This is a genomic window from Paenibacillus sp. SAFN-117 (genome assembly GCF_051966115.1).
In the GTDB taxonomy this organism is placed as follows: Bacteria; Bacillota; Bacilli; order Paenibacillales; family NBRC-103111; genus Paenibacillus_L; species Paenibacillus_L residui.
The window spans coordinates 1-57,671 of sequence record NZ_JBQCLK010000010.1 but is presented as its reverse complement, the minus strand read 5'-3'; the positions used below and the strand labels follow the sequence as shown (position 1 = coordinate 57,671).

The window sequence follows — 57,671 nt, the reverse complement described above, 5'->3', positions numbered from 1 at the left end:
ATCCCGAACAAGCCTGTATCCGAGAGATTTATGAGGAAACCGGAATTGTAAAAGAGGAATTAACAGACCTCAAGTTAAGGTACATTTTAATACGCCTGAAAGGCACGGAGATTAGAGAGCAGTTTGTTTATTTTGGAAAGACGTATAAAGAAGAAGTGATGGATACAGTCGAAGGTGATTTACACTGGATCCGGAGAGATGTGATTAATACTCTGGAAATGCCGTGGAGTATTCAAACAATGTTTGAGCATTACTTTGAGATTGGTCGAGAAACGATGAAATCCTATGTTGGAGTAATGACTGTCAATTCAGATGGTAATCCCCATATGAATTGGACTGAACTCATTGATCCGGTGAAGGTATGATCCTAATTACCTCCAAATAAACGGTTTGTATGTCGTATGTGATAATTTGAAAACAATACCCAAGCGGAGATGGAAATAGTGAAACAGAACATATATGACGAACTTGAATTCTACGAAAAATACAGCCGAATGCCTCGTTCAATTGGCGGGCTTAAGGCTGCGGGAGAATGGCATGCCTTCCGTGCGCTGCTTCCTGAACTGCGCGATAAACGTGTGCTGGATCTGGGCTGCGGCTTCGGCTGGCACTGTAGATATGCACGAGAAGAGCTTGCACGGTCGGTGGTGGGAATAGATCTCTCCGAGAAAATGCTGGCACGCGCCAGAGAAGATACGAATGATTCGGCGATCGAATATCGCCGGCTTGCCATAGAAGACATCGACTTCCCTGCAGAGGAATTCGATGTAGTTATAAGCTCGCTTGCTCTCCATTATGTTGAGCGTTTCGACATCGTCTGCCGGAAGGTCCATCATTGTCTTGTATCAGGGGGAGCTTTCGTTCTATCGGTTGAACATCCGATTTTTACCGCGCTGGCCGCCCAGGATTGGTATTACGGCCCGCAAGGCGAGCGGCTGCATTGGCCGGTGGACGATTATCAGAAGGAAGGATTGCGGCAGACTCATTTTCTAGAACATGACGTGGTTAAATATCACCGGACTGTCGCTACCTATGTGAATGCGTTAACAGAATCGGGATTCAGTATTTCGAAGCTGTCCGAGCCTCAACCGACCGTTGAATTGCAGGCGCAGATTCCCGAAATGCGGGATGAAACCCGCCGGCCTATGTTCCTGCTCATCGCCGCAGTCCGAAACTAGAAATCTGACCGATTAAAATTGAAGGGTATTAGTCCATGAAGCGTAATCAATAGCCGATAGCGGTAAGGTAAAGCCTGCAAAAGTACATCTTTCTTGTTTGTTAAAGCGCCGGTTTGGCTGTTGGGAACGAGAATTCGTGTATTTTCGCAGGCTTTTCTTCCCGACGTCATTCGCTCTAAAAAACTGTATTATCGCAGGAATTTATGCTCGCCCAAGTCAGCATTTAAAGCACCCGGTCGGCGAATGGAATCTTGCGCAGCAGACTTGCAATGGCGAAACAACATGCCGTGGCCGCCAAACCGGCAAGGATAAATTTCAGGATGTTCGGGAAAGCGGCTCCGCGCAACATATAACATATTGCGACGACGATAGGCGGGTGAATGATATAGACGGTATAGGCGGAAGCCGCCAGACGTTGCCACATAAGGCCGGATGTGTTGAAACGGTCCCGGAACCAAACGAGAAGATACATAATAATGCCGAAAGCAACAAACGGCTCCCAGAATGCGTATATGAACGCTAACCAGCTTAGCCCACCGTTGATGGAAGCATCTGGCTGCCCCAACACATCGCCGAATACTGCCGAAATGGGAAGAGCCGGAAGGGTACAGAGGGAAACTATTAGCCAAGTACGGGCGGTTTGGACCGGAAGCAATTGAAACCAATTTCGGTGGAATGCGAGAATGCCTACAATAAACAGAAAGATATACGAAGCGAAATAACCGAGCTGTAAGCCAAGAATTTCCTTACCCGTCGGCATCACCAGCCGAATCAAGAACGATGCGGAGCCGATGAGAAGCCCGGATAGGAATATGGTCCGATGGGAGGGAAATGCCGCTGCTTGCGAAGCGTCGGAGACTTCTATCCTCCTGTTATCCCACTTGCGGAACAAAACATAAGCAATGGCCATATAGAGCAAGGCTTCCACGAACCAGAGCGGCCCCCAATTTATGATGCGGAACGATAAAATTTCGTTTGAATAGAAGCTCCAGAACGGTTCTTTCCCCTCCGGCTTCATTGCATAAATCAAGGAAGGACCGATCAGAAAAACGTAGACAGCAAGAGGAATACCTAGCCGAATGAACCGGTCCTTCAGAAACGGTAAGGCTCCCTTTCGATCATAGGAACGGGGAGTGAAATAGCCCGAAATCAGGAAGAAAAAGCCCATGAAGAAAGCCTGGTTCACTCCGGTGAACAATGACAACAGCCCTTTAGTCGGCGTAAGCTCGGTTTCTGTAGATTCAATGTAATACCATGAGCCTTCTCCTCCATAAGTAATCGCCGTATGATGAAAGATAACTAGAACCGTAAGAAGGACTCTTAGATGATCGACATAAAACAAACGTGAATTTCCCACCATAGCTCCCCCCTGTTACATGTTCATGACCGCTGTTTATCCGATAATTTCTAATTGATGAAATCCCCGCTTCTATAGAAGGAAGCTGAATCTGCGAGCAGAGACTTCTTTCAGCCTTGCTTAGCGAGTTCACTGGCCTCTTTAACGATCTAAGTCGAGTTAAGCATATCACAAATTGGAACTTAATTCCTTAGCTCTTCTATAAGACAAGAGCATAATAAATGTAAGCATTTTAAAATGAACGGCTTTTCGCGAAGGAAAATGGAGTCAGGGTTTATAATAGCGTTCCCGGGTTATCGGCAATCGGACAATGAAGGTGGTTCCTTTTCCAGGAATGCTTTCCACGTCTATAGTCCCTTCGTGTGCAGTCACGAATCCTTTGGCAATGGCAAGCCCGAGTCCCATTCCGCCGCTTATCCGGGCGCGTGCTTCATCCGTCCGGTAAAACCGGTCGAAGAGATGGGGCAGATGCTCCGGTTGGATTCCCGGTCCGGTGTCTGTCACGGTGATGCGAAGATTTCCAGACGTACTGCCTTCGATGGTTTCTTGTCCGATCCCGATCGTGATTGAGCCTCCCTGAGGCGTATAATGGATGGCGTTCACAATCAGATTGAGCAAAACTTGGGTAATCCGGTTAGGATCGACCTCAACAGCAGGGACATCGCTCTCGCCCGACAAACAGATCCGGATCGATTTCTGATCGGCATCGGGAGTCACATGATCGACAATCCGATTCAAGAGGGTGGGCAGACTCGTTACTTTACGCTCCATCGGCAGTTTCCTGGCTTCAGCCAATGAAAGCAAATGCAGGTCATCCACCAATCGAGTGAGGCGAATCAGCTCATCCTGCAGGGACAGCAAGCTTTCCTGATCCATCGGTTGGCCGCTCTGCTGGGCCAGATCGAGTTTGCCGCGAATGATTGTAATCGGTGTTCTCAATTCGTGGGCTACATCGGCCACGAGACTGCGACGGACGTCTTCGGCGTTTTGAATCATCCGGGACATGTCGTTGAAGGCCTGCGCCACTTTCCCGTATTCATCCTTGGTGGTAACAGGTGCTTGTATGCCGAATTCCCCCCTCCCCAGACGGTCAATGGCCGGTATTAATTGATTGAGGGGCGCAGTTAAACGCCTAGAGAGCCAATAAGCTACCCCAAGTGAAATAATGATAAACAGGATGGCGCTAACAGTGAGTAGAAAGAGTACGGAAATCGGAATGCCGATTCGCATTTTGGATAAATAGGCGACCTGCGGGTCGTAATAATATAATACGGCAATCGTTTGTCCGTTCAGACGAACAGGCTTGGTGATCCCCAGTCTCTTGATCAGCGGATCGGTTTCGTCCCCTCCCCGCAGCAGCACATTATTATCGGTAGAGAGCACAAGAAAGCTGGCTTTATGGGCTTGGCTCCACTCGTTGAAATCAAGCTGCCGAACGCCTTCCCAGGAATGACCGTGGTTTTGGTAATAACGGACAAGCGGCTCGGCCAACGATTCTATTTCCTCGCCCCGGGTAGCCGCCACCGCCGCTTCTGTGGATTTCTGAACGACCAGATGCGTCACCAGAACGAAGACGGCACTCATGGCGACGATAAAGGAAGCCATAGCGAGAAATAACTTGCGGCTGACCTTCATGACCGGTCACCGAACCGATACCCGAATCCATATACCGTATGAATGTATACAGGATGTGAAGGGTCATCCTCGATTTTTTTGCGGATACGGCTGATATGAGCATCCACGGTTCGTTCGTCGTTCAGAATATCGTCCTCCAGCGCCGCTTGCAGTAATTGAAGGCGGCTGTATACAATTCCCGGCTTCGCCGCGATCGTCAGCAGAAGCTTGAATTCGGTAGGAGTCAGCGAGATCTCCTTCCCCCGTTTCCATACGCGGCACTGGGCTTCGGAGATCATCAGATCCATATAATCCAGAGTCTGCATCGGAATTTCGGGCCCGCCGATTCTCCGCAGGACGGATCGAATCCGGGCAGCCAGCTCCCGTAAGGAAAATGGCTTTGTCATATAATCATCCGCTCCGACCTCCAGCCCGATGATTTTATCGGTTTCCTCCGTTCTCGCTGTAACCATAATAATTCCCATCGGCCCCATTTTGCACAGCTCGCGGCAAACCTCGAGACCGCTCATCTCCGGAAGCATCCAGTCCAGCACGACTAAGGAAGGCTGCATTTCCCGGGCTTTATGAATCGCTTCCTTTCCTGTTCTTGCCGTCACGATGGTAAACCCCTCCTCCCGTAAGAAGGGCTCCACAAATTCCAGAACCTTTTCCTCGTCGTCCACCAGCAGCAGCTTGTATGACATTCCGTTCAACTTCCTATTCCACCATATTTTATTGTCATTATACTAGGTCGTTTATACATTTAGGGGAGATTTGTCAAATTTCATCAAACCCGTAAAGGTTCGTCACAAGTTCACAACATTGTGCTGGTAAGATAAAAACCATATTCAGGAGTGAAAAAGCGGCGGCTACAAACCAAAAGCCTTAAACTTCACCATCAAAGTCGGAGGGCCAGGTTGGAAAGGGGAGGGGTATTTGTGCTGGTGTGGGTATTGAATGTATTTCTTGGCGGCTGTTTCGCACTGCAAATCCAATTGGACCAGAGAGTTCAAGGATATGGTTCCTTGAGGCAGTGGCAGACCAGTATATGCACCAGCTTGTTAATCCTGGCCACCAGTTCCGCTGTGATGGTCTGCGGGCAATTGTTAGTAAAGGAAGAAGTGCTGCCTTTGGTCTGGACCGGGTGTACTTATCTCGCGCTGCTGGTTATGCTTCCGGTCATATTCAGGGAACTGTCTGTCATAACGGGAACGCCAAGCGGATTTTGTATCGGGATAAGCATTAATCTGATGGCTTTGGGAGGGATGCTCCCTGTTTCTTGGTTAACCTTCTGGCCGCCATTGATCGGAACGGCAGCCATGGCACTGTTATATGCAGGCTACTCAGGACTGCACCGGATACGGTCTCCCATTCGCTCATTGCCGCACACTACAGGAGGAGGATTGTTACTAATGTCTGTTGAAACGAAATCAAATGAACATCGTGGCAAAATATCGAGATTCCTTTTTCTGGGCTTGGCCTGGCTATTGGCTGCCTGTGTCGTGATCCAGATTTTCATCGCCGGGATGGCCGTCTTTACTTCTCCGTCCTACTGGCATAATCATATAGTGTTTGTTCACTTATTTGAGTTTATTCCGCTTTTGATGCTCATTTTCTCTTTTGCCGGCCGTCTGCCCCATTCATTGCGCTGGATGAGCGCTGCTCTATTTGTGATGATCTTTGGCCAGTTCTTTACCGCCAATTTTACCGGGGCCGGAGCATTTCATACGGTGATCGCCGCCGCGATGTTTTGGTTAGCCCTTCATGTGGCGATTCAGGCCAAGCGAATCATCTTCGGTCGGGCTAAACGTAAGGAATCACAATGAGTCTGGAAAAGGGAACAACATTAAATTCTTGTTGAAATGTATAAATAAACGCAAGGAGCAGGTGAAATTATGAAAAACTCATACCGCAAGCCATGGCTGCTTATTCTCGCTATGGGGGCTTTGGCACTCATAAGGCCGATCATGAGTATGCTGGGGTTGCTGGAACGAATAGGCCAGCCTACCGCCAGCATTGTAGTGACTATCGTTATTACCCTTATTTGGATTTCGGTAGTTGTCTTTACGCGTGTCAGGCAGCCACTGGTCGTATTGCTGTTAACCGGGATAACCTATGGAGTGTTCGCGATTCTCATTAGCGCCATTCTGTCTCCAGTCCTTACAGGTCAACTGCAAGGCCCCTTATCGAACCCGTTCGCCGTGATCAGCGTTCTGGTCACCAATGCCTTCTGGGGACTCCTTGCCGGGCTGTTGGCTTCGGCATTGCAGCGTGCGCGTCAAATGTAAGGCATGTATTGGAGAATGAGGGAATTGGAGTCCCCTTTTTTCAAGCCCGTTGTCAATCTTGAAACCGGGAAGGGGGGAAGAGACTGGATCAAGCTCCTCCCCATGGCTACAGGTAGTTCTAGAATGCCCTGAAGACGTTTGAGCACAGTTAGCGGCGCAATTGAACGAAGATGAGGCTGCTTCATATAAAAACGGAAATGTAGGGTTTCCCGCTTCTTTCCGTTTTTTGGTTTTTAGATTATATCCTAATGTCTAATGATGATCCAAGGGCATCAGAACAATTGATATTAACACTTAAATCGAATGTTTCAATACATACAGAGTCGTTTGGACAGAGAAGTAGATATCGCCGGCATCTGTAATCGTCGCTGCCCGGATTTTGCCAGGCAGTTCGGACAGGACGGACGATTTCCCGCTTAGCAGATCGATTTCATATAACGTTGTTCCGCAGAAGGCGCCGACCTTCCGATCATCCAATTTTATAATCCACTCGCACTCTTCGGAAACCGGTATGTCTAGAACAAATTTGCGAAGGTCCGTATCGTAAATTCGGATTTGTCCGCCGATACTTGCAGCAACCCTGCCGTTAATCGCGCACAAGCCGGAATTCGGTTCATCGCCTTGAGACAGCTTCTCGGTATGAATCAGTCCCGAGCCCGGCTTCCATATCGCAAGATGACAGCATATGTCGCGGCGGGCTTCCAGTCCGTTGGCATGGCCATTTGTCGTAAAATAAATATAATTGCCGTCCGCTGCCAAACCGGAGATCGCCTGCCCGGGAATCGGGTCGTACCAGCTATCGACCTCCATTGTTTCGGGATCTATCCGCGAAAGTCCACCGCCGTATATCCCGTATTTGGCCCACCAGCCCGTCCAAATGCCACGTCAGGACCTCTGACACTTCGACCGTGCGGCCGTATCAAATCCGGTCCTACCGATTGCAGCGACTTGGGATTGACATTGTTTAATTGGTCCCAGGGCTGGTTCGGATCGTAAACGATATGATCCCCTCCGACGTATGAGGTCATGAATAGACGTTCGCCAACGAACACCATGCCGTACACCTCGCCTCCATGGTTGCATACCGAAGAGGAATTCCAGTACTCCCCCGTTGTCGGATTGAAGCGAAAGATGGTCTGGCCGAAGCCGCTGGCTCCCCAAATATGGCCCCCGTTGTCGGGCGCAAGCGCAAACACTTCCGTCTCTGGAGCCTCAACAGGAATAGGCTTTAACTTAATGTCAAGCGGCTTTTCATAATCGGATTTGGAAGGCGGGGCATCGATGATGAAATAATCCTGTCCCCTGAAGCCGGCCAATCTGTTATTGTTCCACGGGATAAAGGGAATCTTCTGCCCGTTCGGCAAAGTGACGGCCTTCGGTTTGAGCTGTTCTGTATAACCATTGTCTTCGATCGGCAACAACGACTTTGGATCATAAAATGCTAAGACTCCATTATCTTCCGTACAAATGAACTTCTCGTTAATTTCCCTAACGGCTGCACCTGGCGTACTAAATGGCAGAAAAGTCCCGCTGTCGATATGATAGGCTTTCAACCCATTCGTATCAAATCCGAAGTTCACGATGATATAGCCCGGTGCTTGACCGTAAACGGGACGAGTATACAAGTTTTTCGCGTTATCGGATACTCTGCCAAGGTTAACCAACGTATGGGCAGCCGGGTCGTACTGCATCAAGGAACATCCGGGATAAGTACCACCGTATACTTTGTCGTCGGAGCCGATTGTCAGCTGCCAGAAATACGATTCTCCGACGGACGGCAGCGGTTCAGCCCAATGCCTTGTTTTTAAATCAAAGACGTGCAAATAAGCTTGGTCCACGCAGGTACCGATCACAAGCTTCTCATCATGCCAATTTACAATGCCCCATGCCCCGTTGCCTTCAGGCAAAACAAACGATTCCCCGTCACCCGTCAAAACATCGATAAAAACAATAGTTCCGGTAGCCCCCAAAGCAAAGTTCGAAAGAACATACTTTTCTCTGCCGTCCCATGGATCGATTATTGAGGTATGCCCCAGAATGTTGAAGTTCCTACAGGGCTGCGCAACATATTCGTACTGCGCTTTCGTTATATCGTTCAATGGTGACACCTCCTTTAGTACTTGTATATGAGTTGTATTTTGGTTTGAGTGTATTACTTGGAAGACAAGCCGTCAATTTAAAGACATATTATCGTTATTTTAAGCTATTAGGTTTGCCGACGATCTAACTGTATTTTTTCGAGGTATATTCGTATGAGAATCATTTTGGAATCAGGAATTATATGGTATATTCACTACTATAGAATCGAAATGGGAATTATTCCCTTTTGCAAATTCAGGAAAAGGATCTGATTAGGATGATCGATTACAACCGTCTGATACATTTTGTCAAACCTTATTATGAGAAGAAAGATATTATGCACGATTTAACCCATATCGACAGAATGATCCGGTCCGCTAACCAATTATTAAAATTTTATCCGGAAATTACTGACCATGATTTAATCAAATACGCCTGCTACTTTCATGGATTTATTTACTTGGATGAGGAACGAATTAGAAGCTTTTGCACAGATCGTTTACGATGAAATGCAGCAGTTTGCGGAACAATTTATTAGGGACTTGCGAGCCGGACTTGAAGAAGTGTAGTCCTTTTTCCTTTTGGAGGCACCTGTTAATTATGTTCCCGAGGTCATTCGAATAGATGCAGACGGAATGAAGTATCAGGTTGGAGAACTAAAGAAATTTTTTAACCTGACAAGCTGCAGCAGGAGAAAGGGGAAGACAATGAATCATTTTATGATTGGCCAGTATGGAGGATTTGACTACAACAAGTACCTTCGCGATTATAAGGATGGCTTCTACGGGATAGAGGCCTGCCTTTTTAATGGAAAACAAGACGGTCAAAATTCAATTTGAGCATAGATCGGACTTGATCAGCGATGCGGATTTAGAGAGGGGTTACCGTTGGGTGGACGAGGTGTTGAAAGGCGGGTCGTCCTCTTAAAGATTTCGTTAAGTAAAAACAAGAAGGGTTGACAGCTTTTGGAATCGCGTGTTACGATGTTTCATGCAAAACTCATCCATTTGAGAACAAGGAGGTATAGGACCATGATCCAGCAAGAGAAATATACTCATTTTTTCTGCCAATGGGAGCTTCATGCGCTTTCCTGTACCCCATATTGCGTTATGCGCCGCTTTCCTGTGCCGATACAGCGTCTGCTTGGTACAGACGCGACTTCTTCTTAAGGAGTTTTTTCGGTATCTATACATGGGCTGCGTATTTCGCAGCCTTTTTCTATTGGTTTTTCTGTACAATGCAGCTTTTTTCACTAAATCATGGATAGGTCAAGTCATAGATGTTGCTGCTTCTTACGGCGACTGGCAGACGAACGGGTGATTCCCGTCCCTATCCGTCCAACCCTGTCGAGAAATAACTGAATAGTCTGAAAGTAATCGGAAATAGCGGCCATTCGGATAGTGTAAAAGAAAGACAGGAATAATATGCACAGGAGCGGAATGGGGAATGCTCCGCAAACGAACGAAAGGATGGAAGTACATTGTACTGGTGACGACTATGACATTAAACCAACGAATTCCCGTGCAAGGTGAACTGAAATTCCAGAATGTGACGGAAAGCAGGCTTTCCATTGATGATGTGCTGCAGCGCATTTTGCGTTTTATGGCTCAAGATCCCGCATCTCTATATCATTTTGTTATCGGTTCTGACAGCCAGGTCTATCGCGGTTATACGAAATTTGTGACCGGCATCGTCATCCATCGGCCAGGCAAGGGCGCTTGGGCCTGCTATCGGCAGGTTATCGTACCCAGAGAAATGACTTCCGTGAAGGAAAAGCTGTCTATGGAGACATCGCTTTCCCAGGAGGTGGCTTCTTATTTCGCGGGAGATGCGGTGCACCAAATGGAAGAAGTGCTTCTCCCTTATGTTTATCAAGGAGCATCACTGCAATCATTCATCGACATTGATGCCGGGACGAGGCCTATTGTCAATAAAACGTCTCTCTACGTCCAAGAGATGGTCGAGCGGGTGGAGGCCATGGGCATTTATCGGGCTCGGGTGAAGCCGGAATCTGTAGTGGCTTCGTCATATGCCAACCGCTACACGAAAAATCCTTCCCGCAAGGTGATGTAGCTGCTTCGGTGGCAGCAGGTAGTAAATGATTATAACTAAACTGTCCGCAGGAGGGCTGTTGACGGGACGGCTGCCTGCGGTTAAGATGAATATACCATTTATTAGAAAGGAGGCCGATGAAGATGACAGGTCAACTCGATCATTTGACAACCGCATATGATACGCTTGTTTCTCTTATCGGCCTCTCCGGTGCATAGAAGCTATACCAGTCCGGGAAGCTCCACCCTGATTTAAAGTATGCTTATACCGGATCATGGACGATAGAGCCATGGTCTTTTTTTATTTCCGGGTCCCCGGCGGCCTTAAACGGGCCTGTAATCGAAACAATGTAAGTAGACAGTTACTTTACTTGGCAAGACCGCAGGCATTGGAGCCCGTGGTCTTTTTTATTCAAACCAATAAAAGTATTGTTGGAAGTCAAATGGGTAATGTCATTCGTGAAATCCGAGCATGACAAAGGGCGCTTAAAGCGCTGGCTGCGAGATTGGAAACAAAGGTGCGTTTCTATGCTTGAGAAATTACTTACATAGAGTCAGAGGGGGAAAAATTGTGTTAAACAAAAAGGAAGAAATCAGTCTCAGCAAATTCATGACGAAAATATTGAGGCATACTCCGCAAGAATACGGAATTGTGTTGGAGTCGCGGGACGGTTCCTGTCCTACAGCAGCTTTGCTGCAGGCGGTCCGCTCCCGGCCGAAATGGAAGGCGGTGACGATGGAAGAAATCGAGCAGGTCGTCCGCAACTCCGACAAACAGCGTTTCGAAATCATCGGCGACCGGATAAGGGCTAGATACGGGCATAGTCACCAGAAACTAAGCTACGAGCCCGGTCAGCCCCCGGATGTGCTGTATCACGGGACGAATATGTTTGTCCTGCAGGAAATACTGGCAGAGGGAATCCGCCCGATGGGCCGTCAGTACGTCCATCTTTCCGAAGGGCTTCATTTTGCTTCGTTGGCGGGCCAGAGGCGCGGGCAGTTGGTCATTCTTGCTGTCGATACCCGCAAGGCGCATGAACAAGGCACACAATTCTACTATGCCGGTAATGAGGTATGGCTGGCCGATGAAGTTCCGGCCGACTGCTGCTCCCCGTTGGAAACGGCTCTTAATCCGTAAATAGAACTCTTGACAAGTTCAAGCGGGTGCGTAAATATTTGGATTAGACTAAACCTCTAAGAGCTCGCTTCAACTATCCGACAGGAGTGATAACAGGTGGGTAAAGAAGGCAATACCATTTACTGGCAGGCGCATCGCGGAGGAGGAGCCTACGAAGCGCCGGATAATACAATGGCAGCCATTCGCTACGCCTGGGAATTGGGCGGCATTCCCGAAGTGGATGTCCGTTCGACCCGGGACGGCGTCATCATATGTTTGCATGATGCGACACTGGAGAGGACTACGAATGCTCCGGATGAGATCAACACGCTCCCCGCTTCGCAGTTGACCTTCGAGGAAATCCGTGCCTGGGATGCGGGAATCAAGTTTGACGAGAAATTTGCCGGAGAGAAAGTGCCGTCGCTGGAAGAAATGTTTCGTGAAATGCAGGGACATCCCGAAAGGATGGCTTACCTCGATCTGAAGGAAGTAGACCTGCAGCAGCTAGGGGCCATGATTGACCAGTATGGTGTAAACAAACAGGTCATATTCACCCATAATGTTCAGGAGAACTGCAAGAAGATGAAGCAAATCACCCAAGGGGTCAAAAGCATGCAGTGGGTCGGAGGAAGCCCGGACAAAATCCGCGCCACCTTCGCCGATGTTCTGGCCTCCGGCTTCGAAGGCCTGGATCAGGTCCAAATTCATTTGCGCAGCCAGGAAGGAGCCTCGGACTGGCCTTATGTTGTGGACCGGGAATTTCTGCAATATGCGCTGGACGAAACAAGGAAGGCCGGAGTAGACCTTGAAGTATTGCCCTTCGAAATAGAAGGGGGAGCTATTCATTCTCTGTTGGATCTGGGCATCCGCTGGTATGCCACTGACGAGCCGGCTAGGTTCCTGCAGTGCATCAATGAGTGGAAGGCTCAGCAGTAAAATCACCCAGCCAGACGCCGCGCGATGACCGAAATAGACATAAACAAACGCATGTATGGAACGGTTCCATACATGCGTTTGTTTTATAAGGCGTTGCTGCCGTTAGATATAATAATGCAAAGGGTATGTCCGATACTTGGCTCTCGGCATGCTGCTGTTCAGGATGACCCGGCAACCGGGTCACCTGTCCGTCTTAAAGCTATGTTTGCAAAACGAGGTCTTCAACTTTGTGATCTTATCGGATTGATCAAAGAATACTATAGAACTAACGTGGATTTTATATATAGCGGTTGAAGTCTCCTATGGTACTCCTCTTCCTAATACAGGAACCTAAACTTGTGCTCCTATAGCCGTGACTCATCCGCAACGATGAGCATCGCGACAAGACGGCTTCGAATAAGCCTGGATGGAGTCCAGGGTTTCTGTGTGACAGCCTGGTGCGCATTTATGCATCGAATCTCTGATTTTCCGGAGAAAATCCACTTTACGGTTGAATGCGGGTACAGGACAGGTATAATGAGGTAGAGTTTATTAGGCAGGTGCATCACCGCCGGACTCTTGCCAAGGATTGGACAGTTGTGGGGGGAGAAATCTTTTGAACAACAGGACGTTATTAGTCGCACTTGGAGGAAATGCCATCCTTCAGCCCAAACAGGAAGCGACCTTCGAGAATCAACTGGCCAATGTAACTGCAAGCTGCAGGATTCTGGCCAAATTAATCCGCATGGGCTACCGATTGATCATTACTCATGGCAACGGGCCGCAGGTGGGGAATATTTTGCGGCAGAACGAGGAAGCCAGACAGGTCGTGCCACAGATGCCGTTGGACGTTTGCAGTGCGGAGAGCCAAGGGCTGATCGGTTATATGATACAGCAGGCGATGCGTAATGAGCTGGAGCTGCTGGGAATTGATAAGTCCGTAGTCAGCATCGTGACTCGTGTAGAAGTTTCATCGGATGATGAAGCTTTTCGAAACCCGACGAAGCCCATCGGGGCCTTCTATTCCGAGGAAGAGGCGCAAGCATTCATGCAGGAGAAGGGCTGGATTATGAAAGAGGATGCCAACCGGGGCTGGCGCCGAGTCGTTCCTTCTCCGCTTCCGCTGCATATCATCGAGGCCGATGTAATAGCGAAGCTGCTGAACGAGGATCAAATTGTGATTGCCTGCGGAGGCGGGGGAATTCCGGTCGTGCGCAAGCCGGACGGGACTTACCGCGGTATCGAAGCGGTCATTGATAAGGATCACAGCGCTTGCAAGCTGGCTCAGGAGATTGGAGCCGATGTACTGCTGATTCTGACGGATGTAGACAATGTCTATATTCATTACGGCCGTCCCGGGCAGAGGGCGTTAACCAGGGTCACTCCCCCGGAACTGGAGAGGTTCAGGCGGGAGGGACATTTCAGCGAAGGGAGTATGCAGCCCAAGATCGATGCGGCCTCCCGGTTTGCAGACTCCGGAGGCACCTCGATCATATGCTCGCTTCATGAAGCGGATCTTGCCCTGGAAGGAGAGAGGGGCACGCTAATTATGAAAGCAGCGGACCACGCTTAACTGGCGGGTCCGTTTTTTGTAGGGCTAGGTGGAAAATTTAGAGGTCAGGGCAAGGTTTATTGTCTGCTGTCCCTCATCGTATTCAATGCCGTCGTTTATTTTGAATTGCTGGATTTCCTCGTTAATGGCAAGCATTTGCTTATCCAATTGATGAACCAGGGCGGCCGATTCCCGAAGTTGATCCGTCAGCTCCTTGGGAATTTCTCTCTGGAACTTATAGAAGATTTTATGCTCCAGACTGGCCCAGAAATCCATCGCGATCGTGCGAATTTGGATCTCTACCTTGACATGCTCTGTCCGGTTAGCGAGGAAGACCGGGATTTCCACGATTAGGTGAAGGCTTCGGTAGCCGTTGGGCTTTGGATTTTTTATGTAATCTTTAACCTCGACCATATAAATATCGCTTTGTTTGCACAGGATGTCCAGAATTTTGTAGATATCGGTCGTAAAGGAGCAAATAATCCGGATTCCGGCAACATCGTGAATGTGCTTGCGGGCACTCTCCAAAGAAACCTCCAGGTTCTTTCTCTTAAGCTTTTGTACAATGCTGGCCGGTGTCTTCAGGCGCGATTTCAAATGCTCAATCGGATTATAATTATGGCTGAATCTGAATTCTTCGTTCAAAATTTTCAGTTTCGTATTCACTTCATCCATCGCAAATTTGTAAACTAATAGGAAATCTTTCCATCCGTTTAAATCCTGGATGTCCACATTCATCACTCCAAAGCTTGTTTGCATTTTTTCCTATATTAAATAGACTCCCGTAATTATACATCAAAACAATTAAAGGAATATGAATAACTAATGAAAAGTGTCTTAAATTCAGAAAAAAAGGACCCTTCCAGTGAAGGGTCTCCATCAGGTTAACTGCTGAGTTTCTTTTTGATACGGAAATATTAATCTAAGTCGTAATCATCGTCATGGTCATCATCATGGTCGTCATCATAATCATCGTCGTCCCAATCGATAGAAAGGACCTTCCCGTTGCTCGCATCGATGGTCACGTCTGCCTCATTATAGTCTGCGATCACTTCTATTTCATAAACCAGCCGGTTGTCTTCTTCATCCAACTCGATTTCGGTAATGACAGCCCCGCTGATTTGCGATTTAACGATCTCTGCTGCCTGTTCGGCGGAGAGGGAGGGAGTCATTTTTGCCACATCGTCATCTTTCTTGTAACGATAGTTGTAATATCGATCGGGGTTATCCTTATATTTTACAAAATCAATTTTTGGATCACCGTAGCTGACGCCGTCCCAATATTTGACGACTTTCAGTATGTTCCCCGTATAGGCATTCAGATAGACATCGAATCCTAATCGGTCTCTTTCCAAATGGACTTTGTAATACTGAAAATTATCCTGCTGCTGCAGTTCCACGGAGGTAACCTCAGCGCCTGGAATATGCTTCTTGTTCAGCGCGATTTGCTTCGCCTGCTCCTCGGTCAGCATGCTTCTCTGTTCCTGGGCTTTAACCTGGGGCTCCGCCGCTTGGCTGACGGATGCATGAACCGCCATCGCACCGCCTGTCACAAGGACCACTGAAAGTATTCCTGCTGCTAATTTCTTCTTCATTATTAATTCCTCCTCGGTGTGTTGAATGGGTGCTTCGATTTATACTGTACCGTATCAATATGAGAAGAGAAGGAAAGTTACATTAGAAAATGATGAGAAAAAGGAGAGAGCCGTTCTGCAATGCTTCTGCTTTAATCATCCCAGGTAATCGACATCACTTCGCCCGAAACGGCATGAATTTGCACCGTAGCTTCCCGTTCGTCATCCGTTTCAATGTCAATCAGGTAGTAAGCCGCACTGTCTGTTTCCTCCAGGTCCGTATCTTCCACCTTGCCCTGCACATTAGAGAGAGCAATGACGATGGCTTCCTGCTCGGTCAATGTAGCTGCAGATGAGTTTCCTTTGGATAACAGTATCTTTCCGGTCAGGGCATCCACCATAATGACGGACTTGCCGGATTCCCCTTTGACTATGGCCTTGTAGACAGGGTTTCCATTCTGATAAATACGTTTGAAGAACTGGATATCCCCCGGAGCCTCGGATTGGATAATGGCTCTAATCTGATCGCCGCTGAGCTCCTCTCCATCAGCATGCGTCTGTCCCGGCATCGGCTCCGTATTCGTTCCCGCAGCGGTCCCAGGCGAGGGCTCTTGCTCTGTCGGCCAAGGGGAGGCAGCCGGTTCCAAAATCTCCAGCGCAGTTATATTTCCATTGGCGCCATCTACCTCCAGCCGGTAGATCCCGCCTTGATACTCAAGCTCCAAATTGTAGGCTTTGTCCTGCAGCTTTACCTGGCGGATCTCTCCGGGATATTGATTTAATACCGCTTCGCGGATCTCCTGCTCCGCCAACAAATCAGCCGGAGCCGCCCCTATCGGCCATTTGAGCCCCAGCGCCAATAACGCGATGAGGAGGACGGACAGGCCGACGGCCCCGATCCATCGCCACATGCAATCACCCCATCTCTTTTTATCATAAAATTATTAAAATGGGACACTTTACGATTTTTCATGAAAAGCTTCCGCCAATACCATCTTAATCATCTTCAGTTCTGGGGCTTCCCGCAAAGCACCCGGAATACGTTTCGAAGGCATACGTCACTTTGTGGGGTATTTACAGGGCTCCCCGCAAAGTACCCGGAATACGCTTCGAAGGTATGCGTCACTTTGTGGGGTATTACTTAAAGGTATCATGGAAAAATGAGAATTCGATGAGAATCGTACGGAAGATCGCTCAAGGCCTGATCAGTCCAAGGGCAGCCAAATGGTGGCAGTCGTGCCCAAGCCTTCTACACTTTCGAGTTCGATTCTTGCACCCATCGCCTCGGCCATTTCCTTCGCCAGAGATAAACCGAGGCCCGTCCCGCCCTGCTTCCGGCTTCTTGTCTTATCCACCCGATAAAACCGGTCAAATACCTTCGGAAGCTCTTCCTTCGGGATACCGATGCCGTGATCAAGAATTTTCACGAAGGCATGCCGCTCCCTGGTACCGGTGCTGACGGTTATTGATTCATCGCTGTATTTCCTGGCATTATCCAGAAAGATGAAGATCAATTGCTTCAGCTTCTGAATATCCACATACGCCATGATGGGCCCGGACGACTCGAACAGAACGGTTCGGCCATAAGCATTCTGGAACACTTTCACCGATTGCTGCACCAGCTCCTGCAAATCGGCCGGCTCGGGTTGAAGGTCCCATTGCTCGCTGTTCTTGGCCAGAAGCAGCAATTGTTCGGTCATCTCCCGCATCCGGACCGCTTCGGAATGTATCGCATCCACCGATTCCTCCAACAATTCCGGCCGTTCCTTTCCTCTTCGCTTGAGCAGACTGGAGTAGCTTTCAATGACCGTAAGCGGCGTCTTAAGCTCATGGGAGGCGTTGGATACGAATTGTTCCTGCTTCTCGAAGTTTTCTTCGAGCAAATCGATCATATGATTGAAGGACTTCCCCATCTCATACAGCTCGTCCTGCGACTTCTCCTTCAACGCCAACCGTTTGAATTTCCCGCTTTGCCGGATGTCGCGCATAGTCGAAATCATGGACGTGATCGGCCGCGTGAGCAAATTGCTGAGCCACCGGCTGGAGAGGAGAACCGGAATCATCGCAACGAGAGTAACCGCCATAAGCACGAGCCGCAGGACGGACAAGTTGTGCTCGATCTCGCGCAGGCTCTGCGATAATTGAATATTGACCACGCTGCCGTCCGGCCATATGACCGGAAGCGAGATGAACGTGTAGCTCTGCCCCTCATACTTCATAATTTCGCTGCGCTGGCGGCTCTCATAGTTCACCTCGAGCCTGCTCAATTGCTGCTGATCCGAAGAAGTGACAAGCGCCCTGCTGTCGCCGTCTTCCGCCACGATGCGGATCATTCCGCTGAGCGGGGCATAGGTGCGAAGCAGATCGTTCAGCGGAATCGTATTCGCCGATTGGGCTATGCTGCGGGCGATTTTATCCGCTTGCGCCTTCATGTTTGTTAATTCATTGTTCAAGACCAATGTATTGAACAAATAATAGATCAATCCGTTCATCAGGATGAAAAGGGTGATAAACAGAGCCGAGGAATACAGAAGTATTTTATTCCGCAATTTCATAGTGTCATTTATCCTTTAACACGTAGCCGACGCCGCGTACCGTATGGATCAGGGCGGGCTCGCGGCCATGATCGATTTTTTTGCGGATATACCGGATATACACATCCACAATGTTCGTCTCGCCCATATAATCGAAGCCCCACACCGCTTCCAATATTTGCTCCCGCTCAAGCACTTGTCGCGGATGCTTCAGCAGGTAGACCGCCAGGTCGAATTCGCGCGGGGTCAATTCAATCAGTTCTTCTCCGCGAAACACTTCCCTCGTTTGCTCATTCAATTTCAGATCTGCGCATGTCAGCCAATGGCCATGGTCCGGTTCCGTTACGGCCGGTTCGCGCTTACGCATCCGCAGCGCCGCCCGTACGCGGGCAAGCAATTCCTCGATTTGGAACGGCTTGGTCACGTAATCGTTCGCTCCCAGGTCGAGCCCCGACACTTTATCTTCCACGGAGCTTTTGGCCGTCAGCAGAATAACGGGAGTCGAGCCGTCCATGGAACGGATGCGGCGCAGCAGCTCGATTCCGCTTATTCCCGGCAGCATGACATCTAACAGAATTAAATCCCAACTCTTTGTCCGGTAGGCTTCCAGAGCATCCAGGCCGTTCCCGGTTTTCACGACCGAATAACCTTCGCTCTCCAGTTCAAGCTCCAGCAGCCTGGCGATTTTCTCTTCATCCTCAACAACCAGAATGGTTGCTTCCTGCCTTTCGTCCAAACGAACCAACCTCCTCTAGTGCGTCTACAAAACCCGGGAGGGCGGCCCCTTCGAGTCTTAATTGAGTGTACATCCATTTTAACACCGGATGTCTATGGATTAAAACCATTAAACCTTGATGGCCCGTCAGGGAAAGGAATAATTCTCATGAACGTCGAAGTATACATGACAGTAGCAGTAGGATGAAATTGGAGCTTAAAATATATATTCTCCCTAAATATAATCAGGCTGCCGATCGCAACTTTCCATAGGTTATTGTTTGTTGAGCCGAGGCATGCCGACCTAGCGAACCGCGCGATTACTTAAAGGCATTACACCCGTACAGCCCCAATGCAGTGAGGTATTAGTGACATTAAGGGAATTAAGGCACAAGGGGGCAAAAGGACATGCAAAACTGCAGGTCTTTTTGCAAAAATCCGCCAGATCCCGGAGAAGACGAGCAAAACTGCAGGTCTTTCACCACACAAACTCCAAAAACAAGCCAAATGACTAAATTTACCTGCACTTTCGCCTGTCATTTGCCGATTTCAGCCAAACTCCTTGAAAAGACCTGCACTTTTGCCGGTTCTTGACGCTCTCGACCGAACCACTAAGGCCGCACTTCACCGTACCCTAGGAACGCTCTTCACCGTACCACTAAGAGACTCTTCAACGGCCACTAAGGAAACCCGTTACGGAACCGCGTTCACACCGCATTTAAATGAAATTCATTCCTTATTAAGGAGGTCACACCCATGAACCTGTCCAAGGATGAGCAGAGGGAAAAATTGTACCGGCTGCTGGGCGATCTGCCTGACCGGGAGCTTCCCGTTAAGGTGCAAATGCTCGCGGAAGAGAAGAGAGAAGGGTATTACTTGGAGAAGCTGCTGCTGCATCTCAATGGAATCGAGCCGGTTCCGGCTTATTTTATCCGGCCCAAGGACGTTTCCGTCAAGCTGCCTGCCGTTCTGTTCAACCATTCCCATGGAGGAAACTACGCACTCGGGAAAGACGAATTGCTGCGGGGAAACAGCTACCTGCAAGACCCTCCCTATGCCGAACAGCTTACTCGGATGGGGTACGCCGTTCTCAGTATAGATGCCTGGGGATTTGGCGAAAGGAGAGGCCGGTCGGAGAGCGAGCTGTTTAAGGAGATGCTCTGGAACGGACAGGTGCTGTGGGGCATGATGGTCTATGACAGCCTGCGGGCTATTGATTATCTCACGACCCGCGATGATGTGGACGAGACAAGGCTCGCAACCCTCGGGATGTCCATGGGCAGCACAATGTCCTGGTGGACGGCCGCCTTGGACAGGCGGATCCGGGTATGCGTAGACATCTGCGGCCTGACCGACTATCAGGAGCTAATCCATACCCGGGGGCTGGACGGTCACGGGATCTATTATTATGTCCCCGGATTGTTAAAAGCTTTTACTTCCTCCGACATCAATGCGTTAATCGCTCCACGCGCCCATCTGGGACTGGCTGGGAACTATGACAAGCTGACTCCGCCGGCCGGACTGGACCGGATCGACGCCCATCTGCGCAAGATCTATCAGGAAGAAGGGCGGCCCGAGGCCTGGAAGCTCGTTCGCTGCCCGTGCGGGCACCTCGAAACAGCGGAGATGCGTGCGGAAGTCATTGCCTTTCTAAAGCAGTGGCTATAGGAGCGGCACTTACCTAAGAAAATGAGCTGTTGCGTCATGCCATAAGCGGACCATCTCGCTTCTGCAGATGGTCCGTGCTGAATTTCGAAGATACGAGACTGTTGGATTGTACTAAAGGTAACGTCCAAGTGTCGTACAGCGCAAGTGAAACGGTACGGACCTGAGAGACCCTATTTCGTCAAATTAGGCGGTTTTTTTAGACTAACGGACGCAGATTCGCTTATTTCATAGAATTCTCCTATTTTCGCCTGCATTTCTTGGAATAAGGTCTTCTGAGTCTGTTAAATTTGCCGGAAGGCCCCTCTAGACCGATTAAGGTCAGTGGTGTCCGTTATAGCCAAAAGCATGCAGGTTTTTCGCATGATCTTAGTTATTCATAGTTAATATAGATAGCCTCGATTTGCTAATGACTCCTTATTAAGCTTTCTAATTCATGTTTGGTCCGAAGTTTGGCAAGATCTTTGGACAGATGATCAGAGGAATGAATGATACCGTCTTTTCCATCCAGCTTGAACTTCCCTTGGAATACACCAAGAATAACATACGCATCTTCATTGGTTACAGGGCCCGTGTATTTTTTCAAAAAAAGGACAGCCCTATCCTTGTCCCGCAATATTTTATTCCCTTCAAAAGTATATTCAATATTATGGATGATTCCTCCCGTCTCCAGAATGACAATCCTCTCACCGGCCGGCTTACTTCCTTTATAGGATTGCTGAATTTTTGCCTGGGAGAGGGTAAAAGGAACATCTTCATACTTGAAGGATTTACCTCCGGTTTTTTCTACTTGGACAATGATATCCGCTCTTTGGCTTAATTCATCTATAGAAGAATAGTACTCGGAGAGTTCACCGGTAGAGTTGATAGCAAGCAGCGGGATGTTAGAAAAATAAACAGCGCCTGCCAATAAAACAACTGCGCTTAAAATCCACAATGTCTTATATTTTTTTAGAATTTTCATAGGTTAAATCACCCTTTCGAACTAATATAGATTATTTACCCCGTTGACATCATCCTGTTGGGAGCAGAGTGTTCTTTCAGGATTTCCAGCATTACCAAAGTCACTTCCTCCAATAAAAATATCACCACCACCGCCAAAGTTGTAGCTGAGATTGAGTTTGGAACCAGCATATTTCCAATCGTCTATAGCGTCAAGAAATAATATACCTACTTCCCCCATCCGAACAAATCCAACGAAGCAAATGATACCCACAGGTTTTCTCCCACTCCCCCTTCTTTCCCGGAAGCTCCTATGCAACAACTCACTCCCTTTCCCCCTTTACAAAAGCTTAGGAACCGTCTAACACGCACATAACAATCCCTCTGTATATTGAAATTGTAGGAAATGCGACAACGGACGGATGGATGTAGGATTTCATTTTTCACGTCCGTCTGATTTCTGGAGGAGGAGCATATCGCAGGATGGAAAAACGGTTCATTTGGTTCGATCTCGGCTATACCCTTGTACAAATGCAGAGAGAAGAGGATTACCAGACCTACTTGCGCGAGCAAGGAGCCGAAGCCAAGGCTGAAGAGATTGCAAGAGCCTACCATTTGGCGGACAAGCTGTTCATGCGGGAGTACACGGACGTACTTGGGGGTGAAAGGGGAACGTTTTTCCCCTGGTACATCGGCGTGGTGAATTATTATCTTGGCTTCCGCTTTCCGCTGGTCGAGCAGTGCCGAAGGCTGCAGGAACTGGGAAAAGAGAAAGAGCGGATGTGGGTTCCTTATGAATTTAGCGCCGCCTTGCTGGAACAGTTAAAAGAAAACTCATACGGCGTAGGGCTGATTTCCAACTGGGATCATACGGCCCGGACCGTATTGGAGCAATGCGGTTTGCTGCCGTATTTCGATCATCTTTTCATATCTGAGGAGCGGGGGGTGAAGAAGCCGGATAAGGCTATTTTCGAGATGGCGTTGAAAGCGGCGGGAGTGTCGCCCGAAGAGTGTGTCTACGTTGGGGACAACTATTACGATGATGTGATCGGAAGCCGGCAGGCCGGGATGGAATGCTGGCTGATCAACCGGTTTGACCGCTGCGGAATAGAGGAAATCGATCATGCGCCGGTCATCCCGTCGGCCCGGGATATTCTCGAGCTTCTGGACAGGCAGGCGGTTGGAGGGCTGAAGGGGGCTTCCCGGCATTGATGAGATTTGAGCAAAAGGTAGAGGCCGCTTTCGACGCATTAAGCCCCGGAATGAAGAAGATCGCTTATTTTGCGGCCAAGGAGATGAAGCAGGCGGCCATTACACCGGCGAGAAAGCTCGGGAAATTAGCCGGGGTCAGCGAAGCGACCGTCCATAGGTTTGCCCGGCAGCTCGGCTATGGAAGCTTCTCGGCGATGCAATCCGATCTGCAGGCGCAGGTGCTGGAGGTCAGACCTGTGCAGAGGCTGCTTCAATCGGCGGAGGCGGATTATGCGGCTTCCTGGCTGGAGGAGCATTTCCGCCTGGAATGCGATAATTTGCAGGCCACTGCCGAGCTCAAGCAGGAAGATCGCATAGAGGCTGCGGCGAAGCTCCTGATTCGGGCTAACCGGATCGCGATTGCCGGCTGGCGCGCCGGCTTGGCGGTCACCAGCCCCCTCTCCTACATCCTGAGATACATGCTCGGGGAGGGAGAGTTGATTCCCCAGGGAGAATGCGCCGAATTCGCCGCCCGGCTGACAGCGGGAGATGTCTTGTTCGTCTGCGGCTTTCCACGATACTGCGGCCGCACGATGAAGGTCAGCGAGGCGGCCAGGGAAGCCGGAGTCCCCCTCATCGCCCTGACCGATTCGCCGCTGTCCCCTTTTGCCAGACTCGCGGATGTGGTTTTGCTGGCTGCGACCCGGTCCGGCGGTTTTCTCGATTCGTACATTGCCCCGCTTGCGGTCGTGAACGCGCTCGTTCAAAGAATCGCCCGCTTGGACAAGGAAAGGGTCGCCCTGAATCTGCTGCGGACCGAAACCCATTTCCGCGGGTTCGATTCGCAATTCATATGGCCTACGGGCAGCAAAGAAGGGGAATAAAACGATGCATATAACTACTTTAGGCTCCTGGGGCGCCTATCCGGCCGCTCAATCCGCCACCTCCGGCTATTTGCTCGAATCCGGCACGACCCGTATTCTCGTGGATTGCGGCTCGGGGGTACTGGCCCAACTACAGCGCTATACAGAGCTCGAATGGCTGGATGCCGTCGTTCTCTCGCACTCCCATACGGACCATATCGCCGATGTCTATTGCCTGCAGTATGCCATTATGATCCTGACCGAACTGGGCAAACGGTCCCGGCCGCTCGATATTTACGCCCATATCGAGGAACCGGAGCGGATGGAGAGCTTGAATTATCCGCCCTACTGCAGGGCTTACCCGATAGACGCGGGCGACCGGCTGACCATTGGGGATGTCCGCTTCCAATTCGGCCGGAATGTGCATCCCGTGTCGTGCTTATCCATGCGGATCGAGCATCAAGATAGAAGTATTGCCTACACGGCCGATACCGAATGGCATGACGGGCTGGTCGAGCTGAGCCGGGGGGCGGATATGCTCCTGTCCGAATGCAGTTTGTACAATCAGCAGTTTGGGAAGATTCGGGGCCATTTGACCGCGGGCGAGGCCGGCAGGCTGGCGGCTTTGGCCGATGCGGGCCGGCTCGTGCTGACCCATCTGCCGCATTACGGAGACCATCAGACATTAGTGAGACAGGCACAGGAACACTATTCGGGACCTGTGCAGCTAACCTATACCGGCGATTGCTTCGTCATTTGATCCATTAATGCAATGATAAGGAGAGGAAAAACCAATGATAAGTCGCAAATGGAAAACCATGTCCGTTATTATCGCGTGTGCTCTGCTAACGATGATCTTGGCTGCATGCGGCAGCGGGGGAGCGGCGGGGGGACGAGGCGCGGAGCAGAACAGCGGGCAGTCGGCCGGGTCGAATGCCGATCAGGGCGGCACCTCATCGGGCTCGGGAGATTCGGCCAAGACGGAGAATTCCGCCAAGGAAGGCGGGACGGTCGTTGTGGCCGTGCCGCAGGACCCGGATTTTCTCGATCCGCACCTGGCCGTCGCCTCGGGTACCCAGGAGATGATGTTCAACGTGTTCGAGGGGCTTCTCAAGCCTAACGAGCGGGGGGAAGTTCAGCCGGCAATTGCCCAATCGTACGAGATTTCCGACGATGGGCTGACCTATACCTTCAAGCTGCGCGAAGGGGTCAAGTTTCACAACGGCAATCCCGTCACCGCGGAGGATGTTCAGTATTCATATGAACGGCTGATGGGCAAGGACAGCGGGAAGCCTCTGTCCACCGCTTTCGGCAATGTGGAGTCGGTAGAGATAGTGGATTCGCAGACCATTGCGGTGAAGCTGAAAGCGAACGACGTGTCCTTCCTCAGCTATTTGACGGCTGCCATTCTTCCCGAAGGTTACGAGGATCAGAACACGGCTCCGATCGGCGCCGGCCCGTTCAAGTTTGTCGAATATGCTCCGAACCAGCGGCTCGTTCTGGAGAAGAACAAGGACTACTATATTCCGGGCGTCCCTTATCTTGATCGGGTGGAATTCCGCATCATGCCGGACAGCGAAGCCTCCCTGCTTGCGCTGAAGGCCGGGGAGATCGATATGTATCCGCGGATTGACAGCGAGCGGGCGGAAGAGCTTGGGGACGGCTTCCATTTTGTCGACGGGATGCAGAATATGGTTCAGCTTATGACCATGAATCACTCCCGGAAGCCTTTTGACAATGTGCTGGTGCGTCAGGCGATCAATTACGCGATTGATGTGGATGAGATCATTCAGGTGGTTGCGGCAGGCAAAGGAACCAAGCTCGGCTCCAACATGAGCCCGGCTATGCAGAAGTATTACCAGGAAGGGCTGGAGAACACCTACGACGTCAATCTGGAAAAAGCTAAAAGCCTGCTGGCCGAAGCAGGGTATGAGAACGGGTTCTCCACTACCATATCCGTACCCTCCAACTACAAGTTTCACGTTGACACCGCTCAGGTCATCGCCCAGCAGCTGCAGAAGGTGGGAATCCAGGCCGAGATTGAGCAGGTCGAGTGGGCCGTCTGGCTTGATCGGATTTATAAAGGCCGGGATTATGACATGACCATTATCGGGTTGACCGGTAAGCTGGACCCTCATGAGGTTCTGGTGCGTTATGCATCCGACTACAAAGCGAATTTTTACAATTATGTCAATCCGGAATACGACAAGCTGATCAAGCAAGCACAAATTGAGCTGGACGACGCCAAAAGGGTCGGGCTGTACAAGGAAGCCCAGAAGATTCTGACCGATGACGCGGTCGCCGTCTATATTATGGATCCTAACTTTGTTGTGGCGATGAAAAAAGAGCTGAAAGGCTACAAGCTCTATCCGATTTATGTGCAGGACATGTCCACCATGTATTACGAAAAATAAGCCTTCTGCTTTCAAAAGGAGTGTCCGCAGTGCCTTATATCCTTCGGAGAACGATGACGTTCATCGTTACTTTGATTCTGGTAGTTATCATGACCTTCGTCGTCTTCCGGATTATACCGGGAGATCCGGCGCTGACCATCCTCGGTATGGATGCGGACGAGGCGCTTTTGGCGGCTATGAAGGAGAAGCTCGGGACGGACCGGCCCTTATCGGAGCAGTTTGCCCAGTGGGTGAAGCAAATGGCCAAGGGGGACTTCGGGGAATCTCTGAAGTTCTCCCGCCCGGTGCTGCAGCTGATTCTGGAACGGCTGCCGGTAACCGTGTCGATTGCGCTGATGTCCATCGTCATGGCGCTGGTCATCGCCGTGCCCCTAAGTCTGTTAGCGGTAAAACGGCACGGCAAAGCGGCCGATCTGCTGATTTCCGGATGGACTCAGCTAGGGATGGCGGTGCCTTCGTTCTGGCTCGGCATTCTGCTGGTGTTGTTGCTCGGATTGACCTTCCGATGGTTTCCCGCCGGCGGATATGTGCCATGGTCGGAAAGTCCGGCGCAGGCATTGAAGTCGCTGTTCCTGCCCTCCCTGGCCGTGGCCATTCCGCAGGTAGCGGTCATTGTCCGGTATTTGCGGACGACCCTGCTGGAGCAGATGAACCAGGATTATGTGAAAACAGCCCACAGCAAAGGCTTGCGTGAGACAACGGTTTTGTACAAGCATGTGCTGAAAAACGCGCTCGTTCCTGTCATCACGGTCGTTGGCATGATTTTTGCCGATGTTCTGGGAGGAAGTTTGATCATTGAGCAGGTCTATGCGCTTCCCGGATTGGGCCGCCTGATGGTTTCCTCGATCGGTGCCCGGGATTTTCCGCTGGTGCAGGGAATGGTGCTGTTTACGGCTTTCATAGTGATTTTGGTCAATTTTACCGTAGATTTGCTGTACAGGGTCGTTGATCCAAGAATCCGGTTAAAGTAGGTGGGAGAAGTGAAGAAGGCGACGAATCCGAGCCTGTGGATCGGCGGCTCGATCGTGGGCGCACTGCTTTTATTCATGGTTGTCAGCCTGATCTATATTCCTCATGACGTGAATGCGATGAACTCCGGTGCCCGCCTGCTTGCTCCAAGCTATCAGCATTTGTTGGGCACAGATCATTTCGGGCGGGATGTCTTCAGCCGGCTGATGCAAGCCTCGCAGACCGCCTTCCAAATCGGGGGCATGTCGGTAATTATCGCCGCTTCCGGCGGCCTGATCATTGGCGCGTTCGCGGGATATTTCGGCGGTTGGGCCGACGAATTGGCCATGCGGGTGATGGATGCGATGATGGCCTTCCCCGGCATTATTCTGGCGTTGACACTTGTCGCCGTATTCGGCCCGAGCCTGCAGAACACCATTCTGGCCATTGGCATAATGGGGATTCCTTCTTTTTCCCGCATTGTCAGGAGCGGATTTATGCAGTTCAAGCAGTTGGATTTTGTCAAAGCGGCAAGAGGGGTCGGGGCGGGGCATCTTCGGATCATGTTCCTGCATATTCTGCCCAATGTCGTTCCGCCATTAATCGTTGCCGCCTCGATGAGCTTCTCGGGAGCGATCCTGGCGGAGGCGGGCCTTAGCTACCTGGGATTAGGGGTGCAGCCTCCGGACCCCAGCTGGGGCCGAATGCTGAATGAGGCTCAGAGTTATATTGTCAGAGCTCCCTGGTATACCTTGGCTCCTGGAGTGCTGATCACGGTCACGGTGCTGGGCTTCAATCTGCTGGGAGACGGCATACGGGATTGGAACGATCCGAGGATGGCCGGGCAACGTGGAGCATGATGGAAGGGAGACGTATGGATCTTGGTCGAATCGTGGATGAGTGGGATAAGAAATATGATAGGAGCTTATGCGATACGTTTTAACCGGACAAGGAAGAAGATAATGCATCTATTTCGCGCCAAAATCCTCGGATGTGTCGAAATAGCAGTACAAATGCATCGATTTTGGCCGGAAAGCAACTTCTGGAAACCAATGGTCCTTTATATTGAGGTTTGATCGATTTGCGGACAGGCCGGAGAAGGAGGGATATGGATGGAGCAAATACATTTGCTAACGGGGAGGAACCATCGGAAGGCAGAAGCAGGTCAGAGGAATAATGGGGGGCAGGAAGGGCAAAATTGGCAGAAGGACGGGAACCAGGCGCCATTGCTCGAAATAGAAAACCTGTATGTTGGTGTGGGAAAGGGCAGGGAGATAAGAAATGTCCTGGAAGGAGTAACTCTGCCGATAGCCCAGGGAGAGATCGTGGGCTTGGTCGGGGAATCCGGCTGCGGCAAAAGCATGGCCTCTCTCGCCATTCTAGGTCTGCTTCCCCGCGGGGCCCGCATCACGGGCGGTTCGATCCGGTATCAAGGGAGAGAGCTTCATTCGCTCCCCAAGGACGAAATGCGCAAGCTGCGTGGCAAGGAGCTGTCGATGATCTTTCAGGACCCGATGACATCGCTCAATCCGGTGTTGACGATCGGAGAGCAGCTTGTGGAGATGATCACCCTTCATCTGGGGATAAAGCGACGCGAAGCGCTGGAGCATGCGGCAGAGATGCTGGGCAAGGTAGGGCTGTCCAGGGCCGGAATGCTGCTGCGCGAATACCCCCATCAATTATCTGGAGGAATGCGGCAGCGGGTCATGATCGCCATAGCGCTTTCCTGCTCGCCTAATTTGCTCATTGCCGATGAGCCTACAACGGCGCTCGACGTCAGCATTCAGGCGCAGATTCTCGATTTAATGGCCGATTTCAACCGGACGGACAACACCTCCATCTTGCTGGTCTCCCACGATTTGGGCGTCATTGCCGAGAGATGCGGCAAGGTGGCTGTCATGTATGCCGGACAAATTGTAGAGATGGCGGCAACGGACCGGCTGTTTCGCTCTCCGCAGCATCCCTATACCCGGGGACTGATCGATTCGATCCCATCTCCGGACAAGAAAGGCCGACCGCTGTATTCCATACCGGGACGTGTGCCAGGGATAGCCGAGCGGGGAGCGGGCTGTCATTTTGCCGGGCGCTGTCCTTATGCGGACGAACGCTGCCGGTTGAGCGCACCGCCTCCGGTCAGGCTCGATGAAGGGCACACCGTACGCTGCTGGGCGGTTGGGGCAGAGGCGGAAGAGAGGAGGGAATTGGCCCATGCCTAGACATATAGAGGCGCTTTCCGCCAAACCGGACACAGCCGAGCGGATCGCTGCCGAGCCGGACAGTGCCGGTCCTATAGGTGCCGGGCAGGTTTCCGGCAGGCCGGTGCCCGTCAGGCCTGCAGGCACGGGCCCGGACACGGCAAGGCCTAGCGGTGCCAGGACGAACGGAGCCAGGCTGTACAATGCCGAGTTGAGCAGTGCCTGGCCGCATAGTGCCGAACCGGTCCATGCCCGGTCGGGCAGTGCCGGGTCAAACCGTGCAGAGACGTGCAGTGCCGAACTGAACCGTACCAGGCCGAACAATTCCGCACCGATTCTGTCCGTTCAATCCCTGGTGAAGCATTACCCGGTGGCGTCACAAGGGCTGCGAAGAGGCAGATTGGTGCGTGCGGTGGACGGTATTTCCTTCGACATTCTGGAAGGTGAAACGCTCGGACTGGTAGGAGAAAGCGGCTGCGGCAAATCCACCACGGCACATATGATTGCTTCCCTCGTCAGGCCGACCTCCGGAGCGATTCGGTATGGCGGCAAGAGCACAGCCGAAGCCAAGGGCAGCGAACAGAGGGCGCTGCGCAGGGAAATTCAGCTTGTCTTTCAAGATCCATACGCTTCTCTCAACCCTCGTCACCGAATTTTGGCTGTGCTGGAAGAGCCTCTGCGGGTGCATAGACTTGGGGACCAACGGACAAGACGCAAGCAGGCGGAGGAAATGTTGGAACTCGTCGGGCTCGACGCTTCTTTCGGGAGGCGGTACGCGCATGAGCTGAGCGGCGGGCAGCGCCAACGGATCGGCATCGCCCGCGCATTGATGCTGCAGCCCCGGTTAATTGTCGCCGACGAGCCGGTTTCTGCGCTGGATGTATCCGTTCAGGCGCAAATCTTAAACCTTTTGAAGGAAATGCAGAGGAAATTTTCGCTGACTTATTTGTTCGTATCCCATGATTTGAATGTAGTCCATTACATGAGTGACCGGGTGGCGGTCATGTATTTGGGTAAAATCGTGGAAATAGCGCCTGTAGATCGGATTTACTCCTCGCCGCTTCATCCTTATACCCAAGGATTGCTTGCCTTGATTCCAGGAAAGCGCCAAGAGAGCAGAGGCGGAAGGACGGCCTCGGGCAGCGGAGCATTTTCCCGCCCGCTTTTGCTTGGCGAAGGCCTCTCTGAATTACCTGCTACAAAGGAGGATGGCCCAAGAACGTTCAGCGAAGAAACGTCCGAGCTGATGGCTCCTCGAAGTGAAACGACTAATCCGACGGCCCTTACTGGAGAAATGCCTGACCCCGTGTCGACGCCTTCGGGCTGCGCTTTTCACCCCCGCTGTCCTTGGGCCCGAGAAGGTTGCAGACAAGCGGTGCCGCCTCTGCAGGAAGCGGGGGACGGCCACTATGTTCGCTGCTTTCTGCCTTAAGGATTCGACGAACACGGCCCATCCTCCGGTATGTTGCAGTTATCGGGTCACTACATTTTTCCATGAGGTGTTTGTTACGGCAGCTATCCTACTATAGGAAACTGCTTGAGTGGACTGAATCACAGGAATGACCGACGCATTGCTCCATTGATGGAGCGAAGAAATGAAGGCTATCGATTTTCAACGACATTTGGATATAGAGGAGAAGGGGCTGACTAAATGAGAATAGGCATCTTATCGGATTTGCATGTGGATTTGAATCACTCGGAGACGGACATCCCGATAGAGGAGGCGCTGGCACGGGCAGTCGAAGAACGGCAGGTCGAGAGGATGATCATTGCCGGGGATTTGACCAACGATTGGGAGACGACATTGGAGGCGCTGGACAGAATAGAAAGGATGACTTCGGTTCCCTGCTTGTTCGTGCCGGGAAATCACGATGTATGGAATATCAACGCTCCCGGAAGATCGGCCTGGGAAGCCTACGACAAGCTGAAGGAATTTCCTCGCAATCTTGCAAACGGAGCCTTCCGGTTAACGGATCATTGGGTGGTGATCGGCGACCTCGGCTGGTATGATTACTCTTTCGCCTCCCCCGACTTTACTTTCGAGCAGTTGGAGCGCATGCAGTGGGGGGAACGGACCTGGAAGGACAGCCTCTATGCCGATTGGGGAATGTCGGTGGGGCAGGTCCATAATTATTTTGTGGAAAAATTGAAGAGGCAATTAGATGAGCATCGAGGCAGCAGCATTATTCTCGTAACTCATGTAGTTCCTCACAAGGCTTTTACCGTGCCGGAAACGATCGGGGAGTGGCGTTATTTCAACGGATTCCTCGGGAGCCGACAGTACGGCAAGTTGATTCGCGATTACTCGGACTCCATTCGTTATGCCGTATCGGGACATGTCCATTACCGTAAAGAGGTGGAAGAGAACGGTGTCCGATTATTGAATAACGGTTTGGGTTATCGCCGGGAATGGAGAAGCGGCCAAGGAGCGATGGAGGAAGTCAAACGAGCCTTGTTGACGATTGATTTGGACTAACAGATAGCATCCCTCTGATATAGAGTTAACAATCAGTATGTATATTGAACTTGTAAGACAAACCAATATTTTTGGGCCCAAAAAAAGCGGCCAAATGAAGTATCTGCTCCCTTTAATAATCCCGATTTCCTTGACATGAAACGAAAGGTTTAAAGCTGTTCTTTGAAAAAGTTTCTCTACTTCGCCGCTTTTTGGGCAAAAAATCCTTTGACTTTGGGGCAAAACGTTGATATCATTGCCTTGTATAAATAGGATTTGGCCCAAATTTTGTGCAAGCATGGCACTGCTTGAAACATAAGCGGATATTACTTTACAGGCGAAGGAGTATAGAGAAAGATGCCTACTTTGAAAGAAATCGCGCAGCACGCCGGATTTTCTATTTCTACCGTTTCCCGGGTTTTAAATAATGATAACAGCCGGCATATTAGCTCGGAGACCAAATCAAAGATCTGGAATGTTGCCAATCAGCTAGGCTATATTCCTGCCCAAACGGCCAAATCGACCGCACGTAAAAGCGCTTCCCCGGCGAGGACGGAATACCGGCAAGTAGGCTGTATCGTATCCGTTCCCCAGAATAAATACAACCACCCCTATTTCTCTCCGATTCTGGAGGGAATAGAGAAGAAGCTGTCTGAGCTGAACTGCTCCCTCGCTTACGTAATCACCATGAACGAAATAGAGGGAGAGAAGGCGATGCGCAGGCTGCTTCAGGATACGAAGCTGGACGGCCTCATTATTGTTGAGGGTATCGACCAGGAGATGTACGAAACGATCAAGAGGATTGTTCCGGCCGTCGTAGGCATCGATATTGCCGATCCTTCCGTCCCCGTTATTTCTTATGATCGCGTGCAAGCGGCCAAATCGGCGGTCCGGCATCTGATCCGGCAGGGCCACAAGCGGATCGGTTTTATCGGCGGGACGGGGCTTACCGGTGATTTGGAGCGGGAGAAGCGCTATCGCGGTTATCGCGATGCCCTGCAGGAGGCGGGACTGGAAGCGGCCCCCCGCTGGATCATTAATGCGGGCTGGGACGTGAACGTCAGCTATTCCCGGATGGCCGAAGTGCTGGATTCGAAGGCGGGAGAGCCTCCTACGGCTATTTTCGCCGCGAGCGATATGATGGCCATCTCGGCAATGCGGGCCGTCACGGAACGAGGATTGCGGATTCCGGAGGATGTGGCCTTCATCGGGCTGGACAATATCGAAGTGTCCCAATTTACCACTCCGCCGCTTTCGACGATTCATATTCCGAAGAGCGAGATAGGCATGATGGCGGCGAAGGTGCTGGTAGATCAAATAGAGGGCAACCATCCGCTTCCGTTCAAGCTGCTGATGCCTTTTCAACTCATAATCCGGCAATCATCCGATTATCAGAGAGAGTAAAACAGCGCAGGTATGAAGACATAGAGTCCGCGGAACGGAGAGGATAGGAAGCAATCTTCTGATCTATATAGATGATAGAGTCCGAAACCTCCGCGGCAATATTTTTTTTGATCATTGGACAAATAACGGCCTTTTTGGGCCCAAAAACACATTATGTTGAAGGAAGGGAATCGGCTTGGAGCAGATACGAATCGGGGTTATCGGACTCGGATGGAGAGCGGGAGTCACTAAATACTGGCATCGGCCGGATGGCAAATCGGTTGTTGTCGCAGGGGCGGATACCAATCCGGCGCGTCTGGACAAATTTAGGGAGAGAGTCAATCCGGATGCCGATGTGATGCTGGATTACCGGGAGCTATTGCAGAGGCCGGATATTGATGCGGTCGTAGTAATGACTCCCGATCACTGCCACGACGAACATGCGGTAGCGGCGCTAAGAGCCGGCAAGCACGTCTATTGTGAGAAGCCGCTGGCCGTTACGGTGGACGGCTGCGACCGGATTCTGGAGGCGTGGCGGGATTCCGGCAAGCATTTCATGATTGGCTTCAATATGCGCTACATGAACATGTACCGTACGATGAAGGAAATTATCGCGGCCGGGGATATCGGAGAGGTGAAGGCGGTCTGGGTCCGTCATTTTGTAGGACTTGGAAGCGATTACTATTACCATAGCTGGCACGGCAGCTCGAAGAACACGACCTCCCTGCTGCTGCAGAAAGCCTCTCATGATATCGACATCATCCATTGGCTTACCGGCCGTTATACGACCAAGGTGGCCGCATTCGGCGGAGTCGACTACTTCGGAGGCAGCAAGCCTAATGATCTCACCTGTCCCGAATGTCCGGAGAAGGAGACATGCCCGGAAGCGCGGTTCGGTCCTCTGACACAATGCGCCTTCCGCGAGGAAATCGACGTGGAGGATAACAGCATGGTGCTGATGGAGCTGGAGGGAGGCATCAAGGCTTCTTACATGCAGTGTCATTTTACTCCGGATTACGAAAGGAATTATACGATTATCGGGACGGAAGGGAGAATAGAGAATTCGGAGCCCAATAACCAGGTGATTGTGAAATCGAGAAAATCCAATACGTGGCGCGATTTGTCGGACAGAGTTTACAACATCCGCAAAGCGGAAGGCTCTCACAACGGGGCGGACGAGAAAATATGTGAGGACTTCATTAACATGATCCTCCATGGGAAAGAACCGGTAGCTCAGCCTATTGCCGGCCGGATGAGTGTAGCTGTCGGCTGCGCCGCGACCGAGTCGATGAGAGCAGGCGGCAGAGTGATTCGGGTGAAAGAGCCCCAGCCGTGGATGCTTGGCCTTAACGAATCAGCGGTCCGCTATTGACCATGAACCATCAAGCTTGCAGTAAAGGGGGGCTCATTGTTGAATCAACCAGCGGTTTATACCCATGCCGACAAGGCGAAACGCCTGTCTAAATGGAAAGCGTTCAAACGAACGCTTCGCAAAAATTGGGATTTGTATTTGCTCATCACTCCCGTTATCGTCTACTTTTTCATCTTCGATTACATACCGATGTACGGTGTGCAGATCGCCTTTAAAAATTTCGTTGCGGCCAAAGGCATTTGGGGCAGCGATTGGAGCGGGTTCGTTCATTTTCAACGGTTCTTTGACAGCTATTATTTCGGGCGCCTGATTTGGAACACATTCAGCATTAGTCTGTATCAGTTGGCTGTCGGATTTCCGATACCGTTATTGCTCGCTCTTCTGATTAACGAGGTTGGAAGCAGGTCCTTCAAGCGGTTCGTGCAAACGGTTACTTATGCGCCGCATTTCCTGTCCACTGTCGTTATGGTCGGCTTGATCTTTATTTTCCTGTCACCGCAAAACGGGATCATCAATCATATCATCGTGTTCTTCGGAGGCGAACCGATCTCTTTCATGACGGAGTCGAAATGGTTTAAAACCATTTACGTCTTCTCCGGGGTGTGGCAGGGAATGGGCTGGAGCTCGATCATCTATTTGGCAGCGCTTTCCGGTATCGATCCTTCCCTGCATGAGGCGGCACGAGTCGATGGAGCAAGCCGGCTTCGCCGCATCTGGCATATCAACCTGCCGGGAATTATGCCGACGGTCGTCATTCTCTTGATTCTGAATGTCGGTCACATTATGGGTGTCGGCTTCGAGAAAATTTATTTGATGCAGAACAATTTAAACATCGAAAGCTCCGACGTTATATCCACCTATGTGTACACGCAAGGGATTGTGGGGGCGCAGTACAGCTTTGCCGCCGCCGTAGGACTGTTTAATTCCATTATTAACGTCATTCTGCTGGTAGCCGTGAACCAAATCGCGAGAAAAGTCAATGAAACCAGCTTGTGGTAGGGAGGCATAACGGTGAAAGAAACTTTTACGGACCGTCTGGTGGGGGGCATCATCTATGCCATCCTTACGGTCATACTCCTAATTATTTTGTACCCGCTTGTCTTTGTCGTCAGCGCCTCGATCAGTGATCCGCTGTCGGTGACCAAGGGTGAGATGTGGCTGTTTCCGAAAAACTTGTCCTTCATAGGCTATGAACTGATTTTCGCCAACAAAGAAATCTGGATCGGATACAAGAACACGATTATTTACACCGTTGTCGGCACGTCTGTCAATTTAATCATGACGATTATGGCCGCTTATCCGCTATCGCGCAAAGACTTTGCCGGCCGCAATGTCATCACGGGGTATATCGTCTTCACGATGTTTTTCAGCGGCGGGCTGATCCCGACTTACCTGCTTGTCAAAAATCTCGGCATGATCAATTCCATGTGGGCGCTGATCATTCCCGGAGCCGTCTCTGTCTGGAACATCATCATTATGAGGACCTTCTTCCAGACCAGCATACCGAACGAAATTCAGGAATCGGCGGCGATCGACGGCTGCTCCAATTTACAGACTCTGTGGAAAATTGTGCTTCCGCTTTCCATGCCGGTGATTGCCGTCATGATCTTGTTCTACAGCGTCGGCCATTGGAATGCTTATTTCAACGCCTTGATTTATTTGAACGACCGCGATAAATATCCGCTTCAGCTATTCCTGCGGGAAATTCTTATCAAATCGGAAGTGGATAACATGGCGGGCGGCATGGACCTGTCGGTACAGAAGCATTTGATGGAGGCGGAGGCCATCAAATATGCGATTGTCATCGTGGCTAATTTGCCGGTTCTGGCGGTCTACCCGTTCCTGCAGAAGTATTTTACGAAAGGGTTTCTGGTCGGTGCAATCAAAGGCTAGCCCATAGTCTTTGTTCACAAATAGACATTAGCTTAAGGGAGGTTAAACTTTTTATGCAAAGTTTGAAAAGACTGACTTCAGTAATGCTCGTGGGCGCCATGACAGCCGGGCTGCTCTCGGCTTGCGGCGGAGACAAGGGAGGGCAGACGTCTTCCGGGAATGACACAAATAAAGAACCGGTGGAGCCGGCCGTCAAGACGGAAGGATTTCCGATTGTTGAGAATCCGATCAAGCTGACCTTCTTTGCGGGCAAAGCGCCGTCCGCCCCTGCCAACTGGAACGATCTTCCGGTCTGGAAGGAATATGCGAAGATGACGAACATCGAGGTCGATTTCCAATTGACTCCGACGGAAAGTCTCGCGGAGAAGCGGAATCTGGTTCTGTCCGGCGGGGATTATCCGGATGCGTTCCACACGGCCAGGCTTTCTCCAGTCGATGTTATGAACTATGGATCTCAGGGCATTTTTATTCCTCTTAATGATTTGATAGACAAGTACGCTCCCAACTTCAAGAAGCTTCTGGAACAGTACCCGGAGATAAAGAAGGGCCTGACGATGCCGGACGGCAATATTTATTCCTTCCCGACGTTCTACGATCCGGAGTTCAAGTCGGTTATCATCGGCCAGAAGCTGTGGTATAACAAGAGCTTCCTGGAGCAGCTCGGCATGAAGGAGCCGGAAACGACCGATGAATTCTATGAATATTTGAAGGCCGTCAAGACGCTGAACCCCAAATATATTCCTTATGCGGCCAGCAATTACGGCTCGCTGCTCGATGAAGTGAAGGGAGCATGGGGGCTCGGCAACCGCGGCAACGCCCACCGGATGGACATCGATCCGAAGACGAAGGAACTTCGATATATTCCGGCTTCCCCGGAGTACAAGGAAGTGCTGGAGTACATGAACAAGATGTATAAAGAAGGACTATTCGTCGATAACCTGCTGACGATTAAAGGCCCGGAAGTCAATGCTCTGATGGACGAAGGCATCGTCGGCGCTTCCGTGACGAACAGCCCGCATGCGATCAGCGGAGTGAGCATTGAGCATTTTGTCGGGGCTCCGGTATTGAAAGGGCCTCATGGAGACCAGGTGTTCTCAAGGGCGCGTCCGGCGCTTATCGATCTTGGAGCTTTCGTCATTACGGATAAGAACAAGCATCCGGAAGCGACCGTGCGCTGGATCGATTACTTCTACAGCGAGGAAGGCAGCAAGCTGTTTTTTATGGGGATTAAAGATTTGAGCTACGTCGAGAAGCCGGACGGCACACTCGAATATACGGAAGAGTACAAGAAGGAACCGTCGAAATACGTTTCGTTCGCGGGCGGGTTCTATCCCGCATTGCTGACTGCCAAGACGTATAAGGGCGGAGAATCGACGCCGGAAAGTATGGAGGCGGCCGCCAAGGCAGAGCCTTATTGGCCGGAGGAAGTATGGCCCGCGTTCACTTTCACCCAGGAGGAGCTGAACCGGTATACCCCTCTTCACACCGATATCAACAAATACGTGGATGAAATGACCGCGAAATTTATTACGGGGGACACCCCTTTCTCCGAATGGGATAAATATATCCAGACGATCGAAAAGATGGGCCTGAAAGAATATAAGGAAATATATTCGGCCGCTTACGAGCGTTTTAAGAATAACGGCTAGCGTCAAGAAGTTTTCCCCCCGGGTCATCTTGATCCGGGGAGGAGTTTATCCAAATACAACTATTTCGGGAGGGAAAGTTATGTTTTGGAAGCGCAAATCGATTTCTGTGTTGCTGGCTATTACGCTGTTGCTGTCCTTTCTTCCGGCCGCTCATGCAAAGACGGAGCCCTTATTTGATGTATGGGCGCCGTCGAATACGCAAAAAGTGATGCTGGATGAACCGTTTCCGGCCGATGCTAACCGGGTAATGAAGCTGGAGGCCGCCCGCAATGAATTCGAAAGCGGCCAAGTGATCGTGAAGGCGGGAAACAACCCTCTGCGCAAGCTGCAGGTATCTATTAGCGACTTGAAGCAGCAGGGCGGCCCGGCGAAAATAGGCAAGGAGCATATTCAACTGTTCAGGCAGCATTATATCGAGGTAACAACGTCTACGACTCCCGCCTATCCGAAAGGATGGTACCCGGATGCGCTTATCCCACTCGAAGGCAAGCTGGAGGTGGCCGCAGGGGAGAATCAGGGCATTTGGGTCAAAGTATATGTTCCGAAAGGAATACCGGCGGGCAGCTATACCGGAGAGATTCAACTGCATGAGACGGGAAATCCGGTGCGGATTCCGGTGGAACTGACCGTATGGGATTTCGAATTGACGGATGAAAGCCATTCCAAGACAGGGTTTGGCGTCTGGGGCGGTCCCGTTCAGGAAGCTCACGGGAATGTTCAAGGAGAAGAGGCCTGGAAGTATATTGAGAAATATTACTGGGCTTCCGTCGAACAACGTCTGACCCCGGGCTATCTGCCGATTCCGGATAAGGATATCGATGAGTATATAGAGCGAGCGGCCAGATTTATTAATGATCCCCGGATATCGGCTTATCGCCTGCCTTATTATAGAGATGCACAAGGGGAACCGAATAAGGAGAAGATCAAGGAACTCGTTGACAAGCTTAGGGAAAAAGGCATGCTGGACAAAGGGTATTTCTATGTCAGCGAAATTGATGAGCCGGTCCCGCATCCGAATGCTCCGAATCATTACGACCGGGTGAAGGTCATTAATGATGCCTTGAAGGAAGCAGCTCCGGATGTTCCGCATCTGGTGACGATCCAGCCTCTGGATGAACTGCTGGGCGATGTCGACATTTGGACCCCGGAAATCGATAAATATGATTATGATTTCGCGCGGGAGAGACAGGCGGCAGGAGAGCATGTTTGGTGGTACACGAGCGTCTTCCCCAAGCATCCGTTCCCGTCCTATCATCTGGATGACGACCTGGTCGGAACCCGTCTGTTAACGTGGATGCAGCATGATTACGGTGTGGAAGGCACGCTGTACTGGGCCACTACCCAGTTTCAGAAGTATAATGCCGCCGAGAAGAAATATGTGAGCCGGGATGTATGGAAGGATCCGCTTGCTTTTCCGGGAGCGAATGGCGACGGCTATTTGTTCTATCCCGGCACGGAGATCGGTATCGACGGTCCGATCGGGACGATCCGTCTGGAAGTGCTAAGGGAGAGCATGGAGGATTACGAATACTTGTGGCATTACGAGCAGCGGCTGCGCGAAACCGCGGCCAGACTGGGAGTAGAGGACTCTTTCCCATATCGCGATGCGATCCGGCCGTTCTATGACCGGTTGTATGAGGACATCAAAACTTTTGAAGAAAATCCCGATCTCGTCATGCAGGTTCGCCGGGAAATCGCCCGGGAAATCGTGGCTAGGGAAGCGGTAACGGCATTGGTCGCGGTCGAAGCGCCGACGGTAGGCAGCAGAACCGTAACGGTTTATGCTGAGAAGGGCGCTCAGGTTACTTTGAACGGGATGCCTCTTGAGGTGTCCAAGTCAGAAGGGATGCATGACCAATTTGCCCGTACGCTTACACTTGGGCCGGGACTTCATAAGGTGGATATCATAGTCACCAAGAACGGGATGACCCGGGAGATTCATCGGGAGCTGGCGGTATACGAATTCGATACTCCTTATACGATACCGCTCAACGATGTGGAGACGGAGGAGGCGATCAAACGCTTTACTTCATCCACCGTAAATCTGAGCTTGTCTGACGAATATGTCACGGAAGGGAATCATTCGATGAAGGCGGTATTCCCGGCCGATGTGAATTTTCCGAATTTCCGCCTGTTCGAGGCGGGCAAAGGCTTCCGCAGCGCCGACTGGTCCGGGTTCGATGTGCTGGAGTTTGATGTTTATAATCCGGGCGGTACCACCCAATTTTATGTCAAATTCCATCAATTGAACGGCAAGACGGATGATTCCTTTATCCAAACGGTAAGAAGCCAACATGGAAAAACGATACGCATCCCGTTGAATAAAGTCGATCTGGATATCACTCAAATGAAGGGGATTGAAATCTGGGTGTGGCGGCATAGCCTTCAGCAAACCTTGTATTTCGACAACTTCAGGTTCTTATCTACTGAGCCCGGGGAAACGATGGCTCCTTAAGAGGATACGGAATAACACCGACCACTATCGAATACTATGGTTAGCAAACGATTGACAAGTACCCAATCCTAAACGAAAAGAGTGTGGCAGTTTATGAAGCTTACTTTCTTGGGAACCGGAGCGGCCGAAGGCATTCCCTCGCCATTCTGCGATTGTGTCACATGTGAGCATGCGAGAGCTAACGGCGGGCGAAACATTCGCAGAAGGCAAAGCGTGATCGTCAATGATCATATGTTGATTGATCTCGGTCCGGATCTGTTTGCTTCCTGCGCCCATCTGGGACTTTCGTTATGTTCTATCGAAACGGTACTGATTACACACAGTCATTCGGATCATTTCGATCCGAACAATCTCAGGATGCGCGCCAAGGCGTTCCGGTTAGCTACCGAGCTTCCCGAGATCACGATGATCGCCGGTCCTTCGGTTTGGATGAAATGGGATGAAAGCGGAGGGAGCGACCAGCATTCGCAAATTCGCAGAGTTCCGATACTGCCGGGACGCCTGATACAGGCCTCCGGATATACGATCTGCTCCATCGAGGCCTCTCATCAATCGCGCATTGGCGATGCGATGAATTACATCATTAACGATGGCAAGGTGACGCTGTTATATGCTTCGGACAGCGGCCTATATACAGAGACGGTCTGGAAAGAGCTGGAGGGCTTCCGGTTCGATGGTGTAGTGCTGGAAGGGACGATTTGGGGCCACCCTTCGGGCAAAGAGCATCTGAATGAGAAGGATTTCGGAATGATGCTGGAGCGCATGCGCCAGATCGGAGCGGTGACGGATACGACGACGGTTATCGCGACTCACTTCTCCCATCAAGGCGGAGCCGGACCTCATGAGGAAATCGAAGCCAAGGCACAGCGCTTGGGCGCCTTATGCGCCTACGATGGATTAACGGTTCATATCGAGTCCGCCGAAGAGGTTTAAAATAAATGTAAAGTAGAACGTAGTTTAGTTTCTCTCTAAGATGGCTGCCGCCTTGGCAGCCATTTTTGTTGACTCCGCAAGCAACACACAGATGCTTTTCCAACAACCCGATAAATGCATCTGTTTCGCGCCGTAAGCCTCTTCAACTGCAGCGACATAACGGCTGGCTTATTTACCCGCTATTTTCCAATGAATGAACATAATTAATGGAATATGGGCAAACTAAAAAAAATCGATATCAAAAAATGTCAGCCGGCATACTATAAGTTTACTACTCTAATATATGGCGATAGAATTCAATCCGGACCATTATGGTTGGAATGCGAATGCCCATGTTAATTACATATATAGACCCGCGAATAAAAAGTAAGTCAAATTCCAACTTGACAGGTATGAATAGTTGTTATATAACTGGATACATCTGAATATACTTTTATCGCCTCGAATTTAAAAGTGGGAGTTGGTCAACGTGTTATGGACAATCGTTAATATTGTAATCATGCTTCTGCTTATCATCGGACTTTTTGTTATGCAAAGAAAGCATGTTTCTTTTTCCAAACGGGTATTCACCGGTTTGGGGATCGGGATTGTGTTTGGACTTGTGCTGCAATTTATTTACGGAGCCCAGTCTGAGGTGTTAAAGACCTCCCTGGCATGGTTTGATATCGTAGGGAGAGGGTACGTTAAATTTCTGCAGATGGTCGTCATGCCCCTCGTCTTTATTTCCATTCTGACGGCGTTTACGAAGATGAAGGTGACCAAAAATTTTGGGAAAATCGGACTCTTGATTATTGGAATTCTGGTCGGAACAACGGCTGTAGCCGCAGCCGTCGGGATTACTACCGCAACCGTATTCAACCTGGAGGGAATTCAAATTGAGGGCGGGGAAGCGGAAACTTCTCGCGGGGAGCAATTGGAGAACCGGCTGGGAGACCTTCAGAAAATGACCTTCCCGCAAAAGCTGCTTGAGCTGCTGCCGGAAAATCCGTTCCGAGATTTCACGGGGGCCCGGGCCACTTCAACGATCGCCGTAGTAGTGTTTGCGGCATTCATTGGCTTCGCGTTCCTGGGAGTCAGGCGAAAACAGCCGGAGCAGGCGGAGTTCTTCCAGAAAATTGTAGAAGCGCTCTATGCCATTATTATGCGAGTGGTTACCATTGTGCTGAGGCTCACTCCATATGGTGTTCTGGCGCTAATGACGAGAGTAACGGCGACTACGGATTATGAGGGAATCTGGAAGCTGGGCGAATTTGTCATCGCGTCGTATGTCGCTCTGATTGTCATGTTCCTTATTCATTTGCTGCTGCTGGCCGGTGCCAGGCTGAATCCGATTACTTATGTTAAGAAGGCAATTCCAGTGCTAACCTTTGCCTTCACATCCCGCACCAGTGCGGGAGCACTGCCTTTGAATGTGAAGACCCAAACCCATTCCTACGGAGTGTCTGAAGGTGTAGCCAACTTCGCCGGATCACTCGGATTATCGATCGGGCAGAATGGCTGTGCCGGGATTTATCCCGCCATGCTGGCTGTTATGATTGCGCCGACGGTCGGAGTCAACCCGTTAACGCCTTCCTTCATTATTACCTTAATTGCTGTAGTGGCTATCAGCTCTTTCGGTGTAGCGGGTGTAGGAGGAGGAGCGACCTTTGCCGCATTGCTCGTATTGTCTGCGATGGACCTCCCGGTTGCTCTGGCGGGACTGCTGATTTCTGTCGAGCCTCTGATCGACATGGGGCGTACGGCGTTAAATGTCAGCGGCAGTATGGTTGCCGGAATTCTTACCGGCAAGGCGACGAAGGAGTTGGATTTGAATATATATAACGATAACAGCAAGCAGCAGTTGGAGGCTTGATCCGGCATTTCAACTGAGCGGAAGGCTGAAAGTCTCTCCGGTTATCTGAAGCTTGGCTGATTATTGGCATCTTAAAATGTAGGTCCGCATGAATCATACATGCCGGGCCTACGCTTTAGGTTGGGTATTCTTTTGGCTGCTATCCCCTTTGTTCAGAAAATGCGTGTTGGTCCTGCACCCTCTTTTGTTGTCCTTCTGGCTGCTATCCCCTTCGCTCAGAATCATATATGCCCGGGTCTTGATCTCTTTCGGCGTCCTTATGGCTTTATCCCCTTTGTTCAGAAAGCGTGTCGGGCCTAGCCTCCTCTTTGGGTGTCCTTTATCTGTTATCCCTTCAGCTCAGAAATTCTCTGAGGGTTATGTTCGGGTTTATCGATTTGAACGCTTAATAAAATAGGTGAAATCAGGCCGATGGTACCGGGGCATCGTACCTTTCTGAGGCTAGCGTGAGTTTACGAATTATCAAAAAAATTTCCAGCAAAACCAACGACATTTTTACCAGGAAATTCAATTCGACCTTGCTCTGTCTGAACGGAGGGGATGGATTTTTTTGTATCTTCTGGAATGGAAGTGTATTACCCTACCAAAGTTCGCTCCACACTTTGTTTTTTGGAGCCGGAACAGAACTAAAAATCATTGTTTTTATGGGTATTTTTCCGTAAAAGGAGGAATTCCGCTTCTCAATGTCGAAGTGTTGTATTACCCTGCTTATACTCCGGAGGTGCGCCTTGGCTTCCATCATCAAAAAGAAAAAGAAAAATCAAGTGTATTACTACCTCGCTGAATCCGCACGTGTAAATGGAAAACCTCGTATTGTGCGTCAAAAATATTTGGGGCGTGCTGAGCAGATCGCCGCAGCGATGGAAGGCACTGCTGAACTCGATCAGCCCAAATTCAGTATTGTCCTCGAATTCGGCGCGGTCATGGCGCTGTACGATTTGGCCAAACGACTCGGAGTTGTAGACCTGATCAACACCGTCTCACCGAAACGCAATCAAGGTCTCAGCATCGGTGACTACATGCTTATTGCTGCCATTAACCGGGCGGTCGAGCCAACCAGCAAGCATCAGATCGCCGAATGGTTTTCGAAAACCAGCCTGGACCGCGTCATCCCGGCAAAATCATCAATGCTGTCCAGCCAGCGCTTCTGGGACAACATGAACTCCCTTTCCGAGGACGCCATTCGGCAATTCGAGGATGACTTTACGCGTAAGATCGTTCAGCAATACGGACTCAGTCTCGATTGTCTGATCTACGACACGACGAATTTCTTTACGTATGTCGATACACATTCATCAAGCACATTACCCCAACGCGGCCACAGCAAGGAAAAACGTTCCGATCTGAAAATTGTCGGGCTCGCCATGATGGTATCTCCCGATTTCAGCGTGCCGCTGTTTCACGAAACGTATGCCGGAAACGATCCGGACGCCAAGCAGTTTCGTTCGGTCATCGAGCGATTGAAGCAGCGTTGTCAAACCATTTGCGAAACGCCTCTCTCGCCTACGCTCGTATTTGACAAGGGAAACAATTCATCTGATCATATGAAGAAACTCCAGTCCGGCGAGATGAAGTTTCACGTCGTCGGCTCTCTCAAGCTTTCCCAATGCAAATCGTTACTCGAAGTCAGCAAAGAACAATTTGTGCCCGTGACCGGAACGAAATATAAAGGGGTTACGGCCTATCGAACCACGTATAACGTATACGATCAGGACATGACGGTGCTTGTCGTGTACAATCCGGAACTCGAAACCGGTCAGCTTCAAGGGATTCGGAAAAAACATCGAACAATGCACGGTCAAACTGCATAATCTTCAAAACGCTCTGCAAGCGCGAGAAAACGGCACTATCAAAAAGGACGCAAGCCGACGCTCGAATCCGTGCAGCGTCAAGTGGGATCAGATTCTCAAAAAGGAGTTGTTTGACGTGCAGATATCGAAAACGGAAACGGCGATCAGGCTGGATTTCTCGTTCCAAATGACACGTCTGGAATCCTTGCGCGAACGACAACTGGGAAAAACCGTGCTGTATACGCCCAGTATCACATCGAAGAAGCTTTCAAACAAATGAAAAATACCGATCATCTGGGCTTTCGCCCGATCTATCACTGGACGGATCAAAAAATAAAAGTCCATGCCTTTTACTGCGTGCTGGCTCTGCGATTGTGTTCACTGCTTAACCGCGAATTGTACAATCAGGGAATCGAACTTAGTGTGAATCGCATGCTCGACGTGTTGGGCGACATACAGCAAGTCATTACGGTCTATCCAAAGAAAGGCGACTCCAAGAAGAACAGGGAATCTTTCTCCCTAAGCAAATTAAGCCCTGAGGCCAAGAAGCTCATGGAAGCGCTTGGTCTGGATCAGTATCGACTTGGTAGGTAATACATTTTCGATGCTCAAATGTCTTGATACGTTTGGGCTCTCGGGTTTTGCCCACTCTTATTTCGTAAACTCATGCTAGGGGATAATAGTCCAAAGCCTCGATATAGGGATAAGTGGATTGACACCGGAAATAAACTTCCTTGCTCCATGGGCTGCTTTCACGAAAGTTCCAGTCTGCATACGAATCCTAGAAACGTTATTCGGGCAAAATGGAGCTTCTCCATTTTCTAACCACATAATAATCTTTAAGTTCATCAGCATTAAAACGGTATAAAAAGATTCTTATTGGCATGAAAAGCTACCTCTAATACCGGGTTATTCATCTTCAAAATGGCTCCATTATGAGGTAAGTTTCTTTAATATTTGAAATTTTTTTACGGCAATAGCGATTCTCAAGTTCGTTGGCGAAACTAAATCCGGACGGTCCGAGCAGCATTGAAGAATCGGTACCAATTAATTGATTTGTTTCCGTTTCGTTAACGCGAAGAAATAAAGGAATTGCCCGGACATTGCTTCATACAGATGGATGCACTTCGGGTTATCCGTGTTTTGTGCGCAGTACGATGGAGATAAAGCCATACCCTAGCCCGAACGTTAGGCCCGAAACCGCAAAAAGGGAATAAAACAATTGCGCCTCGGGAGACAGGAGGTTGCCTCCTCCGTTAAACAAGAAGATAAGTGCCGTAGGAACAATAAAAACCAGGGCACAGAACAAAGGATACAATAGCAGACCGAGAGACGGCTGCCTAAGCTTGATTTTGACCATTCTTTATAAGCCGCAAAGCCGGCAAAGTAGGATGCAATGAAGAGAATAAGGATGCATACCGATTTAAGAGCCTGCATTATGCCTCCCTCCTTGATTAAAGGTACGCCGGCCTTGCTTTTATAAGTTGCGTAAGTTGTTTGTATGAAATGCTTAAGCCCCGTCCGCCTCCTACCCTTTAATCCCGGTGAAGGTGATTCCCTGGATGAACGTCTTCTGCAGGAAGAAGAAGAGAAGGACGACCGGCATCGTCATCATCGTCGCAACAGCCATCATCAAGCCCCACTCGGTTCCTTTCTGATTCTGGAATTGCTGCAGCCCGAGTGACATGGTGTAGGAATGCTCATTCGTTAAATACAGCAGAGGGCCGAGGAAATCGGTCCAGCTGTTCATGAATTGGAACAGGCCGACGGCCAGCACGGCGGGCTTGGCCAGAGGCAGCATGATGTTCCAGTAGATGCGGAACTCTCCCGCCCCGTCGATGCGCGAAGCATCGAGCAAATCGTTCGGCAGTCCCAGGAAGAACTGGCGCAGCAGAAAGATGAAGAACGGGGCGCCGAAAAACAATGGAACGATCAACGGCAGCGGGGTCCCGACCCATCCGATTTTATTGAACAGGATAAACAGCGGAATCATGGTTACCTGCCCGGGAATCATCATGACGGCAACCGTTACGGCAAACAGCAGATTTTTCCCCTTCCATCTCAGCTTGGCAAAGCTGTAGGCGACCAGGGGGCAGGAGATGACCGCCCCCAAAGTGCTGAATACCGTAATGACGAGAGTATTTCTAAGATAAGTGAAAAAAGGGATGTAGTTCACGGCATCGATGTAATTCCTCCAGGTAAACGGTCTGGGAATCCATTCAGGGGGCCATGTATAGATCTGGGTCGGGGGTTTAAGGGAAGTGGAGACCAGCCAGATGAACGGAATGATAAAAAAGACGGAAGCCGCCAACAGTACCGCATGAGCCAATATCCGCTTCATACTCTTTGTCCTTAGGTTCATTCTTGAGCCCTCCTACTTGCCTTGATAATGAACCCACCGCTTCGAGGTGGCGAAAATCAGGGCGGTCAACGCCATAATCACGATAAACAATATCCAGGCCATGGCTGAAGCATAGCCCATCTTGAAATATTTAAAACCGTTGTCGTATAAGTGCATGACGTAGAACATCATGGAGTTGGCCGGCGTTCCTTGTCCTTTGGTTAACGTATAAGGCAAGGTGAACTGCTGGAATGCCCCGATGACACCCATGATCAAGTTGAAGAAGATGACCGGTGTCAACAGCGGGAGGGTGATCGTTCGAATCTTATGAAACCAGTTCGCTCCGTCGACGTCGGCCGCATCGTAGTATTCCTGAGGAATATCGTGCAGGCCGGCCAAATAAATGACGACCGATTGGCCAATCCCCCACAGCGACATCAGAATAAGGGACGGTTTGGACCAGGATTCGCTTCCGAGCCAGGCGGGCCCTTCGATGCCCAATGTATTCAGCATCCCGTTCACGAGGCCGAATTGGGGATTGAGCAGCCACATCCATAAGACGGCCAGAGCCACTTGCGGTACCAGGGTCGGGAGGAAATAGATCGTTCGGTAGACGGCCATGCCTTTGACTTTCATGTTTAAAAAGAGGGCGAGCGCCACCCCGAATATAATGCTAAGAGGAACGAAGAATACGGCAAAATAGATGGTGTTATAGACAGCCGCCCAAAACACATTGTCCTGAAAGAGCTGCCGGTAGTTTTGCCATCCGACGAATTCTCCTGGCTCCAGAATGCTGTAGGTGGTGAAGCTGAAATAGATGGAGGACAGTAGCGGGAAAGAGAAAAACAGCAGCAGCCCGATCAGCCAGGGCGTTGCGAACAGCCAACCATACAAGCTCTCCCTGCTCGCTGCCCGCTTGCGGGCAGACCGGCGAAGAGTTACAGTGCTGACATCCGTTTTCGGCATGGCGGTAGCCTCCTTCTCGGTTAAAGGTAGGAACGGCAAGGAAGTCTTTTCCCGTCCTCCGCATTACTTGTTGATTTCGTCGTTTACCTTTTTGCTGACGGCTTCCAGCAGCTCCTGCGGGGTGCCTTTTTCGTGGATGGCCATATCCCTGGCACGCGCCAGTTCGTTCCAGAGCAGCGACCCTGCGGAGATGACCGGACGGTGATGGGCATTGGGCAGGATGTCTTTAAAAGACTTCATAATCGGATCATCTTTATGTAATTCATCGTTCACGGACTTGATCGAGGCGAGGTTTCCGGTCGTCTCACTGTAGATTTTCTGTCCTTCCTTCCCGGCGGCGAACTTGATAAACTCCCAGGCGGCATCTTCATTCTTGGCACCCTTGGGAATAATGAAGCTCCAGCCTCCGGCCCAAGTGGTGAAGTTATCTCCGGTCGGGGTCGGGATCGGGGCTACCCCGTAATTGAGATCCGGCTTATACAGCTTGATTCCGGAAGTCCGCCAAGGCCCGCTCACAGTCATGCTGAGCTGCCCGGTGAGAAAAGGATTCTCGGCCGCCGAGCCAGCCGAATCGGTGAAGGCCGCAACATCTTCGATGTTATATTTTTTCGCGTAATCGACCATCCATTGCAGCGCTTCCACGATCTTCGGATCTTCGGCCGTCACCTTCCCCGTGTCCTTATCGTAGAAGTCCCCTCCGAAGGACCAGCCCCAGGTATAAATCCAGCCTTGATCATACCAGGGAATGAAGCCGATCCGTTCAAATCGCTTTCCGTCCTTTTTGGTTAATTTTTCTGCGGCCAGTTCCAGTTCTTCTATCGTTCTGGGAGGGTTTTCCGGATCGAGCCCTACTTCCTTGAACTGGTCTTTATTGTAATATAACAGGCGGGAATCGGTATCCATGGGCAGGCCATAGAGCCTGTCCTTGTAGGTGGCCTCGTCCTTGGCAAAGGGATAGTAGTCAAAGGAGTCGATGTTGTCCGCTGTTGCCCGGTCTGTCAGATCGGTCAGTGAACCGCGTGCCGCCCAGGAACCGATTTCGAAACGGTCAAAATAAGCGACATCCGGAGGGTTGCCTCCGGCAATGGCAGCGAGCAGCTTCTCGTTCTGCCCCTCTCCTTGCTGGGCAATGAAGGTGGCCTCCACTTTGATGTCGGGATTTTTCTCGTTGAAAGCCTTGATGATCTTATCCAGCCCTTCCTTCTCGGTATCCTTCGTTCCGTGCCAGAAGGAGATGGTCGTTATCTTGCCTTCCGGCTTCCCCGGAGCGGGGTCTCCGGGCTTATCCGCCTGGTTGGAGGAGCAAGCGGCCAGCGCCCCTGTGATCACCCATATCAAAGCTAATCCTCCTGCAACCCGTTTGCTGATCTTGTTCATGGAATTAACCTCCTGTTTTCTTGTAATCGCTAACATAAAACAGTGGAAATTCTGCCGATCCTGGAAGCGGGGTTCTAGAGATACGCGTTTCTCTAGCTTGGATATCAAGCCTCCTCATATATGCTGATATATTCTATATACTACTTTTCCATAAATAGTATGTCAACATATTAATTCGTATAGGAACTTGGATCTTAAATGGCAAATAACAATGGAAAGGCTGGATTATACAGTCGATCTTCCTTGCTTTAGATTCGGGAAAACATAAAAGCTGATTCCAATAGCAGCTTCTCTTCCAAAGGGGGAGAGGTGAAGAACGAATGGCGGGCAGTACCCGAGGATTTCCCGCCCCGGCTGATCGAAAATTCGCGCTCGTCGAAACATGCCGGGGCGGGAGGGGCGGTGGAATGTCACGGTCTGGCCTTAAATCCTCGTGGAGAGGGAGAATTTATTGCTTATTGACGATTTGGAAGTCTACTGTCGTATGCAGGGGGACGCTGATTCCATCCAGCTGGGCAATGAGATGCTTGACCGCCATTTCGCCAATCCTCTGCTCATCCTGACGGATATGGGTGAACAGAGGACGTCCCAAATGATCGTCCGCCGAATCGAAGCAGACGATCTCGTATTCGTCCAGCCGCTTGCCCATAGAATGCAGCACCTGTATAAGATACAGGGCGATGCTGAATTCTGCGGCGAAGAATGCCTTGACACCGGGGCGCTGCTCGATAAATTTCGTTAACAGCTCTTTATCCTGGCCGGCCTTGTTTTCGTGAAGATACATAGGAAGTGTGCTGGTGAGATTGGTCAGACAGTTCTCCGGATTAAATTTCAGCCCCTGCCTTGTAATGGCCATTGTGTATCCCTGCAGCCTTTCCTCAAGGGTGGAGGTGTTCTTTTCCGGCGGAGACAGGTAGGCGATCTCCTGATGACCTTTGTCGATCAGATAGGATGTCAGCTCTTGGGCGGCTCTCTGGTTATCGGTATATACAGCGCAGACGGGGATGCCTTTCCAATGCCGGTCGGCCAGCACGACAGGGAAGCCATCCAGCACAAGCCGCAGCAGCTCCGTGTTATAATGCTCGCCGTGGATCGGGATGACAATCAGGCCGTCTACGCCCAAATTGACCAGCAAACGGATGGCGCGCTGCTCTTCTTCGCGGCCTCCGCTTGTTTTTGTAATGAGCAGGTGGCATTTTTGTTCGGCGCATTTTTTCTCGATCGTACGCAGCAGTGTGGCCCCGTATTCGTCGGAGAAGCTGGGGGCGATGAATCCGATCATCCGCCAGCCGTCTTCAGTAGAAGTTTCCTGTCTGGGATGGGGGGCTTGTTTGTAAATCCAGTCGGGCAGCACATCGGCCACGAACGAACCTTTACCCCTTATCCGTTTGATGACCCCGTCCTGGCTTAATTTTTCCAATGCCTTCTTGGAGGTGATGCGGCTGACGTTGAACTGTTCCGCCAGCTCCTTCTCCGAGAGGACGCGGTCGCCGCTACTTAGGCGGCCGGCTTTGATTTCCTGCATTATATGAGTGTACAACTGTTCGTATAATGGAACATCCATAAGAACCCCCCTACTCCTCAAAGTTGGTATACCAAGTAGATGATTTGCATTCTATATTATAGCAGAAAAGGATGGGATATTATCGACAACCGGTTGGATTCACGAAGACAGTAACAGCGGTGCGGCCCATCCGTTGTACTAAACGAGAAAAACAGCGCGGCCGTTCACTGACGGTCACGCTGCCCTTCTGCCCTGAATGGTATTCTGCCTAAAGCTTGGCCATTACTTCCTCGTCCATGTCAAAATTGGAGTGCACGTCCTGGACATCATCGTTGTCCTCCAGCGCCTCCATCAATTTCATCATCTTGATCGCATCTTCTTCCTCCAAATTGACGGTGGTGGCCGGAATCAGGCTTAGCTCCGCTTGCTGGAACCGGTAGCCATTACCTTCCAGCGCCTGTTTGACGCTGTCAAAGTCTTCGGGTGCCGTCGTAATCTCGGCGATTCCGTCCTCCACGCGGACGTCTTCGGCCCCCGCTTCCAGCGCCTCCATCAGGAGGGTATCTTCGTCTGGACCGCCATCCTCGATTGGAAGGGTGAGAACTCCTTTGCGGCTGAATAAATAAGAGACGCAGCCGCTCTCTCCCAGGTTGCCGCCATATTTGGAGAAGATATGACGGACATCCGCCGCCGTCCGATTTCGGTTATCGGTCAGGCATTCGACCATGACGGCCACGCCCGCCGGTCCATAGCCTTCATAAATAATTTCTTCATAAGTTATGCCTTCCATATTTCCGGAAGCCTTCTTGATCGTATTTTCTATGTTGCTGTTAGGCATATTATTTTGTCTTGCTTTCTGCAGAGCGGTCTTGAGGCGAAGGTTCGTATTCGGATCGTCCCCGCCGCTGCGGATCGCCGCATATATTTCTTTGGAGATTTTAGTGAAAACTTTCCCGCGGAGGGCATCTTGTCTTCCTTTGCGATGCTGTATGTTTTTCCATTTGGAATGTCCGGCCATCGTTGGGTGGCTCCTTTCCTTATTTCAATAGAACATTTCTACTAATTATCGTATCTAACCCGGGCCGGAAACGCAAGAAACAACTTGATGACCATCAAGGATTTCTCCGATTGGCAAGTCTCGCTTTCTAGGGGTATGGGGTAGGGGAATCTAGGGACGGAGGACGCCCTATCTTTCACTGTTTAAGCGGTTTTGTAGTAGAGATTAAACAGGCTCTGTCATTACCAAGAAGGTCGTTCATACCAATTAATAGATCTAAAGACCTGTTCTAGTGAAGGAAAAAAGTTCTATTTTTGCGCGGAAAGAAGGAATTGCCTGCCATGCGTCGAAAAAAATCGAAACTGCAGGATCCATATGAAAAAGAGAAGCATTGTCAGCAGCATCAGCGGATTCTGCGATCAATTTTAACTTAAATGGAGGGTAAACAAATTAATGGATGTCTCTTGGACAAAGTGCAAAAATGTACTCTTCTCGGCAGTTCTATCCGTGGGAGTGCTGTTGGGAGGAACACTTCTTCCTGCAGATCGCGCCTACGCGGATGACTTCATCGATGAAATCGATGGCATGTACCAACGCTTATATGAGCACTACAGCAATCAGTATAAGGATGATTATAATCGAGCAAGCAAAGAATATGATTGGCTTATCGCCATCACTTCGGGTGAGCGGGAACGGCTGGAGCAGGCAGCCGATGCGGATTTGAGGTATTTATTGGATTTGTTCAATGAAGATTTCAAGCAGTTGGATGATAAATACGGGAACCAGCGGGATTACCGCGATAAGCTGACCGAATACCGGAGAGCCATTAACCCTGATTATTCCAGCGGACCTATGTGGGAGTACAATAAGGAGATCAATAAAAATTATTCCTCCAGGTCCCATTGGAAACTGAAGAACGAAATCAATCCCGATTACAGCTTCAGTACGATGTGGAACTATCGCAACACGACCAATCCGAATTATTCTTCGAGTACGATGTGGAACTACCGGAACGATATGAACCCGAACTATTCCTCCGGTCTAATGTGGGAGCTTAAGAATGAAAGCAACCCACATTATTCCTCCGGTACGATGTGGAACTACAGACAAGGAAATCTGACTTTGGCGGATGCCCGCAAGAAGATGGACGAGATTCTGACCAAGGGAGCGGAGGAGCTACAAGAGGCGCGCGACAAGGCGATGACTGACGTAACGAAAACCCGTAAAAAAACGGTCGATACCCTGTTTGAACTCCGAGATGAAACCCTTGACATCTTCCAGTCGACACGAGCGAAATCGCTTAAGGAAATCCTTTCTATACGGGAAAGGCATTTTGGCGGCTCCTTGGATGTGAAACCGCTGGTGATCGGCTTCGATCCAATCAAAGTGCTGATCGATAAGAAATTACTCTCGTTTGAACAGCCGCCTGTTCTTATTGACGGAAATACACTGGTGCCGATGAGAGCGATTTTTGAACAGCTCGGTGCGAAAATCGAATGGAATCAAGAAGAGTACTCCGTAACGGCTACCAAAGGAAATACGACGATCTATTTAAAAATCGGGGACAAGCAGGCCAAGCGGAATGGGGAAACGATAAACCTGGAAGTGCCGGCCCAACTGGTCCAATCCAACACCATGGTTCCGGTCCGTTTCATCAGCGAGTCGCTGGGTGCTCACGTGGAATGGGACGATATGACGAAGACGGTCGTTATCGAAACGAAATAAATTTCAGCAGCTTCAGATGCAGTATACTTTCAGGACACCTGCTCAAATACGGGCAGGTGTTTTTTCGCTTCATGTCCCTTGCCGGCTTTATTGAAAAACAATGACTGCCTGCCTTGCCTCTCCAATGCGTTTAAAAAAAACGAGTGAAATTTTATTCTATAAGAGTCTTGTCAGAAGGGAGAAACTATTTTAGAATGACACTTAATCAAATTGATTTATTAATATTATGATTGATAAGGGCTTCCTCGTCCGGATTTCGAAAATTCCTTGAAAAAAACGGCTTGAGGGATAGAGTTATTCACTCTAACCGGCATATTTTCGTGTTCAACGCTGCGGGTCTCCGAAGTCGTTTCGCAGGGACATTTTCAGGGCAAAGCGAAGGAAAGCTTCTTCGGCTATGAAGCCTATATTTTGCACTCATTGCACAAGGAGAAAAACTAGTTCATCGAAGAAAGGAATCAGTATAACTTGGTCATTGTTATCAGCTTGCTAGGAGTGTTGGCCGGCATTCCGCTTATCTACTTTATTTGGATTCATGCAGGAAGATGGACGCCGCGGGAAGCAGATGCTCTCGTCGTGCTGGGCTACAAGTGTGTAAATGGGCAGATAGACCCTATTCTTGCCGAAAGGCTGGATACGGCATTGGACTTATGGAACCGATTCCGGTATCGTTATGTAGTGCTATCCGGAGGAGCCGTAGTCTCCGAACGGACAGAAGCCGCGATTATGCGGGACTACCTTATTTCCAAAGGAGTGGATGCCAAGCGGATATTGCTGGAGGAGTACTCCCGGAATACAGTGCATAATATCGTGAATTGTACTCTGTTGATGAGAAGGCATCATTTGAAAACCTGCCTTTATGTCTCTAATTCGTTTCATCTTAGACGCATGAGATACATAGCCCGGCGGCTGAATATTCCGGCGAACTTCTACGGAAGCCGGAAGCTGCCGTCGATCAGACGGCAATGGAAGCTGACTTTCCTGGAAATCCGGGCATTCCGACTAACCCTTCCCTGGTTGCATAAGGCTGCCAATTGGGAACAAAATGGATGGATGGGAAATACCAATTCCCGATCCGCATCCGGTTAACCATTGAGAGTGATTGACAACAGACAGGGCGCAAGGAAGAATAAAGCAAAAGGGTTTATGAAGGATGTCAATCCAGTTTTCCAGGAAAGGAAAGGTTGATATGCAGACGAATAAGAGCAAGACGGCTAGCAGCAAGCTGCTAAAATCGATCAATCAGCAAAGAGTGCTGCGTCTCATTTTCACCGAAGGCCCTATTACCAGGGTGGAATTAGCAGAGAAAACGGGATTAACCCAGCAAACGATCACCAATATCGTAAACCGGCTGCTGCAGGACGATGTACTTCAGGAGTTGAATCCGGTTGCCAGCAATGGAGGGCGCAAACCGGTGCCGCTTATGGTGAAAAGCGAAAATCTCTACGCCATTGGGGTAGAGATAGCGGTCCGATATGTCCGCGGGACGCTAATGGATTTCCGCCGCCGTCCGGTTAAAGAGATTGTCGTCGATGTTCCGGTCTACAACAACGATGAGCATCCCGTCCTCTATATCCGGCAAGTCGTGGATGAGCTGCTGGGGCATGTGACCCACCGTAATCAGTTGAAGGGGATAGGCTGCAGTATTCAGGGGCTCGTGGACTCCAAACGGGGCGTAGTGATTTATTCGCCCGGACTGAGATGGAGGCAGTTTCCTCTTCAGGAACGTCTGGAAGCTGCTTATGGTCTGCCCGTGTATCTGGAGAACGATGCCAACCTGCTCGCGCTCGTTGAGAATCTCAACGGCCGGCTGGCGGACTCCCCCAATAACCTGACGATTAAATTGGATTACGGGATCGGAGGAGCAATTGTCGCCAACGGGCAGCTATTGGCCGGAATGAGGCACGTCGCCGGGGAATTCGGTCATTATAAAGCCTTCGACGGAGAGGATGCCCGCCAATGCCACTGCGGGGCCAAAGGCTGCTTGACCACTTTCGCATCGTCCAGCGGGTTGAAGCGCAACGGCGGCTACACGCCGGAAGAGCTTAAGCAGGCGCTCGAGGCGGACGAGCCGGAGGCTGTAAGGCTGTTTGGCAAAGTTGAAGCGGCGGTCGGCCGGGCGATTGGCAACGTCATCACGATCCTGAACCCGAATCATGTGCTGCTGACCGGCAAAATGATCGATGTATTAGGGGAGTGGCTGATCCCTGCTCTAAACCGGCGGATTATGGAGACGGTTCCAGAGTCCTGCCGGGAGGTAGAGCTTGTCTATCTGCCCCGGACGCCGGATGAATCCAGCTCGGCGGTCGGTCTGGTCATGAATCATTTTTTTGACGTGCCTCTGGACAAATTTTCAATCTAATTGCTTATGTAGTAAAGCTGTACAATTCTATACTAACTCTCATTAGAAATACAAAGATTTCATGGGTAAACGCGCCTGTCCCAAGGACGGCGATAGCCGTTTATCCTTGACTCAATGAAAGGGGAAGATGATGGTTATGGCCAATTATCGGCTGCTAGCCCTCGACTTGGACGGTACACTGCTTACGGAGGATAAACGGATAACAGCGGAAGCGAGGGAGTGGATTCAGCGGGCGAGGGACGCCGGAGTGACGGTTATTTTTGCCACGGGCCGTGGAGTCCAGACTACGAAAGCGTTCTGGGAAGAGCTCAGGCTGGATGCCCCCATGGTTCTTCTTAACGGAGCCGAGATTTGGCGAAGACCCGGCGAGTTGGTTGAGCGTCATTACTTGTCCAAGGAGGATATTCACCGGCTGCATTCCCTGGCTGTGGAAGCCGGCGCCGGCTACTGGGGATACAGCGTGGAAAGCTTGACGGGCAAGAAGGACTGGACGGATGAAATGTTCGAACGAGGCTGGATGAAGTTCGGGATTCGGCATGATGACCTCGAGGTGATGCAGCAGCTGAGGGAAACTGTTGAGGGCTGGGGTACATTGGAAGTTACCCGTTCCGCTCCGGTGAATATGGAAATTTCCTGCAAAGGGATTACCAAGGAGAGCGGCGTTCGCAAGGTGTGTGAGTTGCTCGGTATAGGCATGGAGGAAGTCATGGCCGTTGGTGATAATATGAACGATTTTCGCCTTATTCGTTCGGCGGGAATGGGAGTTGCGATGGGCAATGCCGATGAGAAGCTGAAGCAGGCGGCGGATGGCAGCACCGGAACGAATGAAGAAAACGGGGTAGCTCAGGCAATTCAACGTTACTTGTTAGGGGACGAACAAGAGAGAAAGTTTGCTTAAGAACTCAACTTTCGCAGACTGAAATCGCCAAATAACCTTTGAAATCAATAGGCCATCTTTCTATTTAATTTCCGGCTTTACGCTGAACCGAATCAGTGATTCCTCTCCTGCTTTTATGACGGTTTCGCCGATCCAATCGCTGTAAGACGACAGCCCGTTTGAGAATAACTGATATTCTACGTAGCAAATAGAACCGTTTACCTGGTTATGTCTCGATAATCTGACGGTGCCGCTTGACGGTACCGGTGACGCTTTTCTTACTTGGGCGTCTACCTTGAAAATCCGTCTATTTTCATTTTCTGCTTGTGCCGTGCAAGCAGTCTACTCGCAGAATGGCGCGTCTAACTGGATTTCATACAGTTAGTTTGCTCTGCGGAGCCAAAAGACGGAAGCTAAGTGGAAAAACTACAGCTAGTTTGGACAAAAAAGGCGATTTCAGCAAAAAGCCTTGATTCTAAATGTAGTTTTTCCATTTACTTTAATCACTTTCCACCATTCGCTTGAATTTACCTACATAAAATACAGTTA

51 protein-coding genes (1 of these 51 running past the window's edge) are annotated in these 57,671 nt (G+C 50.4%); 34 read left to right on the top strand and 17 right to left on the bottom strand.

The features are described from left to right. On the top strand, positions 1-365 hold the 3' portion of the coding sequence (locus tag ACTHRH_RS08610; RefSeq protein WP_440415054.1) for an NUDIX domain-containing protein. 139 nt of this gene lie to the left of the window's left edge; the window shows 365 of its 504 coding nt (coding positions 140-504); the start codon falls outside the window, past its left edge; it ends in the stop codon at positions 363-365. 78 nt (positions 366-443) lie between these two features. Continuing rightward, a complete protein-coding gene (locus ACTHRH_RS08605) occupies positions 444-1,178 on the top strand; it encodes a class I SAM-dependent methyltransferase (RefSeq protein ID WP_150960100.1) in 735 nt (244 codons plus the stop codon). A 223-nt stretch (positions 1,179-1,401) separates the two neighbouring features. On the opposite strand, the gene ACTHRH_RS08600 is transcribed toward ACTHRH_RS08605, so the two are convergent. The 3 genes from ACTHRH_RS08600 to ACTHRH_RS08590 all read right to left on the bottom strand — a co-directional run bounded on the left by ACTHRH_RS08600 (position 1,402) and on the right by ACTHRH_RS08590 (position 4,853). After that, positions 1,402-2,538 carry an acyltransferase family protein gene (locus ACTHRH_RS08600; protein ID WP_379290733.1) on the bottom strand — a complete coding sequence of 379 codons (1,137 nt, stop codon included), beginning with the start codon at positions 2,536-2,538 and terminating at the stop codon, positions 1,402-1,404. 264 nt (positions 2,539-2,802) lie between these two features. Continuing rightward, positions 2,803-4,170: a sensor histidine kinase gene (locus ACTHRH_RS08595; protein ID WP_440415051.1), complete on the bottom strand. Its 1,368-nt coding sequence runs from the start codon at positions 4,168-4,170 to the stop codon at positions 2,803-2,805. Further along, positions 4,167-4,853: a response regulator gene (locus ACTHRH_RS08590; protein WP_144934977.1), complete on the bottom strand. Its 687-nt coding sequence runs from the start codon at positions 4,851-4,853 to the stop codon at positions 4,167-4,169. Before ACTHRH_RS08590 ends, ACTHRH_RS08595 begins: the two co-directional genes overlap by 4 nt. 234 nt (positions 4,854-5,087) lie before the next feature. Here ACTHRH_RS08590 and ACTHRH_RS08585 point away from each other — a divergent pair, with 234 nt between their 5' ends. Together ACTHRH_RS08585 and ACTHRH_RS08580 are read left to right on the top strand one after the other, a co-directional pair. Next, entirely contained in the window at positions 5,088-5,975 is an 888-nt protein-coding gene (locus tag ACTHRH_RS08585) for a DUF6220 domain-containing protein (protein ID WP_440415048.1), read from the top strand. Between the two features lie 69 nt (positions 5,976-6,044). Then, on the top strand, positions 6,045-6,437 hold the full coding sequence (locus ACTHRH_RS08580; protein ID WP_150960097.1) for a hypothetical protein: 393 nt from the start codon (positions 6,045-6,047) through the stop codon (positions 6,435-6,437). A gap of 294 nt (positions 6,438-6,731) precedes the next feature. On the opposite strand, the gene ACTHRH_RS08575 is transcribed toward ACTHRH_RS08580, so the two are convergent. After that, the gene (locus tag ACTHRH_RS08575) at positions 6,732-7,247 is read right to left on the bottom strand and encodes a hypothetical protein (protein WP_440415046.1); all 516 of its coding nucleotides are present in this window, start codon (positions 7,245-7,247) and stop codon (positions 6,732-6,734) included. Positions 7,248-7,258: 11 nt separating this feature from the next. After that, entirely contained in the window at positions 7,259-8,536 is a 1,278-nt protein-coding gene (locus ACTHRH_RS08570) for a hypothetical protein (protein ID WP_440415044.1), read from the bottom strand. 1,477 nt (positions 8,537-10,013) lie between these two features. Between ACTHRH_RS08570 and ACTHRH_RS08565 the strand changes: the two genes are divergently transcribed. The 4 genes from ACTHRH_RS08565 to arcC all read left to right on the top strand — a co-directional run bounded on the left by ACTHRH_RS08565 (position 10,014) and on the right by arcC (position 14,172). Then, positions 10,014-10,589 (top strand): ribonuclease H-like YkuK family protein, encoded by a 576-nt coding sequence (locus ACTHRH_RS08565; RefSeq protein WP_144941714.1) that lies wholly within the window; start codon positions 10,014-10,016, stop codon positions 10,587-10,589. Positions 10,590-11,138: 549 nt separating this feature from the next. Further along, positions 11,139-11,705, top strand: coding sequence for an RNA 2'-phosphotransferase (locus ACTHRH_RS08560; protein ID WP_379290718.1), 567 nt, complete (start codon positions 11,139-11,141; stop codon positions 11,703-11,705). A 96-nt stretch (positions 11,706-11,801) separates the two neighbouring features. Further along, on the top strand, positions 11,802-12,620 hold the full coding sequence (locus ACTHRH_RS08555) for a glycerophosphodiester phosphodiesterase (protein ID WP_379290716.1): 819 nt from the start codon (positions 11,802-11,804) through the stop codon (positions 12,618-12,620). A gap of 595 nt (positions 12,621-13,215) precedes the next feature. After that, positions 13,216-14,172: a carbamate kinase gene (gene arcC / locus ACTHRH_RS08550; protein WP_150960093.1), complete on the top strand. Its 957-nt coding sequence runs from the start codon at positions 13,216-13,218 to the stop codon at positions 14,170-14,172. Positions 14,173-14,196: 24 nt separating this feature from the next. Here arcC and ACTHRH_RS08545 read toward each other — a convergent pair whose 3' ends face one another. The 5 genes from ACTHRH_RS08545 to ACTHRH_RS08525 form a co-directional block, all read right to left on the bottom strand. Then, positions 14,197-14,892: a GTP pyrophosphokinase gene (locus ACTHRH_RS08545; RefSeq protein ID WP_370451778.1), complete on the bottom strand. Its 696-nt coding sequence runs from the start codon at positions 14,890-14,892 to the stop codon at positions 14,197-14,199. 176 nt (positions 14,893-15,068) lie between these two features. Further along, positions 15,069-15,746, bottom strand: a complete 678-nt coding sequence (locus ACTHRH_RS08540; protein WP_440415040.1) for a PepSY domain-containing protein — start codon at positions 15,744-15,746, stop codon at positions 15,069-15,071. A gap of 131 nt (positions 15,747-15,877) precedes the next feature. After that, positions 15,878-16,636 (bottom strand): PepSY domain-containing protein, encoded by a 759-nt coding sequence (locus tag ACTHRH_RS08535; protein ID WP_440415038.1) that lies wholly within the window; start codon positions 16,634-16,636, stop codon positions 15,878-15,880. 294 nt (positions 16,637-16,930) lie between these two features. Further along, positions 16,931-18,280, bottom strand: coding sequence for a sensor histidine kinase (locus ACTHRH_RS08530; RefSeq protein ID WP_379290709.1), 1,350 nt, complete (start codon positions 18,278-18,280; stop codon positions 16,931-16,933). Positions 18,281-18,284: 4 nt separating this feature from the next. After that, positions 18,285-18,995 (bottom strand): response regulator transcription factor, encoded by a 711-nt coding sequence (locus ACTHRH_RS08525; protein WP_379290707.1) that lies wholly within the window; start codon positions 18,993-18,995, stop codon positions 18,285-18,287. A gap of 734 nt (positions 18,996-19,729) precedes the next feature. On the opposite strand from ACTHRH_RS08525, the gene ACTHRH_RS08520 reads away from it, so the two are divergent. Beyond that, positions 19,730-20,641 carry a dienelactone hydrolase family protein gene (locus tag ACTHRH_RS08520; protein ID WP_222126659.1) on the top strand — a complete coding sequence of 304 codons (912 nt, stop codon included), beginning with the start codon at positions 19,730-19,732 and terminating at the stop codon, positions 20,639-20,641. Positions 20,642-21,044: 403 nt separating this feature from the next. Here the strand turns inward: ACTHRH_RS08520 and ACTHRH_RS08515 are convergent, their stop codons facing one another. Together ACTHRH_RS08515 and ACTHRH_RS08510 are read right to left on the bottom strand one after the other, a co-directional pair. Then, entirely contained in the window at positions 21,045-21,602 is a 558-nt protein-coding gene (locus tag ACTHRH_RS08515; RefSeq protein ID WP_379290705.1) for a hypothetical protein, read from the bottom strand. 21 nt (positions 21,603-21,623) lie between these two features. Continuing rightward, positions 21,624-21,854: a hypothetical protein gene (locus ACTHRH_RS08510; RefSeq protein WP_144936853.1), complete on the bottom strand. Its 231-nt coding sequence runs from the start codon at positions 21,852-21,854 to the stop codon at positions 21,624-21,626. Positions 21,855-22,063: 209 nt separating this feature from the next. Between ACTHRH_RS08510 and ACTHRH_RS08505 the strand changes: the two genes are divergently transcribed. From ACTHRH_RS08505 to ACTHRH_RS08410, 20 genes are all read left to right on the top strand, one after another. Then, positions 22,064-22,792, top strand: coding sequence for an HAD family hydrolase (locus ACTHRH_RS08505; RefSeq protein WP_144936856.1), 729 nt, complete (start codon positions 22,064-22,066; stop codon positions 22,790-22,792). Further along, positions 22,792-23,655 carry a MurR/RpiR family transcriptional regulator gene (locus ACTHRH_RS08500; RefSeq protein WP_144936859.1) on the top strand — a complete coding sequence of 288 codons (864 nt, stop codon included), beginning with the start codon at positions 22,792-22,794 and terminating at the stop codon, positions 23,653-23,655. Before ACTHRH_RS08505 ends, ACTHRH_RS08500 begins: the two co-directional genes overlap by 1 nt. 4 nt (positions 23,656-23,659) lie before the next feature. Continuing rightward, positions 23,660-24,394: an MBL fold metallo-hydrolase gene (locus ACTHRH_RS08495; protein ID WP_379291034.1), complete on the top strand. Its 735-nt coding sequence runs from the start codon at positions 23,660-23,662 to the stop codon at positions 24,392-24,394. A gap of 34 nt (positions 24,395-24,428) precedes the next feature. After that, positions 24,429-26,048, top strand: coding sequence for an ABC transporter substrate-binding protein (locus ACTHRH_RS08490; RefSeq protein WP_260982069.1), 1,620 nt, complete (start codon positions 24,429-24,431; stop codon positions 26,046-26,048). 29 nt (positions 26,049-26,077) lie between these two features. Beyond that, a complete protein-coding gene (locus tag ACTHRH_RS08485; protein ID WP_144936865.1) occupies positions 26,078-27,019 on the top strand; it encodes an ABC transporter permease in 942 nt (313 codons plus the stop codon). Between the two features lie 9 nt (positions 27,020-27,028). After that, complete coding sequence (locus ACTHRH_RS08480) at positions 27,029-27,856, top strand: ABC transporter permease (RefSeq protein WP_260982070.1); 828 nt, start codon at positions 27,029-27,031, stop codon at positions 27,854-27,856. Between the two features lie 252 nt (positions 27,857-28,108). Next, positions 28,109-29,212 carry an ABC transporter ATP-binding protein gene (locus tag ACTHRH_RS08475; protein ID WP_144936867.1) on the top strand — a complete coding sequence of 368 codons (1,104 nt, stop codon included), beginning with the start codon at positions 28,109-28,111 and terminating at the stop codon, positions 29,210-29,212. Beyond that, positions 29,205-30,623 (top strand): ABC transporter ATP-binding protein, encoded by a 1,419-nt coding sequence (locus ACTHRH_RS08470; protein WP_144936870.1) that lies wholly within the window; start codon positions 29,205-29,207, stop codon positions 30,621-30,623. The genes ACTHRH_RS08475 and ACTHRH_RS08470 overlap by 8 nt, the downstream gene beginning before the upstream one ends. A 219-nt stretch (positions 30,624-30,842) precedes the next feature. Beyond that, on the top strand, positions 30,843-31,667 hold the full coding sequence (locus ACTHRH_RS08465) for a metallophosphoesterase (protein ID WP_144936873.1): 825 nt from the start codon (positions 30,843-30,845) through the stop codon (positions 31,665-31,667). Between the two features lie 336 nt (positions 31,668-32,003). Then, positions 32,004-33,050, top strand: a complete 1,047-nt coding sequence (locus tag ACTHRH_RS08460) for a LacI family DNA-binding transcriptional regulator (RefSeq protein ID WP_440415031.1) — start codon at positions 32,004-32,006, stop codon at positions 33,048-33,050. Positions 33,051-33,225: 175 nt separating this feature from the next. Continuing rightward, entirely contained in the window at positions 33,226-34,401 is a 1,176-nt protein-coding gene (locus ACTHRH_RS08455) for a Gfo/Idh/MocA family protein (RefSeq protein WP_144936879.1), read from the top strand. Between the two features lie 84 nt (positions 34,402-34,485). Further along, a complete protein-coding gene (locus ACTHRH_RS08450; protein WP_260982074.1) occupies positions 34,486-35,400 on the top strand; it encodes an ABC transporter permease in 915 nt (304 codons plus the stop codon). A 12-nt stretch (positions 35,401-35,412) separates the two neighbouring features. After that, the gene (locus tag ACTHRH_RS08445) at positions 35,413-36,294 is read left to right on the top strand and encodes a carbohydrate ABC transporter permease (protein ID WP_144936885.1); all 882 of its coding nucleotides are present in this window, start codon (positions 35,413-35,415) and stop codon (positions 36,292-36,294) included. 53 nt (positions 36,295-36,347) lie between these two features. Next, positions 36,348-37,943 (top strand): extracellular solute-binding protein, encoded by a 1,596-nt coding sequence (locus tag ACTHRH_RS08440; protein WP_144936888.1) that lies wholly within the window; start codon positions 36,348-36,350, stop codon positions 37,941-37,943. A 79-nt stretch (positions 37,944-38,022) separates the two neighbouring features. Beyond that, entirely contained in the window at positions 38,023-40,398 is a 2,376-nt protein-coding gene (locus ACTHRH_RS08435) for a glycoside hydrolase domain-containing protein (protein ID WP_440415028.1), read from the top strand. A gap of 93 nt (positions 40,399-40,491) precedes the next feature. Beyond that, a complete protein-coding gene (locus tag ACTHRH_RS08430) occupies positions 40,492-41,331 on the top strand; it encodes an MBL fold metallo-hydrolase (protein WP_150960084.1) in 840 nt (279 codons plus the stop codon). Between the two features lie 499 nt (positions 41,332-41,830). Further along, on the top strand, positions 41,831-43,183 hold the full coding sequence (locus ACTHRH_RS08425) for an L-cystine transporter (protein ID WP_440415144.1): 1,353 nt from the start codon (positions 41,831-41,833) through the stop codon (positions 43,181-43,183). 728 nt (positions 43,184-43,911) lie between these two features. Continuing rightward, positions 43,912-44,994 carry an IS1634 family transposase gene (locus ACTHRH_RS08420; protein ID WP_440415026.1) on the top strand — a complete coding sequence of 361 codons (1,083 nt, stop codon included), beginning with the start codon at positions 43,912-43,914 and terminating at the stop codon, positions 44,992-44,994. Between the two features lie 115 nt (positions 44,995-45,109). Then, positions 45,110-45,253, top strand: coding sequence for a hypothetical protein (locus ACTHRH_RS08415; RefSeq protein ID WP_440415024.1), 144 nt, complete (start codon positions 45,110-45,112; stop codon positions 45,251-45,253). Then, the gene (locus tag ACTHRH_RS08410) at positions 45,250-45,567 is read left to right on the top strand and encodes a hypothetical protein (RefSeq protein WP_440415022.1); all 318 of its coding nucleotides are present in this window, start codon (positions 45,250-45,252) and stop codon (positions 45,565-45,567) included. The genes ACTHRH_RS08415 and ACTHRH_RS08410 overlap by 4 nt, the downstream gene beginning before the upstream one ends. Before the next feature lie 934 nt (positions 45,568-46,501). On the opposite strand, the gene ACTHRH_RS08405 is transcribed toward ACTHRH_RS08410, so the two are convergent. The 3 genes from ACTHRH_RS08405 to ACTHRH_RS08395 form a co-directional block, all read right to left on the bottom strand. Then, the gene (locus ACTHRH_RS08405; protein WP_440415020.1) at positions 46,502-47,335 is read right to left on the bottom strand and encodes a carbohydrate ABC transporter permease; all 834 of its coding nucleotides are present in this window, start codon (positions 47,333-47,335) and stop codon (positions 46,502-46,504) included. 12 nt (positions 47,336-47,347) lie between these two features. After that, on the bottom strand, positions 47,348-48,280 hold the full coding sequence (locus tag ACTHRH_RS08400) for a carbohydrate ABC transporter permease (RefSeq protein ID WP_440415018.1): 933 nt from the start codon (positions 48,278-48,280) through the stop codon (positions 47,348-47,350). A 63-nt stretch (positions 48,281-48,343) separates the two neighbouring features. Next, positions 48,344-49,657 (bottom strand): ABC transporter substrate-binding protein, encoded by a 1,314-nt coding sequence (locus ACTHRH_RS08395; RefSeq protein ID WP_440415016.1) that lies wholly within the window; start codon positions 49,655-49,657, stop codon positions 48,344-48,346. 309 nt (positions 49,658-49,966) lie between these two features. On the opposite strand from ACTHRH_RS08395, the gene ACTHRH_RS08390 reads away from it, so the two are divergent. Further along, a complete protein-coding gene (locus ACTHRH_RS08390) occupies positions 49,967-50,119 on the top strand; it encodes a hypothetical protein (protein ID WP_440415014.1) in 153 nt (50 codons plus the stop codon). Here ACTHRH_RS08390 and ACTHRH_RS08385 read toward each other — a convergent pair. Both ACTHRH_RS08385 and ACTHRH_RS08380 read right to left on the bottom strand, forming a co-directional pair. Then, on the bottom strand, positions 50,106-51,221 hold the full coding sequence (locus tag ACTHRH_RS08385; RefSeq protein WP_440415012.1) for a GntR family transcriptional regulator: 1,116 nt from the start codon (positions 51,219-51,221) through the stop codon (positions 50,106-50,108). The two genes, ACTHRH_RS08390 and ACTHRH_RS08385, sit on opposite strands and share 14 nt — an antisense overlap. Before the next feature lie 208 nt (positions 51,222-51,429). Next, positions 51,430-52,179 carry a YebC/PmpR family DNA-binding transcriptional regulator gene (locus ACTHRH_RS08380; RefSeq protein WP_440415010.1) on the bottom strand — a complete coding sequence of 250 codons (750 nt, stop codon included), beginning with the start codon at positions 52,177-52,179 and terminating at the stop codon, positions 51,430-51,432. 432 nt (positions 52,180-52,611) lie between these two features. Between ACTHRH_RS08380 and ACTHRH_RS08375 the strand changes: the two genes are divergently transcribed. From ACTHRH_RS08375 to ACTHRH_RS08360, 4 genes are all read left to right on the top strand, one after another. After that, positions 52,612-53,883, top strand: a complete 1,272-nt coding sequence (locus ACTHRH_RS08375; RefSeq protein WP_440415008.1) for a copper amine oxidase N-terminal domain-containing protein — start codon at positions 52,612-52,614, stop codon at positions 53,881-53,883. A 468-nt stretch (positions 53,884-54,351) separates the two neighbouring features. Further along, a complete protein-coding gene (locus ACTHRH_RS08370; protein WP_440415006.1) occupies positions 54,352-54,972 on the top strand; it encodes a YdcF family protein in 621 nt (206 codons plus the stop codon). Positions 54,973-55,072: 100 nt separating this feature from the next. Beyond that, entirely contained in the window at positions 55,073-56,245 is a 1,173-nt protein-coding gene (locus ACTHRH_RS08365; RefSeq protein WP_440415004.1) for an ROK family protein, read from the top strand. A 136-nt stretch (positions 56,246-56,381) separates the two neighbouring features. Then, positions 56,382-57,143: a Cof-type HAD-IIB family hydrolase gene (locus ACTHRH_RS08360; protein WP_150960080.1), complete on the top strand. Its 762-nt coding sequence runs from the start codon at positions 56,382-56,384 to the stop codon at positions 57,141-57,143. Positions 57,144-57,671: the final 528 nt, after the last annotated feature.

What these genes read in the sequence shown, in the direction of transcription:
- ACTHRH_RS08600 (WP_379290733.1), bottom strand. Translation starts at nt 2,538, where the DNA reads ATGGTGGGAAATTCACGTTTGTTTTATGTCGATCATCTAAGAGTCCTT.
- ACTHRH_RS08595 (WP_440415051.1), bottom strand. Translation starts at nt 4,170, where the DNA reads ATGAAGGTCAGCCGCAAGTTATTTCTCGCTATGGCTTCCTTTATCGTC.
- ACTHRH_RS08590 (WP_144934977.1), bottom strand. Translation starts at nt 4,853, where the DNA reads ATGTCATACAAGCTGCTGCTGGTGGACGACGAGGAAAAGGTTCTGGAA.
- ACTHRH_RS08580 (WP_150960097.1), top strand. Translation starts at nt 6,045, where the DNA reads ATGAAAAACTCATACCGCAAGCCATGGCTGCTTATTCTCGCTATGGGG.
- ACTHRH_RS08575 (WP_440415046.1), bottom strand. Translation starts at nt 7,247, where the DNA reads ATGGAGGTCGATAGCTGGTACGACCCGATTCCCGGGCAGGCGATCTCC.
- ACTHRH_RS08565 (WP_144941714.1), top strand. Translation starts at nt 10,014, where the DNA reads ATGACATTAAACCAACGAATTCCCGTGCAAGGTGAACTGAAATTCCAG.
- ACTHRH_RS08540 (WP_440415040.1), bottom strand. Translation starts at nt 15,746, where the DNA reads ATGAAGAAGAAATTAGCAGCAGGAATACTTTCAGTGGTCCTTGTGACA.
- ACTHRH_RS08535 (WP_440415038.1), bottom strand. Translation starts at nt 16,636, where the DNA reads ATGTGGCGATGGATCGGGGCCGTCGGCCTGTCCGTCCTCCTCATCGCG.
- ACTHRH_RS08530 (WP_379290709.1), bottom strand. Translation starts at nt 18,280, where the DNA reads ATGAAATTGCGGAATAAAATACTTCTGTATTCCTCGGCTCTGTTTATC.
- ACTHRH_RS08520 (WP_222126659.1), top strand. Translation starts at nt 19,730, where the DNA reads ATGAACCTGTCCAAGGATGAGCAGAGGGAAAAATTGTACCGGCTGCTG.
- ACTHRH_RS08515 (WP_379290705.1), bottom strand. Translation starts at nt 21,602, where the DNA reads ATGAAAATTCTAAAAAAATATAAGACATTGTGGATTTTAAGCGCAGTT.
- ACTHRH_RS08505 (WP_144936856.1), top strand. Translation starts at nt 22,064, where the DNA reads ATGGAAAAACGGTTCATTTGGTTCGATCTCGGCTATACCCTTGTACAA.
- ACTHRH_RS08500 (WP_144936859.1), top strand. Translation starts at nt 22,792, where the DNA reads ATGAGATTTGAGCAAAAGGTAGAGGCCGCTTTCGACGCATTAAGCCCC.
- ACTHRH_RS08495 (WP_379291034.1), top strand. Translation starts at nt 23,660, where the DNA reads ATGCATATAACTACTTTAGGCTCCTGGGGCGCCTATCCGGCCGCTCAA.
- ACTHRH_RS08490 (WP_260982069.1), top strand. Translation starts at nt 24,429, where the DNA reads ATGATAAGTCGCAAATGGAAAACCATGTCCGTTATTATCGCGTGTGCT.
- ACTHRH_RS08475 (WP_144936867.1), top strand. Translation starts at nt 28,109, where the DNA reads ATGGAGCAAATACATTTGCTAACGGGGAGGAACCATCGGAAGGCAGAA.
- ACTHRH_RS08470 (WP_144936870.1), top strand. Translation starts at nt 29,205, where the DNA reads ATGCCTAGACATATAGAGGCGCTTTCCGCCAAACCGGACACAGCCGAG.
- ACTHRH_RS08465 (WP_144936873.1), top strand. Translation starts at nt 30,843, where the DNA reads ATGAGAATAGGCATCTTATCGGATTTGCATGTGGATTTGAATCACTCG.
- ACTHRH_RS08460 (WP_440415031.1), top strand. Translation starts at nt 32,004, where the DNA reads ATGCCTACTTTGAAAGAAATCGCGCAGCACGCCGGATTTTCTATTTCT.
- ACTHRH_RS08440 (WP_144936888.1), top strand. Translation starts at nt 36,348, where the DNA reads ATGCAAAGTTTGAAAAGACTGACTTCAGTAATGCTCGTGGGCGCCATG.
- ACTHRH_RS08435 (WP_440415028.1), top strand. Translation starts at nt 38,023, where the DNA reads ATGTTTTGGAAGCGCAAATCGATTTCTGTGTTGCTGGCTATTACGCTG.
- ACTHRH_RS08430 (WP_150960084.1), top strand. Translation starts at nt 40,492, where the DNA reads ATGAAGCTTACTTTCTTGGGAACCGGAGCGGCCGAAGGCATTCCCTCG.
- ACTHRH_RS08425 (WP_440415144.1), top strand. Translation starts at nt 41,831, where the DNA reads ATGCTTCTGCTTATCATCGGACTTTTTGTTATGCAAAGAAAGCATGTT.
- ACTHRH_RS08410 (WP_440415022.1), top strand. Translation starts at nt 45,250, where the DNA reads ATGAAAAATACCGATCATCTGGGCTTTCGCCCGATCTATCACTGGACG.
- ACTHRH_RS08405 (WP_440415020.1), bottom strand. Translation starts at nt 47,335, where the DNA reads ATGAACCTAAGGACAAAGAGTATGAAGCGGATATTGGCTCATGCGGTA.
- ACTHRH_RS08400 (WP_440415018.1), bottom strand. Translation starts at nt 48,280, where the DNA reads ATGCCGAAAACGGATGTCAGCACTGTAACTCTTCGCCGGTCTGCCCGC.
- ACTHRH_RS08395 (WP_440415016.1), bottom strand. Translation starts at nt 49,657, where the DNA reads ATGAACAAGATCAGCAAACGGGTTGCAGGAGGATTAGCTTTGATATGG.
- ACTHRH_RS08385 (WP_440415012.1), bottom strand. Translation starts at nt 51,221, where the DNA reads ATGGATGTTCCATTATACGAACAGTTGTACACTCATATAATGCAGGAA.
- ACTHRH_RS08380 (WP_440415010.1), bottom strand. Translation starts at nt 52,179, where the DNA reads ATGGCCGGACATTCCAAATGGAAAAACATACAGCATCGCAAAGGAAGA.
- ACTHRH_RS08375 (WP_440415008.1), top strand. Translation starts at nt 52,612, where the DNA reads ATGGATGTCTCTTGGACAAAGTGCAAAAATGTACTCTTCTCGGCAGTT.
- ACTHRH_RS08365 (WP_440415004.1), top strand. Translation starts at nt 55,073, where the DNA reads ATGCAGACGAATAAGAGCAAGACGGCTAGCAGCAAGCTGCTAAAATCG.
- ACTHRH_RS08360 (WP_150960080.1), top strand. Translation starts at nt 56,382, where the DNA reads ATGGCCAATTATCGGCTGCTAGCCCTCGACTTGGACGGTACACTGCTT.